At 65.3% G+C, this 57671-nt stretch carries 49 protein-coding genes and 1 pseudogene (2 of these 50 only partly in view); 25 read left to right on the top strand and 25 right to left on the bottom strand.

The window, feature by feature from the left end; genetic code table 11:
• The 4 genes in view from DXK94_RS04845 to DXK94_RS04830 are tightly spaced (at most 20 nt apart) and all read right to left on the bottom strand, a layout consistent with a single transcriptional unit that may run on beyond the window.
• Positions 1–1627, bottom strand: partial view of an IucA/IucC family siderophore biosynthesis protein gene (locus DXK94_RS04845; RefSeq protein WP_309544309.1) — the 5' portion only. It extends 230 nt beyond the left edge of the window; 1627 of the gene's 1857 nt are visible here — the first part of the coding sequence; the start codon lies at positions 1625–1627; the stop codon falls past the left edge of the window.
• Positions 1628–1647: 20 nt separating this feature from the next.
• The gene (locus tag DXK94_RS04840) at positions 1648–2217 is read right to left on the bottom strand and encodes a GNAT family N-acetyltransferase (RefSeq protein ID WP_115524078.1); all 570 of its coding nucleotides are present in this window, start codon (positions 2215–2217) and stop codon (positions 1648–1650) included.
• Positions 2214–3599, bottom strand: a complete 1386-nt coding sequence (locus tag DXK94_RS04835) for a lysine N(6)-hydroxylase/L-ornithine N(5)-oxygenase family protein (RefSeq protein ID WP_115524077.1) — start codon at positions 3597–3599, stop codon at positions 2214–2216. Before DXK94_RS04835 ends, DXK94_RS04840 begins: the two co-directional genes overlap by 4 nt.
• Positions 3596–5203, bottom strand: coding sequence for an aspartate aminotransferase family protein (locus DXK94_RS04830; RefSeq protein WP_395928216.1), 1608 nt, complete (start codon positions 5201–5203; stop codon positions 3596–3598). Before DXK94_RS04830 ends, DXK94_RS04835 begins: the two co-directional genes overlap by 4 nt.
• 265 nt (positions 5204–5468) lie before the next feature.
• On the opposite strand from DXK94_RS04830, the gene DXK94_RS04825 reads away from it, so the two are divergent.
• Together DXK94_RS04825 and DXK94_RS04820 are read left to right on the top strand one after the other, a co-directional pair.
• Positions 5469–5813, top strand: coding sequence for a hypothetical protein (locus DXK94_RS04825; protein ID WP_115524076.1), 345 nt, complete (start codon positions 5469–5471; stop codon positions 5811–5813).
• A 217-nt stretch (positions 5814–6030) separates the two neighbouring features.
• A complete protein-coding gene (locus tag DXK94_RS04820; protein WP_258868434.1) occupies positions 6031–6414 on the top strand; it encodes a hypothetical protein in 384 nt (127 codons plus the stop codon).
• 75 nt (positions 6415–6489) lie between these two features.
• Here the strand turns inward: DXK94_RS04820 and DXK94_RS04815 are convergent, their stop codons facing one another.
• The 7 genes from DXK94_RS04815 to DXK94_RS04785 all read right to left on the bottom strand — a co-directional run bounded on the left by DXK94_RS04815 (position 6490) and on the right by DXK94_RS04785 (position 13343).
• On the bottom strand, positions 6490–7446 hold the full coding sequence (locus tag DXK94_RS04815) for an NAD(P)/FAD-dependent oxidoreductase (RefSeq protein ID WP_115524075.1): 957 nt from the start codon (positions 7444–7446) through the stop codon (positions 6490–6492).
• Positions 7447–7552: 106 nt separating this feature from the next.
• On the bottom strand, positions 7553–7879 hold the full coding sequence (locus tag DXK94_RS04810) for a GNAT family N-acetyltransferase (protein ID WP_115524074.1): 327 nt from the start codon (positions 7877–7879) through the stop codon (positions 7553–7555).
• Between the two features lie 82 nt (positions 7880–7961).
• Entirely contained in the window at positions 7962–8381 is a 420-nt protein-coding gene (locus DXK94_RS04805; RefSeq protein ID WP_115524073.1) for a DUF1304 domain-containing protein, read from the bottom strand.
• A gap of 58 nt (positions 8382–8439) precedes the next feature.
• Complete coding sequence (locus DXK94_RS04800) at positions 8440–9291, bottom strand: class II fructose-bisphosphate aldolase (RefSeq protein ID WP_115524072.1); 852 nt, start codon at positions 9289–9291, stop codon at positions 8440–8442.
• Positions 9291–10709: a GntP family transporter gene (locus DXK94_RS04795; protein ID WP_079598639.1), complete on the bottom strand. Its 1419-nt coding sequence runs from the start codon at positions 10707–10709 to the stop codon at positions 9291–9293. Before DXK94_RS04795 ends, DXK94_RS04800 begins: the two co-directional genes overlap by 1 nt.
• A gap of 106 nt (positions 10710–10815) precedes the next feature.
• On the bottom strand, positions 10816–11715 hold the full coding sequence (locus DXK94_RS04790) for an NAD(P)-dependent oxidoreductase (protein ID WP_115524071.1): 900 nt from the start codon (positions 11713–11715) through the stop codon (positions 10816–10818).
• A gap of 119 nt (positions 11716–11834) precedes the next feature.
• On the bottom strand, positions 11835–13343 hold the full coding sequence (locus DXK94_RS04785) for a four-carbon acid sugar kinase family protein (protein ID WP_115524070.1): 1509 nt from the start codon (positions 13341–13343) through the stop codon (positions 11835–11837).
• Between the two features lie 171 nt (positions 13344–13514).
• On the opposite strand from DXK94_RS04785, the gene DXK94_RS04780 reads away from it, so the two are divergent.
• Positions 13515–14219 (top strand): FadR/GntR family transcriptional regulator, encoded by a 705-nt coding sequence (locus tag DXK94_RS04780; protein ID WP_115524069.1) that lies wholly within the window; start codon positions 13515–13517, stop codon positions 14217–14219.
• Positions 14220–14313: 94 nt separating this feature from the next.
• Here the strand turns inward: DXK94_RS04780 and map are convergent, their stop codons facing one another.
• The 4 genes from map to DXK94_RS04760 form a co-directional block, all read right to left on the bottom strand.
• Positions 14314–15081 (bottom strand): type I methionyl aminopeptidase, encoded by a 768-nt coding sequence (gene map / locus DXK94_RS04775; RefSeq protein WP_115524068.1) that lies wholly within the window; start codon positions 15079–15081, stop codon positions 14314–14316.
• A 64-nt stretch (positions 15082–15145) separates the two neighbouring features.
• Positions 15146–16171, bottom strand: a complete 1026-nt coding sequence (locus tag DXK94_RS04770) for a LacI family DNA-binding transcriptional regulator (protein ID WP_254865645.1) — start codon at positions 16169–16171, stop codon at positions 15146–15148.
• A gap of 17 nt (positions 16172–16188) precedes the next feature.
• The gene (locus DXK94_RS04765) at positions 16189–17766 is read right to left on the bottom strand and encodes a glycoside hydrolase 43 family protein (protein ID WP_115524067.1); all 1578 of its coding nucleotides are present in this window, start codon (positions 17764–17766) and stop codon (positions 16189–16191) included.
• Positions 17763–18647, bottom strand: a complete 885-nt coding sequence (locus DXK94_RS04760; protein WP_115524066.1) for a DUF6807 family protein — start codon at positions 18645–18647, stop codon at positions 17763–17765. Before DXK94_RS04760 ends, DXK94_RS04765 begins: the two co-directional genes overlap by 4 nt.
• A 292-nt stretch (positions 18648–18939) precedes the next feature.
• On the opposite strand from DXK94_RS04760, the gene DXK94_RS04755 reads away from it, so the two are divergent.
• From DXK94_RS04755 to DXK94_RS04730, 6 genes are all read left to right on the top strand, one after another.
• A complete protein-coding gene (locus tag DXK94_RS04755) occupies positions 18940–20244 on the top strand; it encodes an ABC transporter substrate-binding protein (protein ID WP_115524065.1) in 1305 nt (434 codons plus the stop codon).
• A 55-nt stretch (positions 20245–20299) separates the two neighbouring features.
• Positions 20300–21253, top strand: coding sequence for a carbohydrate ABC transporter permease (locus tag DXK94_RS04750; RefSeq protein WP_079598647.1), 954 nt, complete (start codon positions 20300–20302; stop codon positions 21251–21253).
• 9 nt (positions 21254–21262) lie between these two features.
• The gene (locus DXK94_RS04745; RefSeq protein WP_079598648.1) at positions 21263–22168 is read left to right on the top strand and encodes a carbohydrate ABC transporter permease; all 906 of its coding nucleotides are present in this window, start codon (positions 21263–21265) and stop codon (positions 22166–22168) included.
• 102 nt (positions 22169–22270) lie between these two features.
• Positions 22271–24283 carry a pectinesterase family protein gene (locus DXK94_RS04740; protein ID WP_115524064.1) on the top strand — a complete coding sequence of 671 codons (2013 nt, stop codon included), beginning with the start codon at positions 22271–22273 and terminating at the stop codon, positions 24281–24283.
• Between the two features lie 36 nt (positions 24284–24319).
• On the top strand, positions 24320–25621 hold the full coding sequence (locus DXK94_RS04735; protein WP_220272955.1) for a polysaccharide lyase family 1 protein: 1302 nt from the start codon (positions 24320–24322) through the stop codon (positions 25619–25621).
• A 139-nt stretch (positions 25622–25760) separates the two neighbouring features.
• Positions 25761–25973 carry a dodecin gene (locus DXK94_RS04730; RefSeq protein WP_115524063.1) on the top strand — a complete coding sequence of 71 codons (213 nt, stop codon included), beginning with the start codon at positions 25761–25763 and terminating at the stop codon, positions 25971–25973.
• Positions 25974–26058: 85 nt separating this feature from the next.
• Here the strand turns inward: DXK94_RS04730 and DXK94_RS04725 are convergent, their stop codons facing one another.
• Both DXK94_RS04725 and DXK94_RS04720 read right to left on the bottom strand, forming a co-directional pair.
• Positions 26059–26277 carry a hypothetical protein gene (locus DXK94_RS04725; protein WP_079598651.1) on the bottom strand — a complete coding sequence of 73 codons (219 nt, stop codon included), beginning with the start codon at positions 26275–26277 and terminating at the stop codon, positions 26059–26061.
• Positions 26278–26405: 128 nt separating this feature from the next.
• Positions 26406–27317, bottom strand: coding sequence for a helix-turn-helix transcriptional regulator (locus DXK94_RS04720; protein ID WP_115524114.1), 912 nt, complete (start codon positions 27315–27317; stop codon positions 26406–26408).
• 206 nt (positions 27318–27523) lie between these two features.
• Between DXK94_RS04720 and DXK94_RS04715 the strand changes: the two genes are divergently transcribed.
• The 7 genes from DXK94_RS04715 to DXK94_RS21520 all read left to right on the top strand — a co-directional run bounded on the left by DXK94_RS04715 (position 27524) and on the right by DXK94_RS21520 (position 35047).
• Positions 27524–28345: an aldo/keto reductase gene (locus DXK94_RS04715; RefSeq protein ID WP_115524062.1), complete on the top strand. Its 822-nt coding sequence runs from the start codon at positions 27524–27526 to the stop codon at positions 28343–28345.
• Between the two features lie 69 nt (positions 28346–28414).
• Positions 28415–29386, top strand: coding sequence for an aldo/keto reductase (locus DXK94_RS04710; RefSeq protein WP_115524061.1), 972 nt, complete (start codon positions 28415–28417; stop codon positions 29384–29386).
• Positions 29380–30405, top strand: coding sequence for an NAD-dependent epimerase/dehydratase family protein (locus DXK94_RS04705; RefSeq protein ID WP_258868433.1), 1026 nt, complete (start codon positions 29380–29382; stop codon positions 30403–30405). Before DXK94_RS04710 ends, DXK94_RS04705 begins: the two co-directional genes overlap by 7 nt.
• A 147-nt stretch (positions 30406–30552) precedes the next feature.
• Complete coding sequence (locus DXK94_RS04700) at positions 30553–33105, top strand: rhamnogalacturonan lyase (RefSeq protein WP_115524059.1); 2553 nt, start codon at positions 30553–30555, stop codon at positions 33103–33105.
• 28 nt (positions 33106–33133) lie between these two features.
• A complete protein-coding gene (locus DXK94_RS04695; RefSeq protein ID WP_079598655.1) occupies positions 33134–33967 on the top strand; it encodes an aldo/keto reductase in 834 nt (277 codons plus the stop codon).
• Between the two features lie 133 nt (positions 33968–34100).
• Positions 34101–34367 carry a GlsB/YeaQ/YmgE family stress response membrane protein gene (locus DXK94_RS04690; protein WP_079598656.1) on the top strand — a complete coding sequence of 89 codons (267 nt, stop codon included), beginning with the start codon at positions 34101–34103 and terminating at the stop codon, positions 34365–34367.
• A 113-nt stretch (positions 34368–34480) separates the two neighbouring features.
• Positions 34481–35047 carry a hypothetical protein gene (locus DXK94_RS21520; RefSeq protein ID WP_115524058.1) on the top strand — a complete coding sequence of 189 codons (567 nt, stop codon included), beginning with the start codon at positions 34481–34483 and terminating at the stop codon, positions 35045–35047.
• Between the two features lie 160 nt (positions 35048–35207).
• Here the strand turns inward: DXK94_RS21520 and DXK94_RS04680 are convergent, their stop codons facing one another.
• Positions 35208–35813 carry a DM13 domain-containing protein gene (locus tag DXK94_RS04680; protein ID WP_115524057.1) on the bottom strand — a complete coding sequence of 202 codons (606 nt, stop codon included), beginning with the start codon at positions 35811–35813 and terminating at the stop codon, positions 35208–35210.
• A gap of 218 nt (positions 35814–36031) precedes the next feature.
• Here DXK94_RS04680 and DXK94_RS04675 point away from each other — a divergent pair, with 218 nt between their 5' ends.
• Positions 36032–38371, top strand: a complete 2340-nt coding sequence (locus DXK94_RS04675; RefSeq protein ID WP_115524056.1) for an HNH endonuclease signature motif containing protein — start codon at positions 36032–36034, stop codon at positions 38369–38371.
• A 267-nt stretch (positions 38372–38638) separates the two neighbouring features.
• Here DXK94_RS04675 and DXK94_RS04670 read toward each other — a convergent pair whose 3' ends face one another.
• Positions 38639–39475: a putative protein N(5)-glutamine methyltransferase gene (locus DXK94_RS04670; protein ID WP_115524055.1), complete on the bottom strand. Its 837-nt coding sequence runs from the start codon at positions 39473–39475 to the stop codon at positions 38639–38641.
• 195 nt (positions 39476–39670) lie between these two features.
• On the opposite strand from DXK94_RS04670, the gene DXK94_RS04665 reads away from it, so the two are divergent.
• Both DXK94_RS04665 and DXK94_RS04660 read left to right on the top strand, forming a co-directional pair.
• Positions 39671–40717 (top strand): beta-propeller fold lactonase family protein, encoded by a 1047-nt coding sequence (locus tag DXK94_RS04665; protein ID WP_115524054.1) that lies wholly within the window; start codon positions 39671–39673, stop codon positions 40715–40717.
• Between the two features lie 500 nt (positions 40718–41217).
• Entirely contained in the window at positions 41218–44091 is a 2874-nt protein-coding gene (locus DXK94_RS04660) for an alpha-amylase family glycosyl hydrolase (protein ID WP_258868432.1), read from the top strand.
• A 123-nt stretch (positions 44092–44214) separates the two neighbouring features.
• On the opposite strand, the gene malQ is transcribed toward DXK94_RS04660, so the two are convergent.
• Complete coding sequence (malQ, locus tag DXK94_RS04655) at positions 44215–46470, bottom strand: 4-alpha-glucanotransferase (protein WP_115524052.1); 2256 nt, start codon at positions 46468–46470, stop codon at positions 44215–44217.
• Between the two features lie 174 nt (positions 46471–46644).
• The gene (locus DXK94_RS04650; RefSeq protein WP_115524051.1) at positions 46645–47676 is read right to left on the bottom strand and encodes a LacI family DNA-binding transcriptional regulator; all 1032 of its coding nucleotides are present in this window, start codon (positions 47674–47676) and stop codon (positions 46645–46647) included.
• Between the two features lie 206 nt (positions 47677–47882).
• Between DXK94_RS04650 and DXK94_RS04645 the strand changes: the two genes are divergently transcribed.
• From DXK94_RS04645 to DXK94_RS04630, 4 genes are all read left to right on the top strand, one after another.
• A complete protein-coding gene (locus tag DXK94_RS04645; RefSeq protein ID WP_115524050.1) occupies positions 47883–49196 on the top strand; it encodes an extracellular solute-binding protein in 1314 nt (437 codons plus the stop codon).
• Positions 49197–49260: 64 nt separating this feature from the next.
• Positions 49261–50187, top strand: a complete 927-nt coding sequence (locus DXK94_RS04640; RefSeq protein ID WP_079596737.1) for a carbohydrate ABC transporter permease — start codon at positions 49261–49263, stop codon at positions 50185–50187.
• Positions 50184–51014, top strand: a complete 831-nt coding sequence (locus tag DXK94_RS04635) for a carbohydrate ABC transporter permease (RefSeq protein WP_079596738.1) — start codon at positions 50184–50186, stop codon at positions 51012–51014. The genes DXK94_RS04640 and DXK94_RS04635 overlap by 4 nt, the downstream gene beginning before the upstream one ends.
• A gap of 79 nt (positions 51015–51093) precedes the next feature.
• Positions 51094–53676, top strand: coding sequence for a glycoside hydrolase family 78 protein (locus DXK94_RS04630; protein ID WP_115524049.1), 2583 nt, complete (start codon positions 51094–51096; stop codon positions 53674–53676).
• Between the two features lie 134 nt (positions 53677–53810).
• Here DXK94_RS04630 and DXK94_RS04625 read toward each other — a convergent pair whose 3' ends face one another.
• Entirely contained in the window at positions 53811–54545 is a 735-nt protein-coding gene (locus DXK94_RS04625) for a GAF and ANTAR domain-containing protein (RefSeq protein WP_079596740.1), read from the bottom strand.
• Positions 54546–54729: 184 nt separating this feature from the next.
• On the opposite strand from DXK94_RS04625, the gene DXK94_RS04620 reads away from it, so the two are divergent.
• Positions 54730–55776 (top strand): aldo/keto reductase, encoded by a 1047-nt coding sequence (locus DXK94_RS04620; protein ID WP_115524048.1) that lies wholly within the window; start codon positions 54730–54732, stop codon positions 55774–55776.
• Between the two features lie 10 nt (positions 55777–55786).
• Here the strand turns inward: DXK94_RS04620 and DXK94_RS21360 are convergent, their stop codons facing one another.
• Positions 55787–55945 (bottom strand): hypothetical protein, encoded by a 159-nt coding sequence (locus tag DXK94_RS21360; protein WP_181884737.1) that lies wholly within the window; start codon positions 55943–55945, stop codon positions 55787–55789.
• A gap of 73 nt (positions 55946–56018) precedes the next feature.
• On the opposite strand from DXK94_RS21360, the pseudogene DXK94_RS21595 reads away from it, so the two are divergent.
• Positions 56019–56213, top strand: a pseudogene (locus tag DXK94_RS21595) (DUF3040 domain-containing protein); the annotation flags it as partial.
• On the opposite strand, the gene DXK94_RS04610 reads toward DXK94_RS21595, so the two are convergent.
• Both DXK94_RS04610 and DXK94_RS04605 read right to left on the bottom strand, forming a co-directional pair.
• Entirely contained in the window at positions 56169–57281 is a 1113-nt protein-coding gene (locus DXK94_RS04610) for a DMT family transporter (RefSeq protein ID WP_115524046.1), read from the bottom strand. The pseudogene DXK94_RS21595 and the gene DXK94_RS04610 sit on opposite strands and share 45 nt — an antisense overlap.
• A protein-coding gene (locus DXK94_RS04605; protein WP_115524045.1) for a TetR/AcrR family transcriptional regulator crosses the window boundary here: on the bottom strand, positions 57278–57671 show its 3' portion. 200 nt of this gene lie beyond the right edge of the window; only the last 394 of its 594 coding nucleotides appear in the window; its start codon lies off the right edge, out of view; its stop codon occupies positions 57278–57280. The genes DXK94_RS04610 and DXK94_RS04605 overlap by 4 nt, the downstream gene beginning before the upstream one ends.

Below are 57671 nucleotides of genomic sequence, written 5' to 3'. Positions count from 1 at the left end.
CCTCCTGGCCCAGGATCCCGTCCTCTTCCAGGAGTGCTGCGAGGAAGCGGAAGATGCAGTCGAAGATGTCCGTGAAGATGGCCAGCACCTTTTCCCCGTCCGGGATGGCAGCCTGGATCCGGGACACCTCCTCGGGAAGGTCCAGCCGGTCCCCCATCACCACGATCTCCTCGGCGATGTCCTTCATGATGGCCTGGACGGGGACGCCGTCCTCGAGGACCAGGATGACGTTCTCGCCGTGCGGCATAAACGCCAGCTCGTACCGGTAGAGGCAGTGCACCAGCGGAACCAGGTAGGCCTCGAAGTAGCGGCGCAGCCAGTCCGCTGGTGCCAGCCCGGAGCGCCTAATCAGCGCGGAAACCATCGGCTTGCCCGCGGAATCGGCATGCAGGAGGGAGGCCATGGTGGCCAGCTGCTGCCCGTCCTGCAGCAGCGGCAGGGGGCTTTCCCGCCACAGGGCAGAGAGCATCTTGCGGTAGGGGGAACCGGGGGCGGACCCCGCCTCGTAGTAACCGTTGTGGTAGCCAAGGGCGGCGATTTCGCCGATCATGGTGAATCCGCGCTGCTGCAGCGCCCCGTCATTCTCGATCAGGGTGCGCAGCCAGTCGTTGATGGCCGGTGTTGCCTTCATGTACTGCGGCGACAGCCCGCGCATGAACCCCATGTTCAGGACGGACATGGCGGTTTTGACGTAGCTCCGGGCCGGGGCGCTGGTGTTGAAGAAGGTGCGGATGGACTGCTGGGCCTGGTACACGTCCGTCCCGGCCCCCAGGTAAATGATGCGGCGGCGGGCGATCTCCGCCGCGAAGGTGACCGTGAGTTTGTTTTCCCACTGCCACGGGTGGACGGGCATAAAGAAGTACTGCTCGGGGTCCAGGCCCTGGAGCTGCAATTCGTTGGTGAAGTCGCCGGCCAGCGGGCCGAGTTCGGCATCCAGGTGCGCCCGGTAGTCCAGCCCTGCACTTGAGGTGAACACGGCGTGGCTGCGGTGGACGGCGATCCATTGCAGCCGGACAGGGGCGCCGGTCTCCGGAGCAAACGCGTGGTAGTCGCTGATGCCGAAGCCCAGCCGGCCGTTGTTGGCCACGAAGCAGGGGTGGCCCTCGGTCATGCTGCGTTCGATGGCCTGGAAGTCGGCGGCGGCATCGCGCCCGCCCGTGATGCCGGCCGCGAGTTCGGCGGCGGACGGCTGGCCGGCCCACTGCTTGTAGGCGTGGCTGGCCAGGGTGCTGCTGATCTCCTCCAGGTAGACCGGGAGCATCTGGATGTTGATGCCGAGGGTGGTGTGGAACGCCGTGATGAATTCCAGCACGTCGAGCGGCGCTTCGGTGCCGTCCCGGAAGCACCGGATGGAACCGGCGTCGATGGACCAGTGGTCAAGTTCCAGGATCCGGGCGCAGAAGCGGTACTCGTGCGAGCCGTCACCGCTGCGGAGCCGGTAGCTGCCGGTCCCCTCATCCCCCGGTTCATCACTCAGGAGTTCCGGAGCGATGATCCGTTCGTGCGAGAACTCGGCGAGCGCTTTGCGGAGCAGGTGCCGGTTGGCCATGTCCCACCGGTCTCCGGCGAGGTGGGGCGCGGCGTTGGCAGCGCCGGCGGTGGCAGGGTCCGCGGCAAGGGCGGACACAGCGGAATCGAGGTGGACGGTCACAGTGCAGCTCCCTGCGGGACGGTTGTGGACAAAGTGTCGAGTGCGGCGCGGGCGGCCAGGTAGTCGGAGCGGCTGCAGAAGCTCAGCAGGGCGTCCTTGTCCGGCAGGGTGACGATGCCTGCGGGCTGGAAACCAAGCCGTTCATTCAGTGCGTGGATTTTGGTGTTCCGCGCATCCGGCTCCACCACGACGCGCTGCACCTCCGGCCTGGCGAACAGGTGGTCCAGGACGGCGTCCATCGCCGCCGTGGTGTACCCGGGTTCCGGGCCTTCCGACGGCGGCGCCACCAGCAGGTGCATGCCCACGTCGCCGGGCTGGACGGCGTACAGGCCTGCCAGCGGCGAGGACTCGGGAAGGTACTCCTCCATCAGGAAGGCGGGGACGCCGCCGTCGAGCCCCAGCAGGGCGTGATGGTGCCCGCTGGCCTGGATCCTGGCGTATTCCTCCACCACATCCTCCACGCCGGCGGAGAGCATTCCCCAGAACGAGGCGTACGGCTGGGTCACCCAGCTGTGCAGGAGCGGTGCGTCGGCCTTCGCGTCAAGGCAGCGGAACGTGAACCTCATGCGGACACCCCTGCCGCAACGCTAACGTCCGTGCCTGTCCCCACGTCCGCGCTTGTCCCTACGTCAGCCCGGGCGCCAATGCCCGTAGGTGACCCGAACTGCTGGAACGCGATGCTCCGCTCCACCGGGTAGACCTCCCGGCCGGTGATCTCCCGCAGGATGCAGGAGTTGCGGTATGCGCCCATGCCCAGGTCCGGGGTGACGAAGCCGTGGGTGTGCAGCTCGGCGTTCTGGACGAAGATCTCGCCGGGTTCGACGCCCGTGCTGTAGTTCCGGTCCACTTCGAACCGTCCGGCGCTGTCGCGGGAAATCCGGTCCTGCACGCCGGCCAGGAACCCGGGCTCCCGGTAGCCGTAGCCGGTGGCCAGGACAACCCCTTCGCTGTCCAGGGTGTAGGAGCTGCGCTGCTCGCCGTGGTGCAGGTGCAGGATGTGCGTTCCGGCCGCTGCATCCCATTGTGCTGCGGTAAGGGTCGAGTGGGTCAGCAGTTGGGTGTCCACCATGCCGGAAAGGCTCTTGGTGTAGAGCAGGTCGTAGATGGCGTCGATGAGATCGGAGTTGATCCCCTTGTAGAGGTTCTTCTGCGTCTTGTTGAGGTGGTCGCGCTGGTGCTGCGGGAGGCCATGGAAGTAGTCCACGTACTCGGGGGACGTCATTTCGAGGGTCAGTTTGGTGTATTCCAGCGGGAAGAACCGGCCCGAGCGGGTGACCCAGTTGAGCTGGTAACCGTGGGCGTCGGCCTCCTGCAGGAGCTCGTAGTAGATCTCGGCCGCGCTTTGGCCGCTGCCCAGGATGGTGATGCTGCGCTGCTGCTGGAGTTCGGCCTTCCGCGCCAGGTAGTCGGCGTTGTGCAGGACCACTCCCCCGCGCCCTGCCGCTGCGTCGGCAACGATTCCGGCAGCCGCTTCCGGAACATAGGGGGATGTGCCGGTGCCCAGCACCAGCCGCCGCGCCAAAAGCACCTCCGGCCCGTCCGGACCGGAGACAGCCAGCCGGTACACGCCGGCGTCGTACGTTACATCCAGCACAGCCGTGCCAAAACGGACGGACGGCAGCTGGCCGGCCACCCACTGGCAGTACTGGTTGTACTCAGCCCGCAGGGGGTAGAAGTTCTCCCGGATATAGAAGCGGTACAGGCGCCCTGTCTGCTTCAGGAAGTTCAGGAACGAGTAGGGCGAGGTGGGGTCTGCCAGGGTGACCAGGTCCGCCATGAACGGGACCTGAAGGTGGGCGGGTTCCAGCATCATTCCGGGGTGCCAGTCAAAGGACGCCCGCTGTTCCAGGAAGATGCCGTCCACGTCCTCCAGCGGTTCGGTGAGCGCGGCGAGGCCCAGGTTGAAGGGGCCGGCGCCGATGGCAGCGAAGTCGTGTATGCGGGTCATGCGGACACCTCGCTCTGCAGCAGGTCCGCGCCGGTGCGGCGCAGGAGCCCGATGATCTCGGCGATGTCCTCGAGGGTGGCCTCGGCGTTGAGGAGGGTGAACTTCAGGTAGTGGCGGCCGCCCACCTTGGTGCCGGCCACCACGGCCTCACCGGAGGCGAAAACGGCGGCACGGATGGCCGGGTTGAGGACGTCGGCGGTATCTTCCGGGAGCCGGACGCCGTCGACGACGGGACGGTACCTGAACACCAGGGTGCTCAGCTGGGGTGCAGCGGCAAGTTCGAAGTCGTCGTCGGCAGCCAGGAGCGAGCCGACGCGGGCGGCGAGGTCGATCGCCTCGTCAAACAGCGCGCCGATGGCGTCGGCACCCATGATCCGCAGGGTGAGCCACAGTTTCAGGGCGTCGAACCGGCGGGTGGTCTGGATGCTCTTGTCCACCTGGTTGGGGATGTCCGCCAGTGCCGCGCTTTCCGGGTTCAGGTAATCGGCGTAGTAGGTGATGTGGCGCAGCATGGCGGACTCGCGGACCAGGAGGGCGCTCGAGCTTACCGGCTGGAAGAAGGTCTTGTGGAAGTCAACGGTGACTGAGTCCGCCAGGCGGGTTCCGTCCAGCAGGTGGCGGTAGCGCCCGGAGACCATCAGCCCGCCGCCGTATGCGGCGTCGATGTGGAACCAGGCCCTGTAGGCACGGGCCAATGCGGCGAGTTCGGCGAGCGGATCCACGGCGCCGAAATCGGTGGTTCCGGCGGTTGCAACCACGGCCATCGGTGTCAGGCCGGCATCCCTGGCTGACGCCATGGCCTCAGCGAGCGCGGCCGGGTCCATCCGGTGATCGGGCGTGCAGGGAACGGTGATGACGGCGTCGAAGCCGAGGCCCAGCATGGAGGCAGACTTCTGGATGCTGAAGTGGCTGTCCTCGGAGGTGAAGATCCGCAGCGTATCCAGCAGGGCCGGAAGGCGGAGCCCGCTTTGGGCGGGCTCCCGGCGGAGGCCGGCTACGGCGTGGTTGCGCGCGATCAGCAGGGCCTGGAGGTTGGACTGGCTGCCGCCGGACGTGAAGATGCCGTCCGCGTTGTCACCGAGGTGCAGCCGCTCTGCTGCCCAGTCGATGAGGCGCCGTTCGATCATGGTGGCCCCGGCGCTCTGGTCCCAGGTGTCCAGGGAGGAGTTCACGGCGGACAGGATGGCCTCTCCCACCAGTGCGGGGATTACCACGGGGCAGTTCAGGTGGGCTGCGTACTTTGCGTCATGGAAGTAGATGGCGTCCCGCAGATAAACGGTTTCGAGTTCCTGCAGCGCGGCCGCCGTGTCCGGCAGCGGGGTATCCAGGTCCACCGCGCCCACGCGCGCCTTCATTTCGGAAGGCCCGACGCCGGTAAAGGGCCGGGTGGTCCGTTCCAGCTTGGTTGCCACTGCGGTGACGCCCTGCAGCACCTGCGCCACGTAGCGGGGTGAGTTCCTGGCGTTGAAGAGATGGTTGGTTGCCCCCAGCGCGAGCTCCACCCGCGAGCCGAAATCCTGCCCCGGCGGATCCTGTTTGGCATGGACTTCGCTGTTGTGCGGGTCATGCACGTGTAACTCGTCAAGGCGGGGCATCAGCGACACTGGTCATCCTTCGGTCAGCGGTTTTTCTTGGATTGCAAAGGCAAGCCTTACTTAGGTGAACCTTTTAATCAAACTTTTGTGTTGTATTTGTCTGGAGCCGCAGAAACCAGGGGTTTTCGAAGTCGCCGGGGAGTCATTGACTGGCAGGCCGAAGCGTTCTGCTGCAAAATGCCCTTCACCCCGCAACTGCCCAAGGCCGGAAGGCTCTCGGCTAGGCTGGGGTTTCCGGCAGCTTGGCCGGGGCGCAGAAATGCAAGGGGGAAGCATGGGACAGCAACCATCCGGAGCCACCGGATTCCGGGAAGTGGACCGCGACGGGAACCCGCTGCCGCATGAAACCGGGGCCACAGAGCCTCCTGCCTGGACGCCTGGCGCGTGGGCGGCCGTGAATCCGTTCATTGTGGTGCTGTGGCTGTTCGCCATTGGGCTGATTGCCGGCGGCGCTGCGGCCTTCTTCTACGGCATGGGCAACCAGTTCTCCCCGAACGGGCAGGTGCCCGTGTCGTTCCTGGTCCTGACCAACGCGCCCTACGCTATTCTCCTCGGAATCGCAGCACTGTTGTGCCTGCTGTTCTGGCACGCGCTGCAGTGGCAGAAGCGGCGCGGATAGGTGAAGCAGCCTACGCAGCCACCCGCAAGACACGTCACCAAAACCCACTCGGCGTGACACCGGACCCGCTAACGCGGGGTGTGCCCTGGACCACAAGCTGATTTGCGTGACGATTAGTAAGCATGCTTAGGTATTGGGGTAAATGAACCTCCGCAAGCAGTTCGCGGCGGAGCTGCCAACGCCGGCAGCTTCGTGAAGAAGCCCAAGGATGAACATCATGACCAGCGTTACAGAAGATCACTTGACGGCGTTTGGGGAACGCACAGAGGGAGCACTGGCTCCCGTCGGAACCAACGGGCCCGTGGACGTGGGGCTTCTGTTCACCCTGAATTCGCGGATGCATTGCCGCACCCCGATGCAGCGCATTGATCCTAACGAACTGCCCGTACGGCAGCCTGTCTATGTTGACGGGACAGGAGTGGTTCCCCTCGGTGCAGGTGCCGCCGCCGGCAACGTGGTCACGTACCGTTGCGCCTGCGGCTTCACCATCGATGATCCCGCAGCTGATGCCGCCCGGTTCAACGCAACCGAATTCAACGCAACCGAATTCACTTCAACCCCGTTCAACCCGGCGGCGGGCGGTCACGCTCTGGCGAGCTGACTGGCACTGGAGCTACCGGCAGCTGCCTGCACTGTTCCCGGGCGCTGCGGCTACCGCCGTTCCCATGCGTTGCGGCTACCGCGCGTAGGCCCTGGCCTCCTCCACGGCCTGCCGTGTATCAGCAAGAACCAGATCAGCATTAATGGCGGCGGCGGCCCTCAGGCCGGCTGCCGCCGCCGTCATCACCTGTGCCGAGACGTCCGTGGCATTACCGGCAGCCCACACTCCGGGGCAGGACGTGCGCCCGGATTCATCCGTCTCCAGGCAGGTGCCCTCCCCCTCGTCCAGGCCGCACGGTTCAAGCCCAAGGCGCTGGAGCATATTCGCTTTGCTGACGGTTGCGGGACTGACGGCCAGCACATCCAGCGGGACCACGTGCCCGCCGTCGAGCACCACCCCCACAAGCCTGTCGTTGTCGGTCTCCAGTCGTTGGACCCTTCCGTCCACCACACGGACATCCCGAACACGCAGCTGCTCTTCCCCCTCCGGGCCCAGGGACAAGGCGCCGTTCAGGAAAAGCGTGACGTCAGGGCTCCACTGCCGGAAGGTCAGCGCCTCAGGAACGGCGTTGGAGTCCGATGCCAGGATGCCGATCCGCTGGTTCCGGATTTCCCAGCCGTGGCAATACGGGCAATAGAGGACGTCCCGTCCCCAGCGTTCCGCCACGCCGGGAAGCTCCGGCAGATCGTCGGTGATCCCGGACGCGATCAGCAGGCGCCGGGCGCTCATGGTGGAGCCGTCCTTGAGGCTGAGAATGAAATTGCCGCCGTCGCGGCTGGCTGACGTCACGAACCCCTCAACGGCCGTCCCACCGTACCGGGCAAGCTCCTCCCGGCCCGCGGAAACAAGCTCCCTCGGGCTCATGCCTTCGCGGCTGAGGAAACCGTGCACTCCCTCGGCCTTCAGGTTCCGCTGTTCCCCTGCGTCGATGACCACAACGGACCGCAAGGCCCTGGCCAGGGCAACGCCTGCGCTCAGGCCCGCCGGGCCGCCGCCGATAATTGCCACGTCGAACAGTTCCCCGTGAGCCATGTTGTCCCTCCCGGTCTGCCATCGGCTTGATTTCCTGCAGATGGATTACCCGGTTGGGCAGGCCTCTAACAGCGGGCAGGCCTCTAACAGCGGGGAGGTTTTGTGATCACTCAGGCCAGTCGACGAACTGTTCGTACCCCTCGTGCTTCCGCAGGTAGCCGGCAATGAAGGGGCAGTGCGGAACGATGCGTTTGCCGGTGGCCACCACATCATCGAGGGCGAAGTGCGCCAGGACCTTTCCCAGGCCCCGGCCTTCGAAGTCCGGCCCCGTTTCCGTGCGGATGAAGTCGATGTGTCCGGGAAGGTCCTCGAAGAAGGACTGGACGGCCAGCGTGCCGCCCACCAGCAGTTCGTAGCGGTGCTGCGCATCATTGCGCCGCAGCGTGACATCCGGCGTGAACTTATCCTCGGTGGACATTGTGTTCTCGGTCATGGTTCGACATTGGCACTACTTCATCCTGCTGGCAATGCCCGCGCAGCAAGACTAGGGCTACGAAAACAGTGCATGCCGGCGCTTACAGCACCACGGCGAGGAGGCCCAGGACGACGGCGAGGAGCGGCGTGGCGCCCTGGGTCACGGCCGCGCGGAGGTACTTTTTGCCGGTCAGGGCGAGGACCAGTGCGGCGAGGAGCATCGAGCCGCAGCTGGCGAAGATCAGCGTCCAGCCCACTGTGGACTGCCCGGCTGTGGACTGCGCTGATCCTTCGGGTGCCAGCGCGATGCAGCCGATGCCGATGAAGGCGCCGATTGCCAGGAAAAGGTTGTAGAAGCCCTGGTTGTAGGCGAGCGGCCTGGTGGTCTCGGCGTCGGACTGGGAGGCAACCCCAAAGCGCTTCCACGTGGCCGGCCGTGTCCAGGTCAGGGACTCCATGGTGAAGATGAAAACGTGGAGGGCGGCAGCCAGGAAGGCAAAAAGGAGGGAGGCCAGGATCATTGCTTGATCCTAGCCTCCCCGCATTGTCGCGCCCTTACGGTAGCCGCAGTGCAGTCCTTCAGCGCGTCAGCATGCCCAGCGCAGCCGTGGCGAATCCCCCTGCAGACCGGTTCCAGTGGCCCAGCAGTGCCTGCAGGTTTTCGCCGTCGGCGCGGTGCGCCGGCAGCTGTTCCTGCAGGGTGGCAAGCACGCCGGTACGGAGCTCGGTGTTGAAGTTGACCTTGCCCACGTTCATGGACGCCGCCTTCACCAGTTCCTCCGCCGGAATGCCGGAGGCGCCGTGCAGCACCAGGGGAATGTGGGTCCGCACCGCGATATCCTGCAGCACGTCCCACCGCAACTGCGGTTCGCCCTTGTACTTGCCGTGCACGTTGCCCACGGCCACGGCCAGGAGCTCAGCTCCGGTGCGGGACACGAAGTCTTCCACCTGGGCAGAGTCGGTCAGGCCGACCACGGAAACACCGGCCTCATCCGCACCGAAGGCGCGGTCCTCGTCACCGGCCAGGCCGCCAAGTTCCGCTTCAAGCACGACGTCGGAGCCCAGCAGTGCGCGGGCAGCGACCACCAGCGCGATGTTGTCCTCGTAGGGAAGGGAGGAACCGTCGGCGAGGACGGAATCCGCCCCGGCCGCGACGGCGTCGGCCATCACTGCAAGGTCCGAGGCGTGGTCCAACTGCACCGCCACAGGCACGGACGCCGCATCCGCCAGGCCGCGGAGCGCTGCGATCAGCCGCAGGCCGTTGGGAGTAGCAGCGATTTTGGGCGCCACCAGCAGTATGACGCCGCGGCCGGACTCCTCTGCAGCGCCCACGACGGCCAGGGCGGTGGTGAAGTCGTAGCAGGTGAAGGCCGGGACAGCCGAGCCCTGCTGCAGGGCGGAAGTGACAAGCTGGTCCAGTCGGGTGCGCATCAGACGGTGAGTCCGCCGGTAACGATCCAGACCAGGAACGTGAGCGCGAACCCGGCCAGGCCCAGGACAGTGGTGAGCACAGTCCAGGTCTTGAGTCCGTCTGCCACCGACAAGCCGAGGAAGCGCGTCACGATCCAGAAGCCGGAGTCATTGACGTGGCTGAGCCCAAAGGCGCCGAAGCCCATGGCCACCAGGATGAGTGCCGTCTGGAACGGTGAAAAGCCGCCGTCCGCCACGGAGGCTGCCAGCAAGCCGGAGGTGGTGATGATGGCCACCGTTGCAGACCCCTGCGATGCCCGCAGGATGGCTGCCAGGACGAAGGCCATCACGATGACCGGGAGGCCGGCAGTCTGCAGGCCTTCTGCAAGGGCCTTGCCGATGCCGGATACAGTCAGGACCTTGCCGAAGACGCCGCCGGCACCGGTGACGAGGATGACGATGGCGGTGGGAGCCAGCGCGGAGTCCATGACCTCACCGGTGTGCTGGGAGGACCAACCGCGGCGGATGCCCAGGAAGTAGTAGGCCAGGCCCAGCGCGGTGAGGAGTGCAATCAGCGGCGCTCCGATGAATGCGGCCAACTGGGAAGCGAAGCTGTCCTTGGGCAGGATCACTGCGCCCACCGTGCCCACCATGATCATGAGGATCGGAAGGACAATGAGGGTGATGATCATGGTCGGGCTGGGAGCCGTCTTGACCTGGCTCTTGACGGCGACGTTGGACGTGCCCTGCGCAGCTTCCTGCTCGACCTGTGAAGTGCCGGTACCAAAGAGGCGGAACTGCTCGGCCGTGGCGGGCAGCATGGCGAAATCACGGCGGTTGAGCCTGCGGGCAACGAAATAGCCCAGGACGCCCACTGGGATGCAGAGGGCGAGGCCGATGATGGTGGTCCAGCCGATGTCTGCGCCCAGGATTCCGGCACCGCCAACAACGCCGGGGTGCGGCGGGACAACAACATGGATGGCCAGCATGATGCCGCCGACGGGCAGGCCGATCTTGACCGGGTTGACGCCGGCAGCCTTGGCGAAACCGTAAATGATGGGAATCAGGATGATGAATCCGACGTCGAAGAAGACCGGGATTGCCAGCAGGAAGGCTGCGGAGGTCAGGGCGGCAATGACGCGGCGGGGACCGAGCAGCTGGGTGAATTTGCCGGCCAGTGACTGTGCGCCGCCGGAAATCTCGATCATCTTGCCCAGCATGGCGCCGAGGCCCACCAAAATGGCGACGGACCCAAGGGTGCCGCCCATGCCTTCTGTGACGGTCTTGATGACGTCCGGCAGCGGGATGCCTGCCACCAGCGCCACGGAGACGCTGACCACGAGCAGGGCAAGGAAGGCGGGGATCTTGAACTTTATGACGGCCACGAGCAGCAGGGCGACGCCCGCAACTGCGATGGCCAGGAGAGCTAGTGCGCTCATCGTGTGTCTCCTTTGACGTCGCTAGTTAAGCCTAGCGAGCTGGGTGTGTACGACGGCGGCGGAGGGGGGACCGCCGCCGTCGCACGTTGAGGGGGGAGGTGGGTTGCTACTTGGTGCGCTTGGTAGGGGCGACCACCTTGATGACGGCGGAGTCATCGGCGGCGGCGAGGCCCTGGGCCTGGCCCAGGAGGTAGAGCTGCTCCGCTGCCGCAGCCACGGGGGCTGCGAGGCCGGCGGCGCGGGTGGCTTTGCCAACGATGCCCATGTCCTTGACGAAGATGTCCAGGCGGGACAGGACCTCGGCGCCTTCCTCGGTGTAGGCCTCGAGGATTCGGGGCCCACGGTTGGACAGCATGAACGAGCCGGCGGCACCGGCTTCGAGGGCGGCGAGGGTCTTGGCCTGGTCCAGTCCCAGGGCGTCCGCGAGGGCCATGGCCTCGGCTGCGGCCACGATGTGGACACCGCAGAGGAGCTGGTTGACGGTCTTGAGGGCCTGGCCATCGCCCGGCTTGTCACCCACCACGGTCAGCGTGGAGGCCAGGAGTTCAAGGGCGGGAGCAGCCTTTTCGCGGGCTTCGGGGGAAGCGCCCACCACGATCAGCAGGTCGCCTTCGCCCGCACGCTTAGGGCCGCCGGACAGCGGGGCGTCCACCAGTTCGACGCCGTATTCGGCCAGCTTCTCCACGGTGGCGGGGATGGCTTCGGTGCCCACGGTGCTGCCCAGGATGACCACGGCGCCGCGTTCCAGCACGGAGGCCACGCCGTTCTCGCCGAAGAGGACGTCGTTGAGCTGTTCGCCATTGCGGACGGCGAGCAGGACGGCGTCGGCGCCCTTGGCCGCTTCGCGGGCGGTAGCGAAGGTGGCGATGCCGGCTTCTTCGGCGAGCTTCAGGCGGGGTTCGGCGATGTCGAAGCCGTGGACGGTCAGCTGGCTGGCGAGGCGGGTGGCCATGGGCAGGCCCATGGCGCCGAGGCCCAGGACGGTGACGGTGTAGTTGCTGGTCATGGTGTTCTCCTTGAAATTTGCTGGGCCCACGTCGGCGAGGGCCCCGGCCCGGGGAGCCGCTCCGGCGAGGGCCCCGATCCGAGCTTGCGAGGGTTGGGAGCCGGTGCGGACTTGCGAGGTTAGGGGGCGAGTGGGGATGTGTTGCTGAGCTTGCGGGTGACGTCGGCGAGGGAATGGTCGTCGCCTACGTTGCCGGCGAAGACGATGTACGGGATGCCCTTTGCGGGGCCGTCAACCGGTTCCCACAGGCTGACGATGCCGGGGAGCATGGGGCCGCGGACGATGGCGTGGCGGATTTCCAGGCCGTGGGCCGCCACGTCGGAGGAGGTGATCCCGCCCTTGGCGATGACGAACCGCGGCGGGAAGGTCTTCAGGGTCCGGTTGACCACGGCGACGACGGCGGCGGACACGGTGCGCGCGATCCGCAGGCTTTCGGCGGGGTCGTCTGTCTTGATCAGCAGGCGGCTGGTGTGCACGATGACGTCACCGCCGCGGAGGGCCTCGACAACGGCGTCCACTGTCTGTTCCAGATGGTTGGCGGCGGCTGCTTCATCGCCCAGCAGCTTTTCGACGTCGATCTCGATGATCCGGGCCGAGCTGTGCTGTTCGGTCAGTGCCTTGAGCTGGCGGGTGGTGACTCCCACGTGCGATCCGACGACGATCAGGCCGCCGGCCTCGGACGGTGTGTTGCCGGCGTAGGCCTCGGCTCCGGTCAGTTCGGCGCGGATTTCCTGGCCGATCCTGGCGCGGCCGAAGGGCGGGCCCACGCGGTAAAGGAGCTTCTTGCCGCGGCGCTCGGCTTCCTCCAGGCCCAGGGCCAGGGCGCGGAGGTCATTCTCCGTGACGATGTCCGCCACGACCGGGGTGGAATGGCTGGCGCCGGCAATGGCGTCGGCGATTGCGTTGGCGCTGATCTTTGCGCTCTCGGCGGGGTCCCCTGCTGCGGCACCCGCGCGGATGATGTTGAGGTCCAGGACAATCACCGAGTCTGCCGCGAAGCGGCCCTGCGACTTCTCCTGGACGTACTCGGCCATCACGGAGGTGGTGAAGCCGAAGGTGGCGTCCTTGGCGAACTCGGTTTCGGAGACCGCGGTGAGCGTCCCGGCGGCGTCACCGGTGCCCCGCATGTAGTGGACGCCACCGATAGTGACGCGCCCGGCGTCGGGGAAGGCAGGGACCAGGACCACGCCGTCGGTGGTTTCGCCGCTGACTTCCTCAACGGTGGCGGCGATGACGTCGGGTTCCAGCGGGTAATGGCCGCGGAGGGTGGAATCGCTGCGGCTGACAAACCCCAGGCGCAGCGCGTCCGGCGAGCCGGCGGCGGAGAGGGCGTTGCGGACCACTTCCCCGTTGCGGGCGGCTGCTTCGGCCGGATCGAGGCTGCGGGTGTTGGTCAGGACGTACACGGCGGGCTTGGCCTGGCCGAAGGCCCAAATGAAGTCTTCAACCTCCCAGCGGGTGAGCACGGGCAGGTCCGACACGGATTGCGTTCCCGTGGGGTCGTCGTCGAGCACTACCAGCACCCGGGGAACTTCTGCGTTGGACGCGGCCAGCGTGTCCGCAACCAGCCCCGCCGGGATCTGGATTTCAGCCGGGTAGGCGGCCAGAAGGTCTGCTTCAAGCGTCACAGTGCACTCCGTTGTGTAGTGATCCGGGGTGGCGGATCCTGATGTAAATGTATCTGTAAGATGTCTGACATCTTGCATCTGATGCTAGTGTGGCATAGGACATAAAGACGCGCAAGTAGACTTGTCCGACATATCCGCTGGGCAAGGGCGCGGGCAGGAATCGGGGGCATCATGGCAAGGAAATCGCTGGTCGGCGTCGTGGCCGACGAGCTGTTGGACCGCATCATCGAAGGTGAATTTCCGCCTGGCGCCACAGTTCCCGGGGAGCACGAACTGAGCGCGCGGCACGAGGTAAGCCGGATGACCGTGCGGGAAGCCATGAAAACCCTGCAGGCCCAGCAGATCCTCAGCGTGGAGCGGGGCCGGGGCACCTTCGTCAATCCCCTGAACCGCTGGACCTCGCTGGAAGCCGTCCTGCGGGCGGCGTCTGAGGGCAAGAACGAGGCCGAATCTTCCGTCCAGCTCATCGAACTCCGCAGGATGCTGGAGACCGGCGCCTGCGAACTGGCCGCCGGGAGGATCGCGGAGGCGGACATCGCGTCCCTGTTTTCCTACATTTCAGCCATGAAGGCAGCCCATGCCATCAATGACGTAACCGCCTTTGTCGAGGCCGACCTGGCTTTTCATGACGTGATCCTGCGCGCCTCGGGCAACGTGTTTGTGTCCGTGCTGTTCGAGCCGCTGCACCGGGTCCTCGAAAAGCGGCGGGCAGAAACTTCGGCTGTACCGGAAATCCAGGTCCACGCGATTGGGCATCACCAGAACATCGCCGATGCACTCCAGTCCCGGGATGCAACACGGGCACGGGAGGCCATGGATGCGCACATGCAGCAGACCCTGGATGACCTGAAGAACCTGGTGCTGCCTGCCAAATAACGGGTAGCGGCGCTAACGGGGACTGGCGCGGAACGGGCTGTGCGCGTTCAGGATGCCGACAGGTCCGTTATGGCTTGCCCGCTTATGCAGCCTGCTATGGCAGGGTGAGGATTTCGGCTCCGTTAGCGGTGATGGCGATGGTGTGCTCGGTGTGTGCCGTCCGGCAGCCCGTGGCACTTCGGAGCGTCCACCCGTCGGGGTCGGTGATGAGCTGGGCAGTGTCCACCATGACCCAGGGCTCCAGGGCGAGCAGCAACCCGGGGCGGAGTTTGTATCCCCGGCCCGGCTGTCCGGTGTTGGGAACATGCGGGTCCTGGTGCATGGTCGATCCGATGCCGTGACCGCCGAACTGGGTGTTGATCGGGTATCCCGCCTCGCTGAGGACGGAGCCGATGGCATGCGAGATGTCGCCGATGCGGGCGCCGGGCCCGGCTGCGGCTATTCCTGCACTCAAGGCGCGTTCGGTTGCGCTGATCAGGGCGACGCTCTCCGCCGGCCTTGATTCGCCCACGATGAAGCTGATGGCAGCGTCTGCAGCAACTCCGGCCTTGGTGACGGCGAGATCGAGGGTCAGGAGATCGCCGTCGGCAAGCGTGTAGTCGTGCGGCTTCCCGTGCAGCACGGCATCGTTGACGCCCGTGCAGATGTAGTGGCCGAAGGGCCCCCGTCCGAAGGAGGGCTCGTAGTCCACGTAGCAGGACTCTGCTCCGGCGTCGAGGATCATGGCCTTGGTCCACCGGTTGATGTCCAGGAGGTTGGTGCCCACCGCACTCCGGCTTTTCAGGGTCTGCAGGATGTTGGCGACCAGCGAGCCCGTCTCCTTGGCCCTGAGCAGTTCGGCGGGGTTCAGGATCTCGATCATGCGGCGGCCTTCCTTACGCAACCAATATCTGTTCCAACCATACGGATCGGCCGGCCCGGATGCGTTACGGCGCCTGCCGCCCGGGTGGGGCCGTTGTTCCGCGGACCACCAGCTCCGTTGCCACTTCGAGGGCAGAAGGCAGCTGGGCAAGCTGCTGGTCCTGTTGTTCGGCCAGGATGCCCACCGCCATGGAGGCCAGTTGCGCCAACGGCTGGCGGACGGTGGTGAGGGGCGGCGATGTCAGCGCCGCCTGGGCGATGTCGTCAAAGCCCACAATGCTCAGGTCCTGCGGGACCCGCAGCGAGCGTTGCCCCGCCGCATTCATCACGCCCATGGCCTGCAGGTCGCTGCCGGTGAAGATGGCCGTGGGCGGCTCGGGCAGATCCAGCAGGTCGGCGCCAAGCCGCATGCCGGACTCAATGCTGAAGTCGCCGTCCCGCACCAGTTCGGGCAGCACGGGAAGGCCTGCCTCGTGCAGGGCTGCCGCGTAGGCCGCATACCGCGCCCGGCCGTGCCCGGGGCTGTGTTTCCGTCCCGTGATGATGCCGATGCGGCGGTGGCCCTGTTCGAGCAGATGTCCGACGGCGGTCAGCGCACCGGAGAAGGACGCGGGGCTGACGCTGGGGATGGGCAGGCCCTCGGTACCCTCCGGATCGATCGCCACCGCCGGGATTTTCAGCGTCCGAAGGGTGGTCACCAGCATGGATCCCTTCCTGGGAGCCAGCAGCAGCACCCCGTCCAGCCGGTTCACCGATGGTTCCCGCAGCTTCCGCCAGCGCTCGGCCGTGGCGTGCTCCGCCCGGGCATACGCCACCGCGTAGCCCAGGCGGTCCGCCGCGGCTTCCACCCCGGCCATCGTTTCCAGGATCCAGGGCGAATCGAAGTTGTTGACCACCAGCTGCAGCATTCCCGGCTGGCCCGCCGGAGTGTTGCGCTTGGAGTAGTCGAGTTCCTCCAACGCCTGCTGCACCTTGGCGCGGGTAGCCTCGGAGACGTGGGTGCGTCCATTGAGCACCTTGGACACGGTGGGCACGGAGACGCCGGCAGCCGCCGCGACGTCAGCGATCTTGGGACGCGGGGTGGCGGTCAACGGTGCAGTCCTTGGGGTCATGTGGTTGCGGCGGCGAGTTGCGGGGCTGTGGCCCGGCGCACGGGCGCGGTGTCCACCCGCACGGGTCCCACGATAACACTGCCGCCTTCCTGCGATCCCAGGGGTGACGTGGCGAAGATGCCTAGCTCGGCACCGATCCACCCCCCTTCCACCACCTCAAAATTCCAGCCCTGGACTTCCCACGGCTCACCCGGGCCGGTGCGCCAGGCAAAGGTGGACCGGGGTGTTCCGTCCGTGCGGATCTGGAGCTCGATCCTCGAACCCGGCAGCACAATCCTCCGGCCCGGCGCCTGCTCGTGGGGCCCGTCTCCCCCGGTGCCGCTTCCCAGGACGTACCCCTCGGACGTCCGCACAATTCCCAGCCAGGCGTATTTTTGGCCCAGTACCACCACGCCGGCACGCGTTCCTGGCGGAACATCCTGCAGTTCAAGGGACGTGGTGAAGGTGGAGGGCGTGCCCGGGAGGATCTGCCCGAGCACGTTGGGAAGCTCCCTCAGGTTCACCGGATCGTTGGCTTTTGGCCTGAGCACAAGGTGCCCACCCCCGCACTGGTGCGCCCAGCCGTGCTGCGGATTCGCCTGCCAGTGCCACTGCGGCCCCAGCGTCGCCGTCGAAAAATCGTCGCTGGCAGGTGGCGCTGCATCCTTCGGCGAAGTACCCGCCGGGTAGGGGTGGCTGGAGACGGGGGTGCCCGGTCCGCCGTCGGACGCCCGCGTGCCCATCCATGGCCAGCCGTCCTCATCCCAGCCCATGGGCTGCAGGTGGACCACCCTGCCGTAGGGCCCGCGGTCCTGGAAATGCAGGAACCAGTCTTCGCCGCGCAGACTGGTTACCCAGGCCCCCTGGTGCGGACCGTTCACCGCGGTATCCCCCTGCTCCAGGACGCGGCGCCCTTCGTAGGGACCGAACGGGGAGCGGGAGCGGAACACCGACTGCCAGCCGGTGGCCACGCCGCCCGCCGGAGCGAAAATCCAGTACCAGCCGCCCCGCTTGTAAAACTTCGGCCCCTCCAACGTGGTGTAGCCGGGCAGGTCCGCGCCGTTGATGACGTGTGTGCCGTGGTCCAGCAGGCGGCTGGCATCCGGGCTCATGCGGTGGACCGTGAGCCGGTTCTTGACCCCCACCCTGCTGTGGGCCCAACCGTGGACCAGGTACGCCTGGCCGTCGTCATCCCAGAGCGGGCACGGGTCAATGAGCCCGCGTCCGGGGTAGAGCAGGTGCGGCTCGGTCCACGGGCCTTCCGCCTTTTCGGCGCTCAGGACGAAGATGCCGTGGTCCGGATCGGGATAGAAGATCCAGAAGCGCCCGTCGTGGTAGCGCAGGGAGGGCGCCCACACCCCGCCGCCATGGCGGACCAAGGAGTAATGGCTGTCTTGCGGCAGATGGGGAAGGGCGTGCCCGGCGTGCTCCCAGTCAACAAGGTTCCGGGAACGCAGGACGGGCAGTCCTGGCACCCGGTTGAAGCTGGAGGCGATGAGGTAGTAGACACCCCGGACCTGGACCGCGTCCGGGTCCGGCCAGTCGGCATTGAGGATCGGGTTGGTGTACACGGGGACGGCGTTTCGGGATGTCATGGTGTCCTGTCGGGAGGGCTGAGGGCCGGGATTCCGGGATGGTGCTGAAGGAGTTCCACGGCTTGTGTTGGTGTCTCCACCAGCCCGTCGTGGATGACGGCATGCAGGGACTGGGCCAGTGGGCTGGCGGCGTTGGCGACGGCCTTTTCAGACCACGCGACGGCAGGTCCCGCGCCCAGGTAGCCGGCTGTCCTGATGAACCAGGGACGGAGGCTGCCGCCCTGGGCCAGGACAACACTGACCGGGGCGCCGTCGACGGTGGTGCTGATGGCGAGCCAGGGCGAGCGGCTCCCATGGGCAGCCGCAGCTCCTTCACCGTTGGCTGACAGCACCAACGGCTGGGAGCTTGGGACCGGGAAACGCCAGAAGATCCCGCCGTAGCCGGCGCCCGCCCGTCCTTTAACCGCCGACGACGAGACCTCCAGGCAGCCGACGTTGCCGGCGGGAACCATCACCGACTCCACGGACAGGCTCCAGGTCCCTGGCTGCGGGTGGCTGAAGCAGCAGATGCTCCGCTGTTCAACGGCTACGTCCGTCCCTTGCTCCGAGCGCCACACCACCGTGCCGGCGGCCCCGGTTGGGGAAGCTTCGGTTGGGGAGTCCGTCCAGCCCGAGGGCACTTGGCGCCCATGGTTGGGCAGTATGGCCGGGCCGTCCGGCGTGAAGGTGGAGCCGCCCCAAAAATTGGTGCCGTTGAGGTCGGCGAAGGCGATCGACAGCCCCAGATGGTGAGGATGGTCTTCCGGTGCCACCTCCGTAAGCATGGCCCCTGCCAGGGAACGGACCGGATGAAGGTATGGCCGGGGTGAGCTGCGCCCGGGAAGGTCCCGGCCGCTATGCCGGCCCACCAGGGTATTGAGATTGGGAGTTCGTTCTGCCATCAGGCCTCCTTCCTCTGAGTTGCTGCGTGGCAATGGAGAACAGCATAGGCATCGCGGAAACAATCAGCAATAGGCGTAGAAAGTTTCTGATTTAGAGTGATGCAGCTTTGGAAAATTGTGTTGACAGTCGCAGTCATTCCTTGCTAGAAATCGTTTACTCACCTTTTCCTCTTGCCAAAAACCCGCGCTCCGCAACCGCAACTCAGCGGTGTCTCGCGCAAGAGAATCAGAAAGTTTCCGTTCGGATGTACCGATTGCCCATCACCGGGCAGCCACAGAAAGGCGTCATTCAATGAAGAAGACAGCAACCACCGGGGTCCCGCGCAGGATCTTCCTGGGCGCGGCCATAACAGCCGCAGGATTGGCCTTGAGCGGCTGCGGCGGTGGGTCGTCCCCGTCGGCAGGCGGGAACGTGGAACTGAACTTTGTCTACTGGGGCGACTCCAACCGGGCCAAAATGACCGACGCGGCCATCAAGATCTTTGAAGAGAAGAACCCCGGCATCACCGTCAAGAGCGAATACCAGGACAGCGGCCCCTACGCGGACAAGCTTGCTACCCGGTTCGCGGGCGGCAACCCGCCGGACGTGCTGAATATGGCGAACCGCAGCCTGCTTGAGTATGCCCAGCGCGGCACGCTGGCTGACCTGAAGTCCCTGCCTGAGATCGACCTCGCCAACATTCCCGCCACCATCCAGAGCCGTGGTGAGGTGGACGGCAAGCTGTACGGGCTGGCCACCGGCGTCACCACCATCGGCATGGTGGTCAACAAGACCATCACGGACCAGGCCGGCGTCACCATCCCCGACGACAAGACCTGGAGCTGGGAAGATTACGCAAAATTTGCCGCCGAGGTGACCCAAAAAACGGGAGGAAAGATCTACGGGGCCGGGTACGACGTCGCCACTGAAACCGGACCCATCCTTTTTGCCCGGCAGCGCGGCGAGGACTTCTACACCAAGGACAACAAGCTCGGCGTCAGCGAGGAAACCATCCGCGAGTGGTTCCAGTACAGCGTTGACCTGCGGAATGCCGGCGGCTATCCCCCGGCGGGCTTCTTCGAACAAATCGGCGGCTCGCCCGCGCAGTCCTACCTTGCCAAGGGAACGGTGGCTTCCCAGATCATCCCCATCAACAACTTCAAGGGCTACAACGAGGCGTCCGGCGGAAACCTGGTGCTGCTCCGCATGCCCGGCGAAACCACCGGCGAGCGCCGCGGCTACTCCGCTGACCCGAGCATGCTGTGGTCCATCGCCGCAAAGTCGAAGCACCCCAAGGAAGCTGCCAAACTGCTGAACTTCCTCATCAATGACGCGGATGGAGCGGTGGAGACGCTGACCCAGCGCGGCGTGCCCATCAACCCTGATGTGGCCGATGCCATTAAACCCAAGCTTGGCAAGGACGACACCGCCTTCGTGGACATGGTGGCCGCCATCCAGGAAGACGAGCTTGCACCGGCCTACGTGTACCCCAAGGGCGCAAGCGTGGTGGCTGACACCCTCAAGCAGCTTGCCACCGAGGTTGAATTCGGCCGTATCACTCCGGCGGACGCCGCCAAGACCTTCCTCGAGAAGAGCAATGCAGCCATCAACAAGTAATCCGGGCCATTCCGTCCGGACAGCGCACCACCAGAAGCAGATAGGAGCCTGACGCATGTCAGTGCTGACCAAACAAGCCCCCGGCGCGGCCGCCGCCCTGGCTTCCGGAGGACCGGGGAAACTTAGAAGGGGAACTGCCCGGCGGAAGAACCAGCGCTCGGGGTACCTGTTCCTGCTGCCCTGGTTCCTGGGCATGCTGTTCACGATCATCCCGTTCTTCGCGTCCCTCTACCTGGCGTTCACGGACTACAACCTGTTCACCGAGCCGAACTTCGTGGGCCTGGCGAACTTCCAGGCCATGATCGAAGACCCCCGGCTCTGGCAGTCGCTGAAGGTCACCTTCATCTACACGTTCGTGTCCGTGCCCATCTCGCTGGCCGTTGCCCTGCTGATCGCCCTGGTGCTCAACCGGGGGCTGCAGGGGCTGGCCATCTACCGTTCCATCTACTACCTGCCTTCACTGCTGGGCGGCAGCGTGGCCATCGTGATGCTCTGGCGCTACATCTTCGGGAACGACGGCATCGTCAACGGCTTCCTGGGCCTGTTCGGGATTGCCGGGCCGGCCTGGGTTACCGACCCCGACTTCTCGCTGAGCACCCTTATTGTGCTGAATGTCTGGACCTTCGGCTCGCCCATGGTGATCTTCCTGGCAGGCCTGCGGCAGGTCCCCACCATGTACTACGAGGCAGCCTCGATTGACGGTGCGTCCAGGTGGAGGCAGTTCCGCAGCATCACCATTCCGCTGATCAGCCCCATCATCTTCTTCAACCTGATCATGCAGCTCATCGGGTCCTTCCAGACCTTCACGCAGGGTTACGTGATGAGCGGCGGAACCGGCGGACCGGCGGATTCCACCCTGTTCTACAACCTGTACCTCTACCAAAAGGGCTTCACCGAATTCGAGATGGGGTATGCCTCCGCGATGGCCTGGCTGCTGCTGATGATCATTGCGATTTTCACCGCCATCAACTTCATCGCATCCAAGTTTTGGGTCTTCTACGACAATTAAGGCAACCCCATGGCACTCCTCGAACTACCCACGAAGCGCAAACAAGACAAGCCCGCCAAGCCGAAGGACCCGGAAGACGCCCTGGCGGGGACACCCACCACCCGCTTTTCCCGCCACCTGATCCTGTGCCTGGTTGGCCTGGTGATGCTGTACCCGTTGCTCTGGCTGGTTTCCAGCTCCTTTAAGCCGAGCAATGACATCTTCCGGCAGCTGGGGCTGTGGCCGGAAAACTGGGACTTCAGCAACTACGAACAGGGCTGGACGGCATTGAACCAGCCGTTCCACGTGTACCTGATCAACTCGATGATCGTGGTGGTGTTCTCGATCGTGGGCAACATCTTCTCCTGTGCCCTGGCCGCCTATGCGTTCGCACGCATGGAGTTCACGGGCCGGAAGCTTTTCTTCGCACTGATGCTGGGCACCCTGATGCTGCCCGGCCACGTGCTCCTGGTCCCGCAGTACATCATCTTCTCCCAACTCGGCTGGCTGGACACCTACCTGCCCCTGATCGTGCCGAACTTCATGGCCACCAACGCGTTCTTCATCTTCCTGATGGTCCAGTTCATGAAGGCCTTGCCGAAAGAGCTGGACGACGCCGCGCAGATCGACGGATGCGGGCCCTTCCGCACGTTCCTCCGGGTCATCCTGCCGCTGTGCGTTCCCGCCATGGCAACCACCGCCATCTTCACGTTCATTTCAACCTGGAACGAGTTCTTCGGTCCGCTGCTCTATATCCAGAACCAGGACCTCTACACCGTTCCCCTGGCGCTGCGCGCCTTCATGGACTCGGAAGGCCAAAGTATGTGGGGTCCCATGTTCGCCATGTCGGTGGTATCCATCGCCCCGATCATTGGATTCTTCATCGCGGGCCAGAAATACCTCATCAACGGCATCGCCACCACGGGTTTGAAATAGCCCGGGGCTGACGCAAGCCCCTTTCCCTTCCGCACGCATCACTGAACACCCTATTGAACCCTGGGCTGGAGGCTGCCCGGGAACAAAACAAAGGAGTTTTGCATGAGTTTGCGACGTCTATTCGGCGCGGCTGCCGCCGTCGTTATGCTGGGAAGCCTCACGGCGGCACCAGCCCAGGCAGCACCGTCCGGTCCCGGACAGGAAGCCGGCACGCCTGCCGCTACCGCCACCCAGGCAGAAGGCACGCCGGAAGCGCTCTGGAAGCAGACGCCGGACGGCTTCGCGGCGCTGCCCGGATACGGGCTGCCGGGAACAACCGGCGGCCAGGCCGGCAGGATGGTCACCGCGTCCACCATCCAGGAACTCAAGGACTATGCCGGGGCCGACGAGCCCCTGGTCATCTTCATCAGCGGCAGCCTTGCCGCCACGGACTACGTCAAGATTCCCGTCGCCGCCAACAAGAGCTTCATCGGTGTCGGAGCGGGCGCGGAAGTGGTGAATGCCGGCTTCAAACTCATCAACGTCTCCAACGTCATCTTCCGGAACTTCACCATCCGGGACTCCTACATCCCCGGCGACTGGGACGGCAAACGCCCGGACAACGACCGCGACGGCATCCAGCTGGACACCAGCCACCACGTCTGGGTTGACCACATGGCCATCCAGCGGATGGGCGACGGACTGATCGACACCCGCAAGGACTCGGACCTGGTCACCTATTCGTGGAATGTGTTCGCGGACAACAACAAGGCTCTCGGCGTGGGCTGGACCGCCAACGCCGTGACCCGGATGACCATCCACCACAACTGGATCCGGAACACCACCCAGCGCAACTTCAGCCTGGACAACACTGCGGCGGCGCATGTCTACAACAACTTCCTGCAGGACATTGGCCAGTACGGCATGATGGGCCGCAACGCCGCCAAGGTGGTCCTCGAAGGCAACAGCTTCAGCGCCGTACAGGACCCCATCGTCGCCAAGGACCCCGCCACCGAAGTAGTGAACCGGGACAACGTCTTCAACGGCACCCGCGGCCGCAAGGACAACGTGGGAGCCGCCTTCGATCCGACGCAGAACTACAGCTACCAGAAGGACGACGCCGCCCGGGTGCCGGAAATCGTGGCAGCCGGAGCGGGCCCCCGCGGGAACAGCGCCCCGAATACGACGACGGAGATCACCGTTGCCCTGGACGGCACCGGGGACTTCGGCAGCCTGCAGGCCGCCATCGGCTCGGTCCCCAGCGGCAGCACGCTGCCGCGCACCATCACGGTCAAGCCCGGCACGTACCGGGAATCCGTCAATATCTGGGCTGACCGGCCCAACCTCACCATCCAGGGCGCAACAGCCAACCCGGCCGACGTCGTCATCACCTACGACCTTCCGGCCAACGGCGTGAAGTTCTTCGGCGGCACCTGGGGCGCGGGCGGCAGCGCCACCCTCAACGTCCTCGCCGAGGGCACCACCGTCCGCAACCTGACGGTGGAAAACGCCTACGACGAAGCCGCCAACGGCGGCAGCCAGGCACTTGCGGTCCGGAGCGTGGCGGACCGTGTAACGTTCGACGGCACCCGCTTCCTGGGCAATCAGGACACCTACCTCGCAGACACCACAGGGCGGGACGCGACTGCCCGCACCTACCTCAAGGACTGCTACATCGAAGGTGACGTGGACTTCATCTACGGCCGGGGAACTGCTGTCCTGGACGGCTGCACCATCCACTCCCTGGACCGCGGAAGCAGCACCAACAACGGCTACATCGTGGCTCCAAGCACCAAGAACTCCAACCCCTACGGCATCCTGATCGTCAACAGCGCCCTCACTTCTGACGCGGCAGCCGGCACCGTCAGCCTGGGCCGTCCGTGGTTCGCCAGCAGCGATCCGCAGGCGCACCCCATGGCGGTCATCCGGGATTCGGTGCTGGGCAGCCATATCGCCGTCCAGGGCTGGGCGGACATGAGCGGCCACTCCTGGAAGGAAGGACGGTTTGCCGAGTACAACAACTCAGGGCCGGGCGCCCATGTGAACGAATTCCACCCGCAGCTCCCACCGGAGGACGCCCCGAAATTCACCAAGGAAACCTTCCTTGGCGACTGGACCCCGGCGGGACGTGGTTGAGATGGCCGGCAGCAAACACCCCAAGGAGCATCGAAGATGATGTCCATCCCCCTGTCCATCGTCATGGCCACCAGCCTTGCCCTCAGTTCGTCAGTTCCCGCACCAGCGCCGCATGCCACTGACCGCAACCCGATCTTCACCGACCTTGGGAGGCAGACTCTTGCGGCAGGCGACGGATGGGCGTCTGCCGATGGCGGCACCACCGGGGGTGCCAATGCAGCGCCGGACGACGTGCACAAGGTTTCAACGAGGGACGAACTTGCCGCGGCAGTGGCCGGAAACGAACCCAAGATTGTGTACGTAGAACAGCACATCAACGCAAATACCGCCCCGGACGGGACTCCGATCGCCTGCGAAGACTACGCCGTGGACGGCTACTCCCTGGACGCCTACCTCGCAGCGTTCGATCCCGCACACTGGACGGGGCAGGCGTCCGGCCCCCTCGAAGATGCCCGCAAGGCATCAAGCGCAAACCAGCGGAAGCAAATCCGGATCAACGTCGGCGCCAACACAACCATCGTTGGCCTGGGCGATGTCCAGCTCACGGGCTTTACGTTGAACATTGATGGGGTGGACAACGTGCTTGTCCGCAATCTCCGCCTCTCCGACGCCTACGACTGCTTCCCGGGTTGGAACGGAGACACCTGGAAAACGGAGTGGGACAACCTGGTGGTGTCAGGCTCCACCCACGTGTGGCTGGACCACTTGACACTGGATGACGGCGGGACAGCTGACGCTGAGCAGCCCGAGTATTTCGGTGAGCCCTTCCTGCGGCACGACGGTCTCCTGGACGTTGTCCGCCAGGCAGACCTGGTCACCATTTCGTGGAGCAGGATGGTGGGGCATGACAAATCCCTGCTGTGGGGCAATGGCGACGGTGCCACCGGCGACCGTGGCCGGCTCCGCGTCACGCTGCACCACAACGAATTAATTGATCTTGAGCAGCGCGCACCCCGGGTGCGGTTTGGGCAGGCCCACGTATATAACAACGTGTACAGGGTAACCAGCACCGACCGTTACCAGTACTCCTGGGGCGTCGGCGTGGAGTCCAGCATCATCGCGCGGAACAATACCTTTGAGCTGGCGGCGGGCATTCCTCCTGCACAGGTCATCCGGAACTTTGGTGGCACTGGAATAGATGAAGAGGGCACATGGGTGAACGGGCGCCGTGTCAGCGTACTGGACGCCTATAACGCGGCCAATCCGGTCGAATCACTGGCTCCGGAAGTATCGGGCATACCCGGCCCGCATCTGCCCATTGAACCCGCACCGGCCGCACAAGAACGGGTTGAACGGGGAGCCGGATCCGGGCAGCTGGATTCATCCGTCACGCACTGAATCGATCCTCATAGGAGAAACGACACCACGTCATATCCACAAAGGGCAGGCGGATAAGGGCTGGTCAGGGCTCTTGGAGTGCTACTAGTCTTCAAGAACGGCCCGCAACCGGGAGCAACGATGATCAAGAGGAGCGAAGTTGTCCAACCACACGTACAGCATTTCTGAAATTGTCGGCACATCGACCCAGGGAGTGGATGACGCCGTCCGCAACGGCATCGCCAAGGCATCGCAGACCCTCCGCAACCTCGACTGGTTTGAGGTGAAGGAAATCCGCGGCCACCTGGAAGAAGGCAATATCGCTGACTGGCAGGTGACCATCAAGCTCGGTTTCCGGCTCGAAGAGCACTAGATACAGCCAAACTGACCCGCAGTCAAACGTCGCAAAACCTGGTTTTGACGGCGTTGGCTGCGGGTCAGTTTGGGTTAAAGCGGCGCTAGTTGGCCGAGACAGTGCCGGCTGAACGGCGGCGCCACACGGTGGGAACGCCGTCGAACGCGGGAAACACGTGCCCTTCGAAGAAGGACAGCACGGTGTGCGGGTCGTGGTCCGGGCTCCAAAGGCCGGACACCGGGCAATGCGAGCCGGTAGCCGTGGAGGAGGCGGTGCCGGCGTTACCCGCCTGGCGTTCCTTGAGCAGTGCGATGCGTTTCATCGTTGAGACCATCCTTGGTGGTGAAAAGCTTGTTTCTCCAGCCTAGGAACAGCACGATCGCCAACCAATGGACGGCTGGCCAGAATCGGCGTATTGGCTTGGCCAGATGCACAGCAGGAGTGGCGCGCTCAGGACACCTCTCCCCGTTCGACGACCGCCGCATCCGGGCTGGAAATACTGCGCTCCCCCACCGGGGCGGGGCCGGCGCCCAGGCTGGCCAGCAGCGCGAGGGCGTCCGACGACGGCGATCCAGGCCGGGCGGAGTACACCCGCAGCGTCTGGTCGGGCTCGTCGGGAAGGGCAAGGTTCTCAAAGTTCAGTTCCAAGTCGCCAACGGCCGGGTGGTGCAGCCTGACGGTGCCGGCGGACCGGGTTGCCACCCGGTGCCCTGCCCACCATTGCCGGAAGTGCTCGCTGTTCACCGCGAGTTCGCCCACCAACTGGTTCGTCTGGGGGTCGTTGGGGTGCCGCCCTACGTCGATCCGAAGGGCTCCGGCGGCTTCCGCCGCCACCGTTTTCCAATCGCGGAACAAGGTCCTGGCCGCCGGATCGAGGATCAGCCAGCGGGTGAGGTTCCGTTCCCCGGCGGGAAGCGCCGCAAAGTCCGTAAAGAGAAGGAACGCCATCCGGTTGCCCGCCAGGACGTCGCTGCGACGTCCCAGCAGCATGGCCGGCACATCGCCCACAGCCTCCAGGAGGTGGCGCAGCGCCGGCCGGACACCCTGGACTGACGGGCTGCCGGGGGTGCGGGGATTGTTCGCGCAGTTCTCCAGCAGGTCCATCATGTGCGCATGCTCGCTGCTGTCCAGGCGGAGCGCCCGTGACACGGCCTCGAGCACGGCGCGTGAGGGGTGGATATTCCGGCCCTGTTCCAGCCGGACGTAGTAATCGGTGCTGACCCCTGCCAGCCGGGCCACCTCCTCGCGCCGCAGGCCGGGCACCCTGCGGGCGCCGGTGGTGGGCCCCGCTCCCGCGTCCTCCGGGCTTAGCCTGGACCGCATGGCTTTGAGGAACTTTCCGAACTCGGCGCTTTGACCCATGGTGACCATTGTGCCCGGCAAGAGTGATCCCTTCTACAACGAAGGTAGGACTGGCAATCCTAGGAAAAACAGAATCAGCCTTACCTGCTGACTATGGGACAAAAACTGCATAGGCTCAATGATGAGCCAGCGGAAACCGCTTTCTCGGCGACGACCAACCGGCACCTTCCCAGCAGCACAGCACCAGCACTATGCAAGGAGCACCCATGTCAGAGCTGACACTCAACAACGGCGTCACCATCCCCCAGCTTGGCCTCGGCGTTTTCCAGGTCCCGCCCGAGGACACCCAGCGGATCGTGGAAGACGCCCTCGAAGCAGGCTACCGGCACATTGATACCGCCGCCGGCTACCGGAATGAAGCAGGCGTGGGCGCGGCGGTTGCCGCTACCGGCATCCCGCGTGACGACATCTTTGTCACCACCAAGCTCCGGAACGGCGAGCAGGGCCGGGCGCAGGAGGCCTTCCAGAACAGCCGCAAGGCGCTGGGCCTGGACTTCGTGGACCTTTACCTCATCCACTGGCCGGTCCCCTCGCAGGGCCTGTACGTCCAGGCCTGGAAAGAGATGGAGCGGCTCTACGAGAACAACCAGATCCGGGCCATCGGAGTCTCCAACTTCCTGTCCGAACACCTGGACACCCTGCTTGAGTCCGCCGAGATCGTCCCCGCCGTCAACCAGATCGAACTCCACCCGAGCTACCAGCAGGCGGACCTGGCAGCAAAGTGCCGGAGCCTGGGCATCGAAGTGGAGGCCTACAGTCCGCTGGGCCGGGGTGCGGACCTCAACGGAAACGCCGTCACCACCATCGCCAATGCGCACAACGCCACCACCGCCCAGGTAGTCCTCGCATGGCACCTCGCCACCGGAAACATCGTCATCCCGAAGTCCGTCGATCCGGCCCGCATCCGGGAAAACTTCGCGGCCTCGTCACTCACGCTTTCCGGCGAGGAGCTCGCGGCCATCACCGCCCTCGAGTCGGGGGCGCGCCTCGGTTCCGATCCCGCCGTCGCCTCCTTCAGCCAGCTTTAGCCGGTTTCGGGAAGCTCAGCCACCGGTTCGGCAGGCAGTAACAGGCAGTACCACCGAAAGGATCCAACAATGCAGTACACCCATCTGGGCCGTTCCGGCCTGAAAGTCTCCCGACTGTGCCTGGGCACCATGAACTTCGGGCCGCAGACCGAGGAGGCGGACGCCCACAGCATCATGGATTCCGCCCATGACAACGGCATCAATTTCTTCGATACCGCCAACGTCTACGGCGGTGCCGGGCACCGCGGGTGGACCGAGGAAATCATCGGGCGCTGGTTCGCGAAGGGCGGCGAGCGCCGTGAACACACGGTGCTGGCCACCAAGCTTTACGGCACCATGACTGACCGCCCCAATGAGTCCAAGCTGTCCGCGCTCAACATCCGCCGCGCCCTGGATGCCAGCCTCAAGCGGCTGCAGACGGACTACATTGACGTCTACCAGTTCCACCACATCGACCGGGACACCCCCTGGGACGAGATCTGGCAGGCCATCGAAGTGGCGGTGCAGCAGGGCAAGATCCTGTACTCCGGCAGCAGCAACTTTGCCGGCTGGCACATCGCCCAGGCCCAGGAAGCGGCCCGCCGGCGGCACTACACCGGGCTGGTGAGCGAACAGTCCATCTACAACCTGTTCATGCGCCAGGTGGAACTCGAGGTCATCCCGGCCGCGCAGCAGTACGGCCTCGGCCTTATTCCGTGGTCACCGCTGCAGGGCGGGCTTCTGGGCGGGGTACTGAAGAAAGAGCGCGACGGCGTTCGCCGCACCGAGGGACGGGCAGCGGAAACGCTGAAGAAGCATGAGGACCAGATCCGCCAATACGAGGACTTTGCGGACGAACTGGGGCACGAACCCGGGGACGTGGCCCTGGCCTGGCTGCTGCACCAGCCTGCGGTCACGGCGCCTATCGTGGGTCCGCGGACGCAGGAACAGCTGGACGCCGCCATCCGCGCCCTTGATGTCACCCTGGACGCGGACGCCCTCAAGCGGCTGGATGACATCTTCCCCGGGCACCGGACGGCCCCGGAAGACTACGCGTGGTAGACCCTTTGCATGCAGCCGGTACGGTGGCGCCGAGGACAATCCTGTTTCTCGGCGGCACCGGGGTCATCAGCACAGCGGCGGCCGAACGGGCCGCGGCGCTTGGCCACCGGCTGACCATCCTGAACCGGGGCCGGTCCACGCGGCCTGTCCCGGAAGGGGTGGAGGTCCTGGCCGCCGACGTCCGTGACGCAGCCTCCGTCCGGGACGTGCTGGGCGGGCGGGAGTTCGACGCCGTTGCCGACTTTATTGCGTACACTCCGGATCAGGCGCAAACCAGCCTGGACCTGTTCAGGGGCCGGACGGGGCAGTACGTCTTCATCAGCTCCGCTTCGGCCTACCAAAAGCCGCCCTCCCGCCTGCCGATCCGGGAGTCCACGCCGCTGAAGAATCCCTTCTGGCAATATTCGCGGGACAAGATCGCCTGCGAGGAACTGCTCTACCGGGCCTACCGGGAGGAGGACTTTCCACTCACGGTGGTGCGTCCCTCGCATACCTACGACCGCACCAAGATCGCCATGGTGGGCGGCTGGACCGACATCCACCGGATGCGCTCCGGGCTGCCGGTCATGGTGCACGGCGACGGCACATCCCTCTGGACGCTCACCCATAGCCGCGACTTCGCCAGCGCTTTCGTGGGGCTGCTGGGCAGGCCGCAGGCGGTGGGTGAGAGCTACACCATCACGTCGGACGAGTACATGCCCTGGAACCAGATTTACCGGCTGTTCGCGCGGGCCGCGGGCACCCCTGAGCCTGACCTGGTCCATGTTGCGTCTGAAACCATCGCTGCGCATAGCCCTGGACTTGGCTCCAACCTGCTCGGTGACCGGTCCCATTCGGTGATTTTCGATAACACCAAGATCAAATCCTTGGTTCCGGATTACACGGCCACCATCCCCTTCGCGGACGGTGCACGGGAAATTGTTCGTTGGTATGACGCCAACCCCGGACTGCAGGTGGTGGACCGGAGCTACATGGACCTCAGCGACCGCCTTACCGGGTGGGCCCGCAAGGGCGTATAACGGCGGCTCCGGGCTTGGTATGGGGCGTTTCTACAACGTTCTAAATACCCTCTTCCGGCAACTCTGGCAAGGGGTTGTTTTGTCCCCTCCCCCACTCTAAGTTACTGGGGAAGCGTTTTCCCGTCTCACGATTGAAAGGATTCATCGATGAATCCCCACAGGACTCCCCTGCGCCTCCTCTCGGTAGGGGCCGTCGGCCTCGCACTGACCATCGGCTGCCTCGCCGCCCCTGCATCCGCCGTCGGACCTTCCGCCAAGCCCGCCAACCCCGCCGTCCAGCTGGACCACCTCGACCGTGGACTGGTGGCCGCCGCAACGTCCGAGGGCGTCTTCCTGAGCTGGCGCCTCCTGGGGCATGAAGCCACCGGGTCCTCAGCCACCGGCCTTACCGGTACCGACTTCAACGTGTACCGCGACGGCCAGAAGCTCGCCACGGTCACCGACAGCACCAACTACCTTGACCCAGCTGGAACCGCAGCGTCGGAGTACCAGGTACGGGCCGTCGTCGGGGGCGTTGAACTGGACCGCAGCGCAACCGCCACATCCTGGGGCGGCAACTTCAAGGACATCCCGCTGAAGAAGCCGGCCGACGGCGTCACGCCGTCCGGACAGGCCTACACCTACGCGGCCAATGACGCGTCGGTGGGCGACGTGGACGGCGACGGCCAGTACGAGTTCGTCGTCAAATGGGACCCGAACAACTCCAAGGACGTCTCACAGGTGGGCTACACGGGCAACACCTACGTGGACACCTACAAAGCGGACGGCACGCTCCTGCACCGGATCGACCTGGGCGTGAACATCCGCTCCGGCGCGCACTACACGCAACTGCTGGTCAACGATTTCGACGGCGACGGGCGCGCCGAGATGATGATGAAGACCGCGCCGGGAACCAAGAGCACCAACTACAACGCGGACGGCAGCATTGCCTCCAGCGCGTTCATCACCCTGCTGCAGGCCGACGTCGACGCCGGCTACGCGAACACGGACGACTACCGGATGAGCGCGGCGGACTACTACCAGCACATGGTCAAGACGTTCCAGGGCTGGACCGAGCACCCGGAGGTCAAGGCCGGCAACTGGCCCGCCACACTGGAGGAGGCGTTCGGCATCGCTCCCCAGTACCAATACCCACTGTCCAAGGCCGACGCGAAAGCGCTGGCCGACTACTTCATGGACGTTTACGCCCCCTCCCGCAGCGCACGGAACAACCTGCGGGCATTCGAGGGCTTCATCGTCTCCGGCCCGGAATACCTCACCGTTTTCGAGGGCGCCACGGGCAAGGAACTGAAGACGGTTGCCTACGAGCCGGGCCGGCACGACGACGGCCTGATGTGGGGCGACTACGCCATGGCACGCATCGAGCCGGGCAACCGCGTGGACCGGTTCCTGGCCGGCGTCGCCTACCTGGACGGGCAAAAGCCCGCAGCGGTCTTCGCCCGCGGCTACTACACCCGCACCACCCTGGCCGCCTACACCTGGGACGGTACCAACCTCTCCCCGGTCTGGAACATCGACTCGGGCTGGGCACCCATGACCAACCCCTTCAACGATTCCCCGCACGGCCGTGACGGCACCGATCCGGAGTACGGCCAGCTCACCACGCAGGGTTTCCATTCGCTGAGCGCATCGGACGTGGACGGCGACGGCAAACAGGAGATCGTGTACGGCTCCGCAACCATCGACGACGACGGCTCCGTCCTGTACAGCTCGTTCGACACCATGCCGGAGGGCAGCGCAACCCCGGGTGAAGAGGCGCGGCTGGGCCACGGCGACGCCATGCACGTAACGGACATCGACCCCAACCGGCCCGGCAAGGAAATCTTCACGGTGCACGAGGGCGGCACCTGGGCACCCTACGGCTACGCCATGCGCGACGCCGGCACGGGGGAGGTGCTGTTCGGCGCCTACTCGGGCAAGGACACCGGCCGCGGCATGATCGGCGACGTGGACCCCGCCGTACCCGGCATCGAGAACTGGGCCATCGGCACGCAGTCCGCCGACGGCGCCAAGCTCTCCACGTCCCAGCCCGGCACCAACATGAGCATTAAATGGGCAGCGGACATGACCACGCAGATCGTCAACGGCTCCGGCGACCAGACCCCCACCATCGACGACTGGAGGCGCGGCCGGTTGCTGACAGCAGAGGGAACCCGCACCAACAACGGAACCAAGGGAACACCGAGCCTGGTGGCGGACGTCGTGGGTGACTGGCGCGAAGAGATGCTCGTCCGGACCGCGGACAGCACGGCCCTGCGGATGTACATGAGCACCGAGGTGACCAACCACAAGCTCTACACGCTGATGCACGATCCCCAGTACCGCGCGGAGGTTGCCCGGCAGAACACCACCTACAACCAGCCCTCCTACACCGACTTCTACTTTGCCTCGGACATGGAGTTCGGCGACGTGCCGCTCCGCGCAGCCTGGCTCCCCGGCAGCGTGAAGGCGTTGCAGCACGCGCTGGAAGACCTGACGGAATCCGGGGATGTTGCGGGCCCGGTGGCCAGCCAGCTCACGGAAAATGTGCGGCAGGCAGCAAAGGCCGTTGAGGACGGCGACGCCGGCAAGGCCGCCCGGACCGTCCAGCGCTTTGTGGACTTCCTTGCCCAGCAGAAGGGTCCGGACAAGGTATCGGACACTGCCCGGGTGGTGCTGAACCACAATGCGGAGAATATTCTCCGGGCTTTTGGGAGCTAGGACGCCTTCTACGGGAGAGACTGTTCAAATGACACTTGCACCGCTCATCAAACTCAATGACGGATACTCCATCCCGCAGCTGGGTCTTGGCACCTGGCCGCTGGATGACGATCAGGCGGCCACCGCCGTCGTGCAGGCCTTGGAAGCCGGCTACCGGCACATCGATACCGCCGTGAAGTACGGCAATGAACGCGGTGTCGGCAATGGCATCCGTGCCAGCGGCGTGGACCGATCTGACGTCTTCGTCACCACCAAGCTGGACGGCCAGTTCCAGGGCAAGGACAGGGCGGTGGAGGGCCTGGAGGGCTCGCTGAGGCGGCTTGGGCTGGAGTACGTGGACCTGCTGCTGATCCATTGGCCGCTGCCTGCACGGGATGAGTACATCTCCACGTGGAAAACATTCGAACGGCTGCAGGCGGAAGGTAAAGTCCGGTCCATCGGGGTCTCAAACTTCAAGCCCGCCCACCTGGAACGGCTGATGGCGGAGACCAACGTGGTCCCGGCGGTCAACCAGATTCAGCTCACTCCGGCCATTACGCGGGCCGCCGAGCGGGAGTTCCACGAAAAGCATGGGATTGTCACCCAGTCCTACAGCCCGCTTGGCGGATCCGGGGCCAGCCTGCTGGGCGCTCCCATCCTGACGCAGCTCGCTGAAAAGCATGGAAAAACGCCCGGCCAACTGGTCCTGAGATGGCATATTCAGCATGGACTTGTAACGATTCCGAAAACTGCTGATCCGGACCGGATGAGGGAGAACCTGGACATCTTTGATTTCGCCCTGGATCCGCAGGATCTCGCGGAATTGTCCATCCTCGACGAGGGTCCCGGGGCCGGCAATGATTCCGACGTAACCGGGCACTAAAACAGGCCTGAAGTGCGCTTTTTGTTATCTTCGGGGTTGGCAAAGAGATAGTAAGCATGATTACTATTGATGCAGAAGGATGAAGTGCTTCCGGGATCCGGAGGCCTCCTTTACTTAGGAAGAGGAACGAAAAATGGGATTTATTGCATTTCTGATTCTCGGACTTATTGCTGGTGCGATCGCTAAGGCGATCCTTCCGGGCAGGCAGGGTGGCGGCTGGCTCATCACCCTCGTGCTCGGCGTCGTTGGGGCCCTCCTCGGCGGCTGGATCGGCGGCATGATCTTCGGCACCGGACTGCAGGAGTTCTTCTCCCTGCAGACGTGGCTGCTGGCCATTGGCGGCGCGCTCATCGTGCTGCTGGTGTACGGCATGATCACCAAGCGCAGCGTGCGCGGCTAACACGGCGCGTAAGCCAGGAAACCGGCCTGGGGACCACAATCCCCCAGGCCGGTTTTCACTTTCCCGGCCACGAGGCCGGAACTGAAAACCTTCTCACGGAGCAGGAGTTCATCGTGAAAAACAAACTTCTTTTGGGCGTTGGAATTGCCGCAGGCTACGTCCTCGGATCGCGGTCCGGCCGCGCCGCTTACGACAAGCTCAAGGCGCGGGCAGCGGGCATCTGGGACAGCAAGCCTGTCCAGGACAAAGTAGCTGTTGCAACCGAAGCCATCAAGGAAAAGGCACCTGATGTTGCCGACCAGCTGACCGAGGCGGCACGGCGGGCAGGCACCGTCATCGGCTCTGCCATGCACCGTGACAGCTCCCCGGGCGGCGCCAAGTCCACAACCTCCGACGACGCCACTTCCGCGGGTGCCTCCGGCACCGGTGCTGCTGGTACTTCAGGTACATCGGGCGGGTTCGGCACGTCGGGCACTGCCGGTACTACGGATACGCTCGGGACGTCGGGCACCCTTGGCACGTCGGGCACCCTTGGCACGTCCGCCGGGACTACCGGCGCGGCCGGGACCTCCGGAACGCTCAGCGACACCGAGCTTGGCGAGGACCACATCCCCGCCCACAGCACGCACCCGGAAACAACCAACTTGGGCACCTCCGGTGAAGCTGGCTCCAAGCCCTAGCTGAAGCCATGGCTTCCGTTTCATGACGCGGAAGCCTTTCTTGACACGGGGGTTGCTGGAACTCTGTGTTACAACTGAATCGCATTGTCGGCCGTCGCGATCCTTGGGGGACGCGGCGGCCGGCGGCGTTTCCGCTGACTGGGCGCGGGTTTCCCAGTCCTCAGGCCCCCAGTTCGGCAGCACCGAAAGATACGCTGAACTGCACGCACCATAGATCCACTGACCGGTATTTTGAGAGGTCCACTCCGGCGGGTATCTCATAAACCTGGTTACCTTGGTTTCCCTTGATGAGGCCCAGGTCGTGATGTTCGGCAGAGCCTGCTGTGAACCACCCGTCCGTCCCCTCGACCAGTTGGGCCGCGCTTAACCAGACGTGCACATCGGGCCCGTTGGAGGTGTCGAGGTTTTCCAGCGTCAGAAAGCGGGAGCCATTCGGCTGCTGGACGACACGCACCGTGCCCGTCGTCGTGTGTTCGTGACTGACCAACGCGCCCACCGCCAGTTGCTGCGGACCGGCAGGCGGCGAGGACCCCTGCGCAGTGTCAGCAGAACCAGCCGGAGTTGTGGCAGGCGGCACCGGTTCCGCAACGGCGGATTGGGTCCCGGCGGGCGCGCTCGCGGCGATCGGGAGTTGCTCATCCACGCGCACATCCACGAAGAGGAGCCAGGGCTTGAACACCACAAGCCCAATCACCACGCCCAGGCTGGCAACCGCCACTGTCAGCGCCCACAGCCGCCGGCGGCCAGGACTATTGGTTCTGCGCATGCCTTCATGGTCCGCGCATTGGTTCATCGAAGCAACGAGGCCACGGTGGTCCAACCAGCAGACTCAGACGACCCCACCAACGGATTTAGGACCCGCTGCTCTCGCAATCCGGTCGGTTCCGGTGAAGTGACGGAGGGATGACAGCCGGATGCATCCGGTTTTCCACATAGCAGCTTTGGGCAGGCTGTTTTGTCAGTGGTCACTGGCAGAGTTGTCCCATGGAGGCCATTGGGGAGCAGTTTGCGGAGTTCGGCAGTCCCGCCGCCGCGCTCCCGCGGGTTCTCCACCCTGGCGGTGGTTCCCGGCATGACGGGTGCGACGGCGACGCCCCGCTCAGGCTTCCCGGGCGCCTTCACGCCGTCCCGGCCAAGACGGCCCCTGACATTCCCGTTCCGGGCCCACGCCCCTGCCCCGGCGCCGGCGCCGGAGCCGGAGCCGGCGGAACTGCATCCGAAACCGATCCCGGTAACGCTGCCACTGAATTCAAAGCCGCCCCTTTTTCGGCATCCGCTGGCACTGGGACATACAGGTCACCGAGCGCACCCGATCCCACCCCTGCACCCGTCGTTGAGGATCCGGTTGGCCTGGCCGGGATCGGAGCCCTGCTGGTGGCGGCTGCTGTTGCCGCGCAAGATGAGCTGGCCAGGGCGGACTATGTTTCAGCGGCCAATTTCGCCGGGCAGGTCGAGGACCTTTCCCGGACCGTGGAGTATCTGCAACTGCTCGCCGCTTCCACCGTGGACCGGACGCGGACCCAGGCCATCACCGCCGCGGACGCCGCCCGCACCAGCCAGGCCAGGGCGGGCCGACTTGGGCGACCGGGCCGGGGCTGGGTAACCGGCTGGGATGCCAACGGCGTCGAGACACTGAACGAGACCGACGCGAACTGGCCCGCACCCACCGGCAGCCCCGCACCCACCAGCGACCCCGCAACCACCAGCGGCGCCGCAGCGGCTCATCGATCCACACCCGCAGCCGGGATCGACCGCCCCGTGCTGACCTCGTCGGTGGTGACAGCGCCTGTGGTGACGTCGCCGGCCGATGACGGGTGCAGGAACACCGCCGAGTTCCTGAGGCTCCGGCTCCGGATCCCCCTCCGCGAAGCCCGCCGCCGCCTCACCCTCGCCCATCAGGCCCTGCCCGGCACCAGCCTCACCGGCGAACCCCTCCCGCCGGCACGCGAACACCTCACCACAGCCCTCACCCCCACCAACACCACCACCGGCGAACCCGCCCACACCACCACTGATCCGGGCATGATCGCGGGGCCGGTGCTCTCCTCACACGCCGCGACCATCATCACCGCCACCCTGGACCGGCTCCAGCACCACACCACCCCCGACACCCTCGACCGGATCGAACAGCACCTCACCACCACCGCCGTCACCGCCGACCCGGACTTCCTCACCCGCCTGGCCCAACGCTGGAACGACACCATCGACGCCGACGGCACCGAACCCACCGAAGAAGCCCTCCGCCACACCCAAGGCGCGTTCATCCGCAAACCCCGTCACGGCCTGCACCGCCTCGAAATCTTCGCCACCACCGACCAATACGAACACCTCCTCACCGTGATGAACACCGCCACCAACCCCCGCACCGCCACCCCCAACACCAGCACCACAAACCCCGACCCTGCCCCGGACCCTGACCCGGACGAACGCGCCAACCCCGGGCGGGAGGCCAGCGTGGACCTGGGCCGGGAAGCCGGAGTGGACCTGGAACGACGCACCCGGGCACAGCAACAACTCGACGGACTCGTCTCCGCCGTCAAAGCAGCCCTCACCACCAACCTGCTGCCCACCACCGGCGGCAACCGCCCCCAAATCATCGCGACCATTAACTACCAAGACCTCCTCCCCCACCTCCCCAACCCCACCAACAACCCCTGGTCAACCACAGACACAGCCACCGGACCCCGCACCACCTCACGCCCCGGAACACCCACAGACACCGGCGCAAGGGCCACCAGCACGACGACAAACACCAACAACACAACCGGCGCCGGCGATGAGACGAGGTTCGGAAAAGAGACAGGTGCCGCCACCGGAGGTAAGACCAGCAACGCAACCGGGGCCGGAAGTGAAACGGGCGCTTACACCAGCGCCCGGGCCGGGACCGGGGCGTTCGTGTTCACCGGACCCGTCGCGGCCGCCACCCTGCGCAAAATCGCCTGCGACGCGGACATCATCCCCGCCCTCCTGGGCACCAACGGCGAAATCCTCGACCTCGGCCGCAAAACACGCCTCTTCACCCCCGCCCAACGCCTCGCCCTCACCGCCCGCGACCAAGGCTGCACCTTCCCCAACTGCACCATTCCAGCACCCTGGTGCGAAGCCCACCACATCACCTACTGGTCACACGGCGGACCAACCACCACCACCAACGGCGCACTCCTCTGCACACACCACCACCACCTCATCCACAAAGAACAATGGACCATCACCACCACCCACGGCACCCCAACATTCATCCCCCCACCCCACATCGACCCCACCCAAAAACCCCAACAAAACCACTACTTCAAACCCCCACCACCACCCCACCCCAGGGAATAAAGCGGGGAACCCGAAGGAGTAGTGGGCTGACGTCGCGCACCGAAGCAAAAGACTGATTCCGCAGACCGCCGAGGCTTGCGTTGAGGCACGGCACCGGAATCATCCCAAGTGGGCGGTAATGGGAGAGCGAGCGTGACATGTATCCGGGGAGCTGAACTCCAACCGATGCCGCTCCTTGGATATGCGGAGGAGATGCCCTCCTTGAATAGGTGCGGAGGATGGGCGCGGAGGACATGTACGGAACACTGCCGGGAGGAAACCCCGGAACTAGCGCGGCAGTGCTCCGGCAAAGTCAGGCAGCACCCCAACAACAACCGTGCCGTCCAACTCCTCTGAGCGGACGATCCTCGCTGTGAAGCCCGCAGCAGACACAATCGAGGCGGTTGCCAAGGCCTGCTGCTCGCTCGTTTCGATGAGCAGATGACCTGCAGGACCAAGCCATTCGGGAGCAGCAGCGGCCACCCGCCGGTGGACGTCGAGACCGTCCGCACCGCCGTCAAGGGAGAGTCTTGATTCATGGAGCCGGGCTTCCGGCGGCATGGTCCGGATGGCCCCGGTGGGAACATAGGGTGCGTTTATGGCGAGCACTTGCACGCGGCCGCGAAGCAGCAGCGGAAGTGCGCCGAAGAGATCGCCCTCGTGTACGTGGCCGCCCATAGGCTCGACGTTTCCTCTGGCACACCTGACAGCGACGGGGTCGATGTCCGCGGCGTGCAGCTCGAGCCCCGGGACACGCATTGCAAGGGCGGCGCCCACTGCCCCGGATCCACAGCAGAGGTCCAACACCACACGGGGTTGCGAAGCATCAGCGGCCTCGAGAATTACTGCTGCCTCGTTTACCAGCAATTCGGTTCTGCGGCGCGGCACAAAGACACCCGGTTCCACCTTGATGCGCCGGCCGGCGAACTCGGCCCAGCCCAGGATGTACTCCAGCGGGATGCCGGCCGCCCGGCGCCGGACATCGTCGTCCAGTTCCACTGGGTCGGAAGCCTCAGCTATGAGGAGTTCCGCCTCCTCCTCGGCGAAAACGCAGCCGGCGCGCCGCAGTTCGGAAACGACACGGGCAAAAGCAGGGGAAGCGGTTATTGATTCAGGAGCCGGCATGGAACGCCCTTTCGGTGAGCCGATGGGCACCCCGCACATGATCTAGGCCAAGCGGACCGGACAGCGGTGGAAGGGTGAACCCGAAACTGGTACAGCGGTAATCGGACTCACCTCCTTCTGCCGTGGCTGGAAATTACATGCTAACGGACGCCGGGTTGCACCCGAAGGAAGCAGAATTATTGGCAGGATGGAACCATGACCTCCGCCACGGACAACACCATCATCTGGACCGGCACCTACACCCCGGACGGAGGTGGCCGGGCCGAGGGCATCGGCGCCCTCCGCGCGCACCAGGACGGCAGCCTTGAATGGCTGGGCACCGCTGTGGCCGCGCAGTCGCCGTCGTTCGTTGCCGTGCACCCCACGGTGCCCGTTGTGTACGCCGTGGCGGAGCAGCGGAAGATGGTTCAGGCCTACCGCAGGGCTGGAGAGTTTGGCCTGGAGCCCCAAGGGGCACCGCAGCCGGCAGGCGAGGCCACCTGCCATGTTGCCGTTGACCCACATGGACGCTTCGTCACCGCCGCCTGCTGGGGCGACGGCCAAGTCCTTCTCTACGAGCTGGATTCCGACGGCGGCATAACAGGGCGCTTCCCCGCCCCACCGTCGGCCGACCCGCATGCCAGCCTTTCTCCCGGCGAACCACGGCAAAGCCGGGCCCATGCCAGCCTGATGCTCCAGGATGGACGCATCATGACCACTGATCTGGGCCATGACATCCTTCGCGTCTGGAACTATGTGCCCGGCAGAGGCCTGGTCGCGGACCACGAAGTGGCCCTCCCGTTCGGCAGCGGCCCCCGGCACCTGGTGCAGCACTCGAGCGGCAGCGTCTTTGTGGTCTCCGAGTACTCCGTGGAGGTCTTCATCGTCCGGCCGGAAGCGGGCACCTTCGAACTTGTATTCCGGGGCCCGGCCACATCGGGCGGCAGCCAGCAGGGCGACTCCGCGGCCGAGATCTGCCTCAGCCAGGACGGCAGCTACGCCTATGCCGGCGTCCGCGGCACCAACATCATCAGCACCCTGGAGGTCGGCGCCGGCGGCACCGAACTGCTGCCTGTGCAGGACACACTCAGCGGCGGCGACTGGCCCCGTCATCACCTGGTGCGGGGAACGTGGCTGCATGTGGCCCATGAACGCTCAGACAACGTTGCCTCCTTCGCGCTGGACCCGGTCACCGGACTGCCCGGTCCCGTGATCCACGATGTGCACGCGCCATCGCCCACTGCCTTGGTCCCCGCCAGCTGATTGCCCGCCCTGCCGCTGGTTCGGACGGCGCTGAAAGCAGACGTGCCGATAGTCCGGACGGGTCTGACAACAGGCTCAACACTGGTGAGCATCCCCCCGCGGAAGGTCATTACCTAAACGCTGGAGTTATCCGGTGCAAGCGCTTACAGTTGTGACGTGGTTCACAAGTCAGCATGTTGTCTTGTGAACCTGGCATCCTCGCCGCACAACCTTGCCACCGCAAGCCTGTACAGCAGCGCCGCTCTCCAGGAAAGGTCTCAACCTTGATATTTCGCACCCCATCCAGCGCGCCCCCGTGTGCAAAAACAACAGCACGCCACACCGGAACTCCAGCGCGCACAGCCGCTTTCCGGTCGGCAGCAGGGCTCCTCGCAGCAGCTGTCGCCGTTTCCGCCGCAGTAATTCCCGCCCAGGCCGCCCCCGGTACAAAGGATCCGGGTTCGGTAGCCGCGACCCACTCACTCCGTGCCCCTGTCACTGACGAAAACTTCTACTTTGTCATGGCGGACCGGTTCAGCAACGGCAGCACCGCCAACGATCAGGGCGGCCTCGGCCCCAATCCCATGGTGTCGGGTTTTGATCCAACCAAAAAGGGCTTCTACAACGGCGGAGACCTCGCAGGCCTCCTGGACAAGATCGACTACATCCAGGGCCTGGGCACCACCTCCATCTGGCTTACCCCCAGTTTCAAGAACAAGGCGGTCCAGCCGGAGGACAAGTCCGCCGGCTACCACGGCTACTGGATCACCGACTTCACCCAGATCGATCCGCACCTGGGCACCAATGCCGAACTGAAGACCCTCATCGATGAGGCCCACGCCCGCGGCATGAAGGTGTACTTCGACATCATCACCAACCACACTGCCGACGTCATCGGTTACGAGGGCGCGGATGGGAAGGGTGCGCGCAAGGGCTACACGTCGAAGGATGCAGAGCCTTACAGGACCGCGGACGGCGAGGAGTTCGATGACCGTGACTTCGCAGGCTCTGACAGCTTTCCGAAGCTCGACCCCGCGACGTCCTTCCCCTACGTTCCTGTCCTGCAACCGGGCGAGGAGGACCTCAAAGTTCCGGACTGGCTGAACGATCCCACGCTCTACCACAACCGCGGCGACACCACCTTTGCGGGCGAGGACGCCTACTACGGCGACTTCTTCGGCCTGGATGACCTCTTCACCGAGCACCCCACCGTGGTGGACGGCATGAAGGACATCTACAAGACGTGGATCCGCGACTTCGGCGTGGACGGCTTCCGGATCGACACCATGAAACACGTCAACAACGAGTTCTGGCAGGAATTCGGTCCGGACGTCCTGAACTATGCCAAGGAACAGGGCAAGGACGAGTTCTTTATGTTCGGCGAGGTCTTCGACACCAGCAAGAACTTCACCTCGCAGTTCACCACACGGAACCAGATGCAGGCAGTGCTCGATTTCCCGTTCCAGGATGCCGCCCGAAACTTCGCCTCGAAGGGCCAGGGCACGAAGAGCCTGGAGACCTTCTTTGCCGGCGACGACTGGTACACCGACGCCGATTCCAACGTCTACCAGCTGCCCACCTTCCTGGGGAACCACGACATGGGCCGAATTGGCAGCTTCATCGCCGCGGACAACCCCGGGTCAACCGACGCTGAGCAGGTGGCCCGCGACCGGCTGGCACACGAGCTGATGTACTTCTCGCGCGGCAACCCGGTGATCTATTACGGTGACGAGCAGGGCTTCACGGGCCCCGGCGGGGACCAGGACGCCCGGCAGACGCTGTTCGCCAGCCAGGTTCCGGAGTACCTCGACGACGACCTGCTGGGAACCGACGCCACCCACGCGACGGACAACTTCGACACAAGCCACCCTCTGTACGCCAAGATCAGTGAGCTGGCTGCCCTGACAAAGGAGCATCCCGCGCTGCGGGACGGCGCCCACCAGCACCGCTACGCATCCGAGGGTGCCGGAATTTATGCCTTCTCCCGGACGGACGCCGAAGACCAGCGCGAGTATGTGGTGGCACTGAACAACAGCGAGCAGGCCCAGACAGCGGAGGTGCCCACCTACATCAGCAAGCGCAACTACACCCGGGTGTACGGGAACGGGGCAGAGGAAGCCAAGACCTCCGCAGACGGAAAGCTGACGGTCACCGTCCCGCCGCTTTCCGCCGTGGTGTACCAGTCCTCAGGCAGGATCCCGCACTCAAAGGACGCTCCCGCCGTCGTCCTCCAGGAGCCGGCGGCGGCGCCCGGTGACAACGGGCGCCTCAAGGTGACGGCCGACGTCGGCGGTTCCTCGTTCTACGAGGTCACCTTCGAAGCGAAGAAGGCAGGCGGGGACTGGCAGGCGGTCGGCACCGACGACACGGCGCCCTACCAGGTGTTCCACGATGTGGCGGACCTGGACGCCGGCACTGCTGTGGAGTACCGCGCCACCGTGCTGGACAACGGCGGACACACGGCAACGAGCCAGCCGCGCACGGCAAGCGTTCCTGCCCCGTTGCTGACCCTGCAGAAGCCCGTGGAAGGCAGCAGCGCCAAGGGCACGGTGGAACTCAGCGCCACCGCCGACCCGGAAAAGGCCAGCCATGTGGTGTCCTTCGAGCGCAGCGTGGGCGGCGGTGAGTGGACTGCCGTCGGAACCGACGATTCGTCGCCCGTCTACTCGGTAACAGATGACGTGTCCCGGCTGGCGGACGGCAGCACTGTGCGGTACCGCGCCTCCATGACAGGAGCCGGTTTCAACGTGGTCAGCGACGTGCGGACCGTGACAGTGGGTGACGCTCCGCAGCCGGACTCTGTGACGGTGGCCGGATCCATGAACCAGCTGATGGGCTGTATCGAACCGTGGCAGCCATCCTGTACACAGGCCATGCTGAAGCTGGACCCCGCGGACAAGATCTGGCGCCTGACGGTGGACCTGCCGAAGGGACAGTACGGGTACAAGGCCGCGCTCAACGGCACCTGGGATGTGAGTTACGGAGCCGGCGGCTCCGCCGGCGGAGGGGACATCCTGCTTGACCACCCGGGGGGCACCGTGACGTTCCGCTATGACAACAGCACGCATGTCATCAGTGCTGTGTATGCATCCCAGCAGCCCTCGGCGGTTGCCGTGGCGGGCAGCCTCAACAAGGCATTGGGCTGCGCCACGGACTGGGAGCCCAGCTGCGACCAGGCCCAGCTCACCCTGGACCCGGCTGACCTCGTGTGGAAACTGACCGTCGGGAACCTTCCTGCGGGCAGTTACGAGTTCAAGGCAGCCCTGAACCGTACCTGGGACGTCAGCTACGGCGCGGGCGGGGTGTCCCCCGGCGCCAACATTCTGTATGAGCACGACGGCGGACCGGTCACCTTCCGCTACGACCACTTCAACCACATCATCACGGCGGGTTAGCTAACCGGAACAGCAGTAACGTAGGCCCGCTTCTACAAGCAACGCGGGGTCAGTTGAGGCCGCTCCGAGGCATCGGATCGGGCCAAAAGTGACACCGCGTTGCTGTGTGTCCTCGCTGCTGGCCTATGGGTGCAGGGCCTCCTCCACCGCCGCGAGGAGCGTGTTGAACCGCGCGTTGGCGGGAAGGTCGTCAAGGAACACGGGCCTGCCGTCCGGCCCACCCAGCGGAACCTGCCAGTTTGGGTAAAGGGCTTCCGTGGTTCCGGGCTGGTTCTGTACGCGCCGCTCCCCCACCGCATCCACGAGTGCCACGCCAAGCAATACCGACGGCGTCTGCGTCAGCAGCAGGTGCAAAGCTTCGATGGTCTGCTCTTCAGACGCGGAAGGTCCGCCGCCGGCGCCGCCGTCGGGCAGGTAGCCCCGTTCCCGCAGCAGGGCGAGCATTTTCTCGAGGGACGCGTTGTGCTCGGCGCGCTCCTCCGCTTCGGAGCGCTCCAGCAGGCCAAGCCGGCTTCGCAGGGCCACATGGTCCCCGGCGAGGTACCCGGCGGTGGGCGGCAGGTCGTGCGTGTTGACGCTGGCGAGCGCCTGCGTGCGGTACTTTTCGGGCGCAAGGGGCGAATCGCCGTCGTACTCGAACCAGAGGATGGACGTGCCCATGATGCCGCGCGCGGCAAGGTAGTCCCGCACCCACGGCTCGAAGGTGCCCAGGTCCTCGCCGATCACCACGGCGCCGGCGCGGTGCGCTTCGAGTGCGAGGATGCCAATCAGTGCCTCGTGGTCGTAGCGGACGTAGGCGCCGTCGCCGGGGGCATTGCCCACCGGGATCCACCAGAGCCGGAACAGGCCCAGGATGTGGTCCACGCGGATGCCGCCGGCATGCCGCAGCACCGTGGCCAGCATGTTCCTGAACGGCGCGTAGCCGGCCTCGGCCAGGCGAGCGGGATGCCATGGCGGCTGGCCCCAGTCCTGGCCCTGCTGGTTGTACATGTCCGGCGGCGCACCAACACTGGTGGCGGGAGCCAGCACGTCATGCAGGGTCCAGGCGTCGGCGCTGCTGTGGTCGACGCCGACGGCCAGGTCATGGACCACGCCGAGGCGCATTCCCGAGCGCAGTGCGGTCCGTTGGGCGTCCTCAAGCTGCTCGTCGCAGATCCACTGCAGCCAGCGGTGGAAGCCAATCCGGTCGGCGAGTTTTTCGCGGAGGGCTTCGGCCTCCGTAGTGCCCAGGGCACAGGCGGGATCCTTCCACAGCGGATCATCGGGGGCGAGGTCCTCGCGGATGGCCGACCAGAGCGCAAAGTCGTCCAGGCCACTGCCCGAAATTCGGCAGAAGTCATCAAAGGCGGCCTGCCGGGCCGGCGACCGGCGGGTGTGGTACAGGAGTTCGAGGGCCTGCAGCTTGGCGGCATAGACCGCGTCCCGGTCCAGCCGGTTGGCGTCCTTGTTCAAGCCGGCCACCTCCTCATGGAGCCGCTCCACCAGGGCACGCTTGCGGGGTTTGAGGTAGGCCAATTCCGGGATGGCTTCGATGCGGATGTACAGCGGGTTAAAGAAGCGCCGCGTGGACGGCGAGTACGGCGAGGGCTGGACGGGCGGCACCGGTTCGGCAGCATGCAGCGGGTTGACCAGCACGTAATCGGCACCCCGGGCACCGCTCAGCGCGGCCAGGTCAGCCAGGTCCGCGAAGTCGCCGATCCCCCACGACCGCTTGGACCGCACCGAATACAGCTGCGTCGCCAAGCCCCAGCCGCGGCGCTTTTCCAATCCTTTGGCAGTTTCCAGCTTCGCGGGAACCACCACCAGGGTGGTCGACGCTCTGGTGCTTTCGGATTCGGCGTGAAGCGTGTGCCAGCCCAGCGGCAAGTCCTGCGGAAGGGCAAAAGTGGCGCGCCCGACGGACACGCCGTCCACGTCGCGGGGCTGCATTAAGACATCCTGCTGCACAGCTTTCCGGGTGCCCGCTCCTCCTTCGAGCGAGATGGTGAGGTACGCCGTGGCACCGTCCCGCACATGGACCGGAACCTGCGCGGGTTCACCCTGCTGGATCACGACGGCGGGAGGCAGCATCCGCCGCCAGGGCGCCAGCTCCGCTTCCGCAAGGGCTGCCTGGATCTGCTGGTTCGTGTGGGCCTGAACGCCAAGGGCAGCCAGGACTTTGATGAGCGTTTCTTCGGCAACGGCATGGGGCAGCCCGTCCCAGCCCTGGAATGAGGTGCCCACTCCGTGCGCGTCGGCCAGCTGTTGGAGAAGGTGGGGGTCCACGCCTCCACGTGCTTCAGCGTCTTGGGCAGCACTTCCGCGGGCACCGGCAGGACCATTCGGTGGATCCACCGGCATCCCTGGCCGTGGTGCGTGCTGCTGGTCTGAAGCCGTCATGCGTGTCCGCCTCGTCTGGTGTGATGGGCCCGAACTTACAGTGCTGCTTGTTGTACCGGCGTTTGCACCCCGCGCACAACCGTTGGTTCAGATTATTGCAGGGCGGCACGGAGACGAAACCGGGCCGCTTCACACCCGGGCTTTCAGCCGTCGTGCCGCAACCTTCCGCTGCGCCTAGCCGGCGTCCGGCGCCGGCCCGGTGGTTCTGCGGATCATCAGCGTCGGCTGGACCAGTGCGGCTTGGGGCTCCTGGCGTCCTTCGATCCGCTCCACCAGGAATTTCGTGGCCAGGGTGCCCATTTCGAACCCGGACTGGTCCACGGTGGTGAGGGCAACCTGTGGAAGAGATGCAGCACGGGCGTTGTCGTAGCCGACCACCGAAAAGTTCTCCGGAATGGGCAGACCCAGCTCGAAGAACCGGGCAAGCACACCGAACGCTGCCATGTCGGTTCCGGTATGCACGGCAGTAGGCGGAGTGTCGCGCTTGAGCATGAGGTCAACGGCTGCGGCGCCGCCTTCGTGGTTCCACCGCGATTCGATCACATCCACCTCCTTCTCCAGGCCGTTGCGCACCATTGCCTGAACGTACCCTTCGGCACGAACCGACTGCGGCATGGTGCTCTCGTTCTTCTCCCGGCCGACGTGCTTCAGGTGCGCAATCCGGCGGTGGCCAAGGGACACCAGATGGTCAACAATCAGGGCACTGCCGGCGATGTCGTCACTGGCAACCGTGTCATAACCCTGGCCCGGGCCGTGGCGCCCGAGCACCACCGTGGGGGTGCTTCTGCCGATTCTCTCCAGCTCTTCCTCGGGGCCGAACGGGGCAATCAGTACCAGCCCATCCATCTTCCTGTCCAGCATGGCATCGATCATCTGCTGTTGCTGGGCCAGCCCCATGTCCGCCTCGCCGATGAACACCTGGTAGCCGCGGCTCTCCGCTTCAGCACGGATGCCTTCAATCAGGACGGTAACGAACGTATTGGAGAGATCCACGACGAAGACGCCCAGGGTGAAGCTTCTGCCGCGCATGCCGCGCGCCAGGGCCGAGGGGCGGTACCCCAAGGCTTCCATCGACTCCTCGACGCGCTTTTTCATAACGTCGCTCACGCCGTACGCGCCGCGGAGGACCTTGGAGACAGCAGCACGCGAGACACCCGCGTGCTCGGCAACATCACTGATAGTTGCCCGCTTCTGCTGCCCGTCCACAACGTCCCCATCCGATTGGCTTCTAAAGAAATTGTAGACTGATCTACGAAAATCCCTTGCGCCTTGGACGTGGCGTGGCTTACATTAAAAACGTAGACCGATCTACAAGGACTCCGGCAGTCATCCCTCAGTAATCGGAATGCAATGACTGCCTTGAAACGTTCCACAGGACCTGGAGGGGCCTGCGGCTTTACGAGGAGGTAAAGATGAACACCATCCCTAAACGGCGCTGGCCCGTAATCGCCGGAAGCGTGACGGCGGCAGCACTGATCCTCACCGGCTGCTCCGCCGGCGGCGGCGAAAGCAGCGATGCCAAGACCATTACCTGGCTCGTCGACAACACCGAGAACACCATCACGTACGCGGAAAAGCTCGCCGAGGACTTCAACGCAGCCAACCCGGACATCAAGGTCGAAATTGAAACCCGGCCCCAGGGCGGCGACGGTGACAACATCGTCAAGACGAAACTGGCCACCGGCGATATGGCCGATGTGTTCTCTTACAACACCGGATCGCTGTTCCAGCAGATCAACCCGGAGCAGAACCTGGTGCCCCTTACCAGCGAGCCCTACATGGATAACGTGTCGGATTCCTACAAGCCGGTCGTCACATCCGGCAGCGAGGTCTACGGTGTCCCGGTGGGAACCGGCTCGGCCGGCGGCGTCATGTACAACAAGAAGGTCTACGAACAGCTGGGCCTTTCCGTACCCAAGACCTGGGACGAATTCATGGAGAACAGCCGGAAGGTCAAGGACGCCGGCATCGATCCGATCATCCAGACGTACCAGACCACGTGGACATCCCAGCTGTTCGTCCTGGGCGACTTTGCCAACGTTGCCGCGGCCAATCCCACCTTTGCGGAGGACTACACGGCGAACAAGGTCAAATACGCTACCGACCCCGCCGCCATCAAGGGCTTCGAACACCAGGAGGAAGCCTTCAAGGCCGGTCTTTTCAATGAAGATTTCGCCTCTGCCACCTATGCCCAGGGCCTTGAGAAGCTGGTCAACGCGGAAGGCGCCCATTACCCGATCCTCAGCTTCGCGCTGCCTGAGATCCAGGTCAGCTACCCGGACAAGATCAATGACCTGGGCATCTTCCCGCTTCCCAGTGATGACGCATCCAAGAACCCGTTGACCGTCTGGCTGCCCGGCGGCGTTTACCTGCCCAAGTCCACCCAAAACGTGGAGGAAGCCAAGAAGTTCCTGGCCTTCATTGCCAGCAAGGAAGGCTGCGATTCCCAAACCGAAGCCGTGGGCGCAAACGGCCCCTATCTGGTGGAGGGGTGCGACCTGCCTGATGATGTCCCGGCTGCGGTGAAGGACATGCTGCCGTTCTTCGAGGACGAGAGCAAGAACAGCCCGGCCCTCGAGTTCCTTTCCCCCGTCAAGGGCCCGGCCCTGGAACAGATCACCGTCGAGGTGGGTTCGGGCATCCGTTCGGCCAAGGACGGCGCCGCCCTCTACGACGAGGACGTCAAGAAGCAGGCTCAGCAGCTGAACCTGCCCGGCTGGAACTGACCTCCGCCACCAACCCTGCCGTCCGGGCCGCACGCCGGCCCGGACGGCAACTGGAGATACTGACATGACAACCAACACCACCGTGGCCGCTCCTGCCGGGCGGACCCTGACAGCCGCGGCACCCAAGAGGCGCCAGCGCAAGTCGTCCTACCCCTACTGGTTCTACCTGCCGGCCGCGCTCGTCTATACAACCCTGTTTCTGGTTCCGACCTTTGCCTCGTTCTTCTTCAGCTTCACGCGCTGGAACCTGACCGAGTTCACGTGGATCGGCATGGACAACTTCGTCCAGTTCTTCTCGGAACCGGCGCTCCTCAAAGGCCTGACCAACACCTTCATCTACGGCGTGGTGACCTCCACGCTCAAGGTGGTCCTCGGAATGCTGCTGGCGGTGCTCCTCACCTCGCAGATTATTGCCCGCGGCTACCTCCGTTCCGTGATCTTCTTCCCCGTCCTGCTCAGCAGCATCGGCGTCGGCATTGTCTTCACCGTGCTGATGGACCCCTCCCGGGGCATGATCAACGAAGCGCTCGCCGTCGTCGGCATCGAGGGCCCTAAGTGGCTCACGGACCCGGCCTGGGCGCTGATGTCGGTGGCCTTCGTGGACGTCTGGAAGGGCGTTGGCCTCGCGACCGTCATCTTCATCGCAGGCATCGTGTCCATTCCGCAGGAGTATTTCGAGGCCGCCAAAGTTGACGGCGCCAGCTCATTCAAGAGCTTCTGGAATATCACCGTGCCGCTGGCCCGTCCTGCAACCGCAACCGTCATCATCCTGTCCCTGATCGGCGGGCTGCGTTCCTTCGACCTGATCTGGGCCATGACCAAAGGCGGACCCGGCTTCACCTCGGACGTCATCGCCTCGGTGATCTACAAGCAGTACCAGGCGGGCTTCTACGGGCTCTCCACCGCCGGCAACGTGGTTCTGTTCCTGATTGTCACGGCCGTCATCGTGCCCCTGTCCATGATCCTGAACCGCAAGGAGGTAGAGGCATGACCGCCGCCCTGAAGCGCTATGGCGTGGGAATCCTGGCCATAGCCGTCACCGTGGTGCTGTTTGTTATTCCGCTGCTCTTTATGGCCCTGACCGCCATGAAGGACCGCCGGGAAGCAAACAAGCTCGAATTTTCCTGGCCCACCAACTTCGCCCTGATCGAGAACTTCCAGGAAGTCCTCTCCGCCCGCAGGTTCATGCTGGTCACGGCCTTCATCAACAGCACCATCCTCACCGTCGCCAGCGTAGCCATCATGGTGATCCTGGCGGCCATGGTTGCCTGGGTACTGCAGCGCCGCCGCAGCCGCTGGAATCCGCTGATCAATTTCCTGATCCTGTCCGGCCTGATCATCCCGCCTGCCGTGGTGCCAACCATCTGGGTCCTCCAAGGACTGGGGCTGTTCAAGACCCTGCCCGGCCTGATCCTCATCGAAGTCGCGTTTGGATTGTCGTTCTGCATCATGCTGTTCCGGGCGTTCATCTCCACCATTCCCCGTGAACTGGACGAGGCTGCGGTCATTGACGGCTGCGGGCCCGTGCGGCTCTTCTTCCGGGTGATCTTCCCGCTGCTGCGCTCGGTGATCGTCACGGTGATCGTGGTGCAGTCCGTTGCCGTCTTCAACGATTTCCAGCACCCGCTCTACTTCCTGCCCGGGGACGCCAACGCCACTGTCCAGCTGACCCTGTTCAACTTCCAGAGCCAGTTCACCACCGCCTACAACCTGCTCTTCATGAACATCCTGCTGATCACCATCCCGCCGCTGGTCATGTACCTGTTCTTCAACCGCCAGATCGTGGCCGGAATGACTGCCGGCGCCGTCAAGGGCTAGGACCCGGACCCCTTACACCAACTCCGCGGTGGCCCTGCCGCCGCCCCCACGTTCATCACCCCTGCATGGAAGAGGCCTTATGTCTGCCACCGTCCAACCGGTGACCTTCGAGCATCTCCCCGGTGCCTTGGGCATCGGGACCGCAACACCCCGTATCTCCTGGAAGACCCGCGCCGATCCCGGCTGGGCCCAGTCCGCCTACCAGGTGTCCGTGACCTCGGCGGCGGGCACCTGGCTCAGTGAGCGCATCGAGTCGAAGGACTCGGTGCTTCAGCCGTGGCCGGCCCGGCCGCTTGGTTCCGGCGAGCGCGCGGACGTCAGCGTGCGGCTTTGGGGGGAGGCAGATGAGGCGCCCGGCCCCTGGAGTCCCGCCGCCGCCGTCGAAACCGGCCTGCTGTCACCTGCTGACTGGACGGCAACCCCCATCACCCCGTCCTGGGATGAGGACCCGGATTCGGACCGGCGTCCGCCGCTGCTGCGGCGCGGTTTCACGCTGTCCAGGCCGGTGGCGTCGGCCCGCCTGTACGTCACCGCGCACGGGCTGTACGAAATGGAGGTCAACGGAACCCGGATCGGAAGCGACGCCTTCTCCCCCGGCTGGACCGTGTACGGCAAACGGCTGCGCTACTACACCTACGACGTCACGGCCCAGCTCGCCGAGGGCGAGAATGCCATGGGCGCCTGGCTGGCAGATGGCTGGTATCGCGGCCGTTTCGGCTTCCACGGCGGGCACCGGAACCTCTACGGGGACAAGGTGGCGCTGCTGGCGCAGCTGCATGTCACGCACGACGACGGCTCCGTCACCATAGTGGGAACGGACAGCGAGTGGAAGGCCGCCTTCGGGCCCATCCTGTTCACCGGCCTGTACGAGGGCGAGGACCACGATGCCCGCCAGCTCCCCGCGGGCTGGAGCAGCAAGGGGTTCGACGACGGCGGCTGGCAGCCCGTTGCCGCCGTCACCAGGGACCCTGCCACCCTTGTGGCTCCCGAAGGTCCTCCGGTCCGGTGCACCGATGAAGTGAAGCCGGTTAGCGTCTCCACGTCGCCGTCGGGAAAGCTCATCCTGGATTTCGGGCAAAACCTCGTGGGCAGGCTTCGGATCAGTGTCCAGGGCGAAGCAGGCGCCAAAGTCACCTTGCGCCACGCCGAGGTTCTGCAGGACGGCGAGCTCTACACGCGGCCGCTGCGGGGAGCAGCCGCGACGGACGTCTACACCCTGGCAGGCGGAGCACCGGAAACGTGGGAGCCGCGCTTCACCATCCACGGCTTCCGGTACGCCGAGATTGAGGGCTGGACCGGCGGGGACACCGCCCAAAACGTCGTGGCCCGCGTCTACCACACCGACATGGAACGCACCGGCTGGTTCGAGTGTTCCGACGCCGGCCTGAACCGGCTGCACGAAAACGTCCGCTGGAGCATGAAGGGTAACTTCGTGGACATCCCCACCGACTGCCCGCAACGCGACGAGCGCCTGGGCTGGACCGGGGACCTCCAGGTTTTCGCTCCCACCGCCACCTTCCTCTACGACTGCTCGGGCATGCTCTCCTCGTGGCTCAAGGACGTGGCCGCCGAACAATCGCCGGACGGGACCGTTCCCTGGTACGTTCCCGTCATTCCCGGCGGGGACTACTGGACGCCCGTGCGGCCCGGTGCGGTGTGGGGCGACGTCGCGGTCCTCACTCCGTGGGTCCTCCATGAACGGTTCAACGATCCCGGGATCCTGGCTGACCAGTACCCCAGCGCGAAAGCGTGGGTGGACCTGCTGGACAAGCTGGCCGGAGACAGCCATTTGTGGAATACAAGTTTCCAACTGGGTGACTGGCTGGACCCCAGCGCCCCGCCCGAAAAGCCGAGCGAGGCAAAGACCGACCGCCATCTGGTGGCGAGCGCATACTTTGCCTGGTCTGCCCGTCACCTTGCCAAAATGGCCGGCGTCCTGGGCAAGTCCGGGGATGAGCTGCACTACCTGGAGCTGGCGCGGGCTGCGGCTGACGCCTTCGCCGCTGAGTACATCCTGCCTGATGGCCGGATGACCAGCGACGCACAGACCGCGTACGCGCTGGCTATTGTGTTTGACCTCTTTCCCACTGTGGAGCTCCGGCAGCTCGCAGGGAAGCGGCTGGCCGGGCTGGTGCGGGAAGCCGACAACCGGATCGCCACAGGCTTCGCCGGAACCCCGGTGATCACCGACGCGCTGACTCAAGTGGATGAGCTGGAAACTGCGTACGATCTGCTGCTGGAGAAGGAGTGCCCCTCCTGGCTCTACTCAGTAGAACAGGGAGGGACCACCATTTGGGAACGGTGGGATTCGCTGCTTCCCGACGGCACCGTCAATCCCGGCGAAATGACGTCCTTCAACCACTACGCGCTGGGCGCGGTGGCGGACTGGATGCACCGCTGCGTCGCCGGGCTGGCGCCCATGGAGCCTGGATACAGGCGGATCCTCTTCCGGCCGCAGCCCGGCGGCGGCCTCACCTGGGCCTCGGCGGCACATGAAACCCCCTACGGACGGGCCGCCATTTCATGGCGCACCACTGCTACAGGCCTGAGTGTAGAGGTTGAGGTGCCCACCGGAACCACTGCACGGGTGGAGCTGCCCGGGCAGGAACCTGTGGAGGTCGGCTCCGGAAGGTTCGACTACACGGTGGCCGCAGTCTCCTAAAGGTGCTGCCGCACCTGTAGCGCCGTCCGGCTGGAACCGGAGCTGCTATCCGCAGCGCCGGTTCCAGCCGGACTTCCTCCATGCCCTCCCGTTGAGGGCTCCAAGTGTGTGGTTCAAGGCCCGCAGTGCGCGGTTCAGGGCTCGAAGTGCGTGGTGACCGCTCCACCATTCACCCGCACCAGGATGTCCGCCGCCAGTTCCCGGAGCTTCTGGTTGCGGTGGCTGGACGCCTTGGTGAGGAGCGCCATCGCCTCTTCCTGGGAGCAGCGGTTCTGGGCCATGATCACGCCACAGGCGAGGTCGATGGTGGTGCGGTGTTCCATGGCTGCCGTCAGGTCATCGGCCAGGTTCTGCGCATCGGCAATCTTCAGGGCCAGCCGCAGTGCACGGCCGGCGAGGTCCGCAAAGCCTTGTGCCGTGGAGATGACGGCATCGGAGAAGACCCCGGGTTCGGAAGCAAAGAAGTTCAGCGCGGCCGACTGGTGCTGGTCCAGTTCCAGGGGAACTCCCAGGGCGCTGCGGCAGCCGTGTTCGGCGAGGACTTTCCGGTACTGCGGCCAGCGCGGTTCCGTGTCCACGTCTGCCAGGACAACGGGCTTCATTATCTCCAGTGCGGTCAGGCAAGGCCCTTGGCCCAGCGCCTGTTCCAGCTCGTCCAGCTCGCGTGCGCGGTCGCTGTTGCCCGCAACCGTGGTGCTGCGCTTGCGCCGCCGGAGCGTGACGCCGCATTCGATGACCGAACCGGCGGATTCGGAAACAGATGACGCCGCCACCGTGGACAGCTCGCCGAGGAAGCCGTTCACGTTGGTGCTGCCGATTATCAGGTCGTGCAGCTTAGCGAACTGCTCGTCAGAACTTGGGGTGGCCATTTCCCCAATATAAGCCTGGGGACGGGCTCGGCGCGCGCCATAAAACGTCATCGCGGCACTTCATGGTTACTCCGTGCGTCGAAAAGAGAAGGACTAAGGCAGGAATCTTCAGGCCTCCGGCGGATCTGTGTAGCCTCGTGACGATCAAGGGCATGCAACGCAAGGCATCGGGAGGAGACCGGGGATGAGCCTCAGCGAACTGCGGGTGTTCGGGCGGTCGGGGACCCCCATCAGTCCGCTCACTTTGGGCACCATGAATTTCGGCGAAGGAACGGGCGGACCGTCCGGCGCGCCCACCGGCGCCGAGGAGAGCATCCGCATCATCCACGCGGCGCTCGACGCCGGGATCACCGCCATCGACACCGCGGACGTCTACTCCCAGGGCCAGTCCGAGCAAGTGGTGGGCAGGGCACTGCGCGGCCGCCGCGACGAAGTCTTCCTCGCCACCAAGTTCCACGGACAAATGAGCGCGAACCCCGCCCATTCCGGAAACTCGCGCCGCTGGATCACGCAGGCCGTGGAGGGGAGCCTCCGCCGACTGCAGACCGACCGCATCGACCTGTACCAGGCCCACCGGCCGGACTACAACACCGATGTGCTGGAAACCATCACCACCCTTAACGACCTGATCCGGCAGGGGAAGATCCTCTATTACGGCACGTCCGTGTTCACCCCGGCGCAGTTGGTGGAGGCGCAGTGGCTGGCCACCACGAACCACCTCATTCCGCCGCTGGGCAACCAGGTGCCGTACTCCATGCTGGTGCGCGGCAACGAGCGCGACGTGCTGCCCATCGCACAGCAGTATGGTCTGGGCGTCCTGGCCTACGGGCCGCTGGCAGGCGGCTGGCTGTCCGGCAACTTTGTGCTCGAGTCCGGCCAGGCGCCCACCCGGGTCCATTCGCTCCCCGGACGGTATGACATCTCCGGACCGTCCAGTGAGCGCAAACTCCTGGCCGCGGACTCACTGGCCCGGCTGGCGGACAAGCTGGAGCTCTCGCTCGTGGACCTGGCGGTTGGCTTTGCCCTGGCCCACCCGGCCATCAGCAGCGTGATCATCGGCCCGCGCAACGAGGAGCACCTGCAGGCATACCTGCGCGCGGCGGATGTCCGGCTCGGCGAATCCGTCCTGGACGCCATCGATGACCTGGTGCCGCCGGGCACCAACTTCGTGGAGCGCGACGCCGGCGCCATCGTCCCGTCCATCGAGTTCGCGGAACTGCGACGGCGGTAGCTGCGGTGGGCTAGCCCCGTCGCCGGACATGGCGCAGGGCCACGTGGTAACCCGCCCGGAACGCCAGGGCGGGGAGCCCCGCCAGGATCAGCCCGTAACCCACCCTGGCCGTGCCGTCCACAAAGACCAGCTCATCCGAAGAAAACGGCTGGGTGGAGAGGGGCGTCAAGCCCGGCGCCGGCAGGTCTTGACTGGGCGGGATAAGGCTCCTACGGTCAATACCGATATCCGCATCTCATGAAATGCAGGGGCATGCCATGCCAATGTCCGAAGAGGAGCGGAGGCTGCTCAAGGAGCTGGAGCTGGGCCTGATTGCCGACGATCCCCATCTGGCCATGGAGCTGCTCTCCGGTTACCCGGCCCGCCGATTTCCGGCAGGCCTTTTGACTGGCTCAGCCGTTTGCCTGATGGGGCTGGTACTCCTGATGGCGGGAATCGGCAGCGAGGCGCCTGCCGCCGTCGTCCTGGGTATTTTGCTGCTGGGGCTGGGCGCCTGCCTGGTCCTGGCCCGGTTCTGCCCGCACAGGCAGCGGCGCCGGGAACAGCCCACCGGTTGACCCGTGCCCGCTGCCGCCCGGCGCGCGCCCCCTGGCACGGCGGGCGACCGGCGTCAGGATGAACAGGCTTCCCAGTACGACGGCGGCGCCAAGCCAGCCAAGTGCCGGGAGCCGTTCCCCCACCACCAGCACGGCGAGGACCGCGGCCACCACCGTTTCCAGCAGGGAGATGCCGGTGGCAGTGCTTGCCCGGATGCGGGCCAGCCCCCAGCCGAACAGGACGTACCCTGCGAACATCGGAACGAGCGCCATGTAGGCGCCCACCGAGAAGTTGGTCCACGACTCCAGCAGCGGCCTGCCCGTCACGGCCAGCACCGGCATCAGCAGCAGCCCGCCAATGCCGAAAACCGCGCCCATGGCGGCCCTGGACGTGATCCCGCCGCCGATCAGCCGGTGTGCTGCCCAGGAATAGAGGGCATACGTCCCGCCGGCCACCAGCCCCAGGAGGATCCCAGCGGTCGAGGCCCACGGGCCGGCGCTTTCGGAGCCGGACGGGCTATGGCCGGCAAAGGACAGCAGCCCCGCGCCGGCCACTCCGAGCGCCGCACCGATGACCCACCGCCGGGTGAGCGGCTTGCGGTCCGCGAACCGCTCGATCAGCGCCGCGGCAATGGGGGCCGAACCGATGGAGACCACGGTTCCGATGGCCACCCCGGAAAGATGCATCGAACTGTAGAAGGCCAGGGGGTAGACGGCAACGGCTGCTGCCGCCAGGGACACCAGGCGCCTTCGCTCCACCAGGCCGCGCCGCTGGTCCATAATGTGCCTGGCCGCGTACACCGCCTGCAGCAGCCCGCCGATGCCCATCGCTACGGCTCCGATGGCAAGCGGGCTCACGGACGGGGCGAACGTGGCCGCTGTTCCTGTGGTTCCCCAGAGTATTGACGCCGCCACGACAAAGAGGGCGCCCCAGAGCGGGGCGTTCGGGTGGCTGTGATCTGCTGTCACAGGTCTTCCAGCATCCGCATAGCGATGGCCCGGGCATCCTGGAGCCGGTCATCCCGGCCTTCCAGGCCCGCCCTGGCCATGGCACCCTCCAGCAGGAAGGACAGGTGCCGGGCCAGGTCCGCGGCCTGTTCTTCCTGCCCCGGCAGCAGCCCGGCCACATGCTCCGCCAGGAGGCTTTCCACTTCTTCCTTATGCTGCCGGACGGCAAGCCTGCCGGGGTCACCCGCCGGCAGTTCCGCAGCGGCGTTGAGGAGGCCGCAGCCCCGGAAACCATGGCTGTAGGCGGCGTTGGCGTGGTCCACATAGGCGTCGAAGATGGCCAGTACGCCTTGGCGGGGACCCCTCGCCGCCTCCAGCCTGCCCCGGTACAGGCTGAGCCATTCCTCATGC

The organism is Arthrobacter sp. RT-1 (genome assembly GCF_003367205.1).
Classification (GTDB): domain Bacteria; phylum Actinomycetota; class Actinomycetes; order Actinomycetales; family Micrococcaceae; genus Arthrobacter.
Note: the sequence above shows the minus strand (reverse complement) of the source record. Positions and strands in the feature narration are given on the sequence as shown.

Excerpts from the sequence above, each read along its gene's own strand:
- DXK94_RS04840 (WP_115524078.1), bottom strand. The coding sequence starts at position 2,217 with ATGAGGTTCACGTTCCGCTGCCTTGACGCGAAGGCCGACGCACCGCTC.
- DXK94_RS04835 (WP_115524077.1), bottom strand. The coding sequence starts at position 3,599 with ATGACCCGCATACACGACTTCGCTGCCATCGGCGCCGGCCCCTTCAAC.
- DXK94_RS04825 (WP_115524076.1), top strand. The coding sequence starts at position 5,469 with ATGGGACAGCAACCATCCGGAGCCACCGGATTCCGGGAAGTGGACCGC.
- DXK94_RS04820 (WP_258868434.1), top strand. The coding sequence starts at position 6,031 with ATGACCAGCGTTACAGAAGATCACTTGACGGCGTTTGGGGAACGCACA.
- DXK94_RS04815 (WP_115524075.1), bottom strand. The coding sequence starts at position 7,446 with ATGGCTCACGGGGAACTGTTCGACGTGGCAATTATCGGCGGCGGCCCG.
- DXK94_RS04810 (WP_115524074.1), bottom strand. The coding sequence starts at position 7,879 with ATGACCGAGAACACAATGTCCACCGAGGATAAGTTCACGCCGGATGTC.
- DXK94_RS04805 (WP_115524073.1), bottom strand. The coding sequence starts at position 8,381 with ATGATCCTGGCCTCCCTCCTTTTTGCCTTCCTGGCTGCCGCCCTCCAC.
- DXK94_RS04800 (WP_115524072.1), bottom strand. The coding sequence starts at position 9,291 with ATGCGCACCCGACTGGACCAGCTTGTCACTTCCGCCCTGCAGCAGGGC.
- DXK94_RS04795 (WP_079598639.1), bottom strand. The coding sequence starts at position 10,709 with ATGAGCGCACTAGCTCTCCTGGCCATCGCAGTTGCGGGCGTCGCCCTG.
- DXK94_RS04790 (WP_115524071.1), bottom strand. The coding sequence starts at position 11,715 with ATGACCAGCAACTACACCGTCACCGTCCTGGGCCTCGGCGCCATGGGC.
- DXK94_RS04780 (WP_115524069.1), top strand. The coding sequence starts at position 13,515 with ATGGCAAGGAAATCGCTGGTCGGCGTCGTGGCCGACGAGCTGTTGGAC.
- map (WP_115524068.1), bottom strand. The coding sequence starts at position 15,081 with ATGATCGAGATCCTGAACCCCGCCGAACTGCTCAGGGCCAAGGAGACG.
- DXK94_RS04765 (WP_115524067.1), bottom strand. The coding sequence starts at position 17,766 with ATGACATCCCGAAACGCCGTCCCCGTGTACACCAACCCGATCCTCAAT.
- DXK94_RS04760 (WP_115524066.1), bottom strand. The coding sequence starts at position 18,647 with ATGGCAGAACGAACTCCCAATCTCAATACCCTGGTGGGCCGGCATAGC.
- DXK94_RS04755 (WP_115524065.1), top strand. The coding sequence starts at position 18,940 with ATGAAGAAGACAGCAACCACCGGGGTCCCGCGCAGGATCTTCCTGGGC.
- DXK94_RS04750 (WP_079598647.1), top strand. The coding sequence starts at position 20,300 with ATGTCAGTGCTGACCAAACAAGCCCCCGGCGCGGCCGCCGCCCTGGCT.
- DXK94_RS04745 (WP_079598648.1), top strand. The coding sequence starts at position 21,263 with ATGGCACTCCTCGAACTACCCACGAAGCGCAAACAAGACAAGCCCGCC.
- DXK94_RS04740 (WP_115524064.1), top strand. The coding sequence starts at position 22,271 with ATGAGTTTGCGACGTCTATTCGGCGCGGCTGCCGCCGTCGTTATGCTG.
- DXK94_RS04735 (WP_220272955.1), top strand. The coding sequence starts at position 24,320 with ATGATGTCCATCCCCCTGTCCATCGTCATGGCCACCAGCCTTGCCCTC.
- DXK94_RS04725 (WP_079598651.1), bottom strand. The coding sequence starts at position 26,277 with ATGAAACGCATCGCACTGCTCAAGGAACGCCAGGCGGGTAACGCCGGC.
- DXK94_RS04720 (WP_115524114.1), bottom strand. The coding sequence starts at position 27,317 with ATGGGTCAAAGCGCCGAGTTCGGAAAGTTCCTCAAAGCCATGCGGTCC.
- DXK94_RS04715 (WP_115524062.1), top strand. The coding sequence starts at position 27,524 with ATGTCAGAGCTGACACTCAACAACGGCGTCACCATCCCCCAGCTTGGC.
- DXK94_RS04710 (WP_115524061.1), top strand. The coding sequence starts at position 28,415 with ATGCAGTACACCCATCTGGGCCGTTCCGGCCTGAAAGTCTCCCGACTG.
- DXK94_RS04700 (WP_115524059.1), top strand. The coding sequence starts at position 30,553 with ATGAATCCCCACAGGACTCCCCTGCGCCTCCTCTCGGTAGGGGCCGTC.
- DXK94_RS04695 (WP_079598655.1), top strand. The coding sequence starts at position 33,134 with ATGACACTTGCACCGCTCATCAAACTCAATGACGGATACTCCATCCCG.
- DXK94_RS04690 (WP_079598656.1), top strand. The coding sequence starts at position 34,101 with ATGGGATTTATTGCATTTCTGATTCTCGGACTTATTGCTGGTGCGATC.
- DXK94_RS04680 (WP_115524057.1), bottom strand. The coding sequence starts at position 35,813 with ATGCGCAGAACCAATAGTCCTGGCCGCCGGCGGCTGTGGGCGCTGACA.
- DXK94_RS04675 (WP_115524056.1), top strand. The coding sequence starts at position 36,032 with ATGGAGGCCATTGGGGAGCAGTTTGCGGAGTTCGGCAGTCCCGCCGCC.
- DXK94_RS04670 (WP_115524055.1), bottom strand. The coding sequence starts at position 39,475 with ATGCCGGCTCCTGAATCAATAACCGCTTCCCCTGCTTTTGCCCGTGTC.
- DXK94_RS04665 (WP_115524054.1), top strand. The coding sequence starts at position 39,671 with ATGACCTCCGCCACGGACAACACCATCATCTGGACCGGCACCTACACC.
- DXK94_RS04660 (WP_258868432.1), top strand. The coding sequence starts at position 41,218 with ATGGCGGACCGGTTCAGCAACGGCAGCACCGCCAACGATCAGGGCGGC.
- malQ (WP_115524052.1), bottom strand. The coding sequence starts at position 46,470 with ATGACGGCTTCAGACCAGCAGCACGCACCACGGCCAGGGATGCCGGTG.
- DXK94_RS04645 (WP_115524050.1), top strand. The coding sequence starts at position 47,883 with ATGAACACCATCCCTAAACGGCGCTGGCCCGTAATCGCCGGAAGCGTG.
- DXK94_RS04640 (WP_079596737.1), top strand. The coding sequence starts at position 49,261 with ATGACAACCAACACCACCGTGGCCGCTCCTGCCGGGCGGACCCTGACA.
- DXK94_RS04635 (WP_079596738.1), top strand. The coding sequence starts at position 50,184 with ATGACCGCCGCCCTGAAGCGCTATGGCGTGGGAATCCTGGCCATAGCC.
- DXK94_RS04630 (WP_115524049.1), top strand. The coding sequence starts at position 51,094 with ATGTCTGCCACCGTCCAACCGGTGACCTTCGAGCATCTCCCCGGTGCC.
- DXK94_RS04625 (WP_079596740.1), bottom strand. The coding sequence starts at position 54,545 with ATGGCCACCCCAAGTTCTGACGAGCAGTTCGCTAAGCTGCACGACCTG.
- DXK94_RS04620 (WP_115524048.1), top strand. The coding sequence starts at position 54,730 with ATGAGCCTCAGCGAACTGCGGGTGTTCGGGCGGTCGGGGACCCCCATC.